Source organism: Segatella copri (genome assembly GCF_026015295.1).
GTDB classification, from domain to species: domain Bacteria; phylum Bacteroidota; class Bacteroidia; order Bacteroidales; family Bacteroidaceae; genus Prevotella; species Prevotella copri_C.
Map to the genome: position 1 here is coordinate 2275172 of NZ_JAPDUW010000001.1, position 57671 is coordinate 2332842.

Here is a 57671-nt window from a genome sequence, read left to right on the forward strand (position 1 = left end):
GCTGATGGAGACGAATGCGATAGCTGAAGGAGTCGAATGCGATAACTGAAGGAGTCGAATGCGATAGCTGAAGGAGACACATTTGCACATTATTACATAAAGATAGCACCTTGACCGTACTAAACATACAGTCAAGGTGCTACAGTACAAATAATCTTCCTCCTCTAATTATCCAACGTTTTGCTATTGCTTATTCCTTAACTCTTCTATCAAGTCATTTACAATATATGTATCACTCATTAGATGCAAGCCAAGTTCTTTGTCATGTAACATACGGCAAACATCAGAGTCATAGAATATCTGTAAAGCTCTGTCGGTTGATATATGCAGCGTGTCGGCTAACTGCTTTATGATACGAGCGATTTTATTCCATAATAAGAAATCCAACATAATTATATCCTTTCATATGATTTGAATTGTAAATACTTATCAACTATCTCCTGGCTTAAAATGCAAATCTGATAGTTGGGCTTGTGATAAACCAACTGGCGAAGAGTATGCTCAACATCTGCATAGCCATTGATATAGGCTTCTACTGCATCAATTACACGGTCGTCAGCCACTCCTCCTTCAATGATGTCATACCCACTCCAAGGCTGCTTTCCTTTTCTGCTGTCAACAATGAAGTCGAGCCATTCCTTATCGTAAGCATCAAATCGTTTTACCTTGCTGTCTTGTGGTATAGCGAACTCATAGGTGTTCACTATAGCTTGCTTGGCTCGTCTGATGGTCTTGATACGGACAGCCCATTTGGAAGCTTGTTCAAACAAAGGCGTAAGATAGAATCCTGGACCGAAATCCAAGTCCTTTCTTCCAATGCTTACTAAAGGATGCTCAACAATGACATTTGAACCATGATATAATATTTGCTTTTCCATTATTCTTTTCTTTCCCAATTTTTAAGAGCTTCAACCACATCACTTGCCACAGCTTCCCGGCTCTCGGTATGTAGAGTGTCATAGCAATCTTGAATGAGACTCTTGATTAGCCCCACCTTATCCAATCGCTTTCTCATTTCAGACGGCGATATACCCATTTTTTGTGCCGAAGCCTCGATAGCCAACACCGTAAAGGCGAGGCGGTCAAACTCTGGGTCACTTTTCTGTAATAGTTCTCTATCTTCCATTCTTTACAAAATATTGTATTTAAATGCAAATTTAAAGATTTTCTCTGACATTCCACTCAATTTCGGAGTTAAATAAAGAAAAATAGCCCGATTTTGCCAAAATCTTTGCTGGTGATGGAAGAAGAATCATAAAAGTAGGAGTAAACTTCTCTCTAGAGGCAGAAGAATCTTGGTGAGTTGGAAGGTAGAATAAGCCGTTCCCCTTCTCCTAAGTTTTTACTCTCTAAAACATAGCAAAAGTGGTTGTTCGAAATTTCCGAGCAACCACTTTTTTCTTTACCCCATCTTCAACAAGATGTAACTTCTGCCTTCAGGCTATAAACCAAATCGCACCTTTATGGAATTATCTACAATAGTAGAAATTGTGGGAAATTACTAGCCTAGCCTTTTGCCTCTTTTGGGCAATGCATCTACAACAGTGGAAATTATGAGGCATACTAGCCAAAGCGGACGGCGAAGCCGACACCACAATCTACAATAGTAGAATTTATTGAAGCATACTAGCCCGTCTTATAACCATTAACAGCCGATTGTAATCTACAATAGTAGAAATTATTGAAGCATACTAGCCGACTGCCCTAAGGGTGATTAAGGGAAGCAATCTACAATAGTAGAAATTATTGAAGCATACTAGCCCTTATGCAGCAACTCATAACAACACCAAAATCTACAATAGTAGAAATTATTGAAGCATACTAGCCGCTTATGCAGGAAGGTGTGATTTATTTCCTATCTACAATAGTAGAAATTATTGAAGCATACTAGCCAGGGGCCAACCACTCCTCATAAGCTATCGTATCTACAATAGTAGAAATTATTGAAGCATACTAGCCCCATGGCAAGGTATAGCCGTGGTGTCACTCTATCTACAATAGTAGAAATTATTGAAGCATACTAGCCCTAAACGATAAAAATTATGATTAGACTAATCTACAATAGTAGAAATTATTGAAGCATACTAGCCGAGTAATATTCCGAGGGTTATTAAATCATCTACAATAGTAGAAATTATTGAAGCATACTAGCCATTATTATATACCCTTACGTTTTTTATATCTACAATAGTAGAAATTATTGAAGCATACTAGCCTGGTGCGAGTGTGATAATGAAGTCTGGATAATCTACAATAGTAGAAATTATTGAAGCATACTAGCCCGGCAGTATTGGCAAGCAGAGACACCGGAATCTACAATAGTAGAAATTATTGAAGCATACTAGCCTACCTTGCTCATCCTTCAATCTTTCCACAATCTACAATAGTAGAAATTATTGAAGCATACTAGCCATAATATCATCTGTAAGTTGGCAACCATCAATCTACAATAGTAGAAATTATTGAAGCATACTAGCCAGATTATGATAGATTTATTAGATTCTTCGATCTACAATAGTAGAAATTATTGAAGCATACTAGCCGCTTATCGATTGCAAAGATACAAAAAATCCTTTAAATAAAGGAATCTTCTGCATATCTTTTTAAAGAGTATTACCACCCCTTCCCATAATATTGGGTACAACATTTCAAAGAACGACCTGTAAATAAGCAAGTTACACGCTTTATTACAAAAATATAAAGACCAAGGTTTGCTAAGTCAGAAATAGACTATAGCTTGGTCCCTATGAATTGTATTACCATACTTAGTAAGCTTATCTGAATCAACATCAAAGAGAATTATGCTATCATCTGCTGTGAAGTGTTTAGCATAAGCCTCTATCTTAGCCACAAGATTATCCACAATTCTCTTTGTATTCCTTACCTCATACACAGAAAACTGAAGACGAATGGCACCATTACTTTTCAGCATTTTAGAAAAGTTGGTACGCATCTTGTCATTCGATATGTCATAACTAACAATTATCATTTAAAACTCAAATATTGGATACTCTTTTACAGACTTACAACCCATAAAACAACGATAGTATTGCTGAACGAACTTGAATATGTCCATTTTACGAGCAATCAATTCATCATAAAACACTCTATAATAGTCAGCACACTTCTCATATTTCAAATGATATTCCTGCTTTATAAGAGTGAAATCTTTCTCTGAAAACTGCTTTCTGTTAAACGCCAACAATGCAGCATGGTCAATGATACACCTGAAAGGTTCCATCAAGTCACATACCAATGATTTGCGCTTGAACCATAATCGATGGTACACACCAACATACAGATCAAATCCGAACATACGAATGAAACTTTCCATAAAGTTGAATAGGATAGAGTAACCAATATCCAGTGTCACATTCAGCACATCACTTTTCATTCTTGGATGTCTTCCTCTCCAGTTTTGATTCTGGTAATATGCAGAAAAATATGTCTTGGCAACAGTTCCTTCAAGTCCCATCAACTGATTGTATTCATCAACGTCTGGCAAAGTAACTAATGCAGCATCACATTGCTTGATGGTATCCTCTGTATAGCTATCCTTCTTTCGAGTACTCCCTTTCTTTTCATCCACGCCTTGGTGCGCTAGAGTACCTTTGGTCTGTGGAGCGGCTTTATATAAATCTCCGTCCGACTCCATATACACACTATGCAAGTATATGGAGTACGGACAGAAGATAAAGTCATTCAACGTTGAAAGCTGAATATAATCATCCATTCTTATATGGCTTTTGTTGTGCAAAATTGAGCCAAGCCTTATTGGATATATCAAACTTGACGTTATTCAAATCCTCTGCATTCTTGATTTGCTCAATCAGCATCAGTCCCTTGCGAGCGATATTGTAAGCACCATTAGCATCCGCATTCTCAGGAAGTTGTTCACCACAAGAACGACTATCGTAGAATATTCCGTTCTCATCGGCAACTGGAGAAAGGATATAATCTTCATCAGTACCAGCCTTACTATTACGCAATTGTAGCAGCAATTTCATAAACTGCATCAAAGGTTCGAGATACTTTTGTTTTTTACCTTTCAAATTACGGATCGCATCTTTTAGATTCTCATGAATATCAATACCTGCTTCTTCAAGAATTCTTTTGAATTCATCGGTCAGCGCTACTACTTCAGAATCCCAATTATATTGTTTTGCGGGATTTTTAAATGAACGCAAACGCATACCATAAGTACAGAGCGTCCACTTAGTACGTGTACCATGCGCCTTCTGAGTGAATTCATCGTAATCAAATTCAAACTCAAACCAGTCTTTCTCTTCGTTGTAACGAATCTCGTCAAATTTACTAAAGAACTCAAGCGCCTTATTTGCATTCGTATATCTCGTATCAAAGAGATTTACAAAACCAGTAGCAGGATCTATTTTACTAGTATTCCAAGCTGGGATATAGAAAAGACATCCATTCTGATGCTCACTTTTCTTGAAATTTTTAAATTCAGAAGTAAGCTGAAGTGCATACAACAAACCTCCCGTTTCATTGGCATCTTTATGCTTGTCAACATAAAAATTCAACTTATCAATTAGCATTCTTTCGAATTGCTCATATACGTTACGCTCGATTTTTTGTCTACCTCTGATAAAACCAGGATTCAAATCTTCAAGTACAACAATTGCATTATATTCTACCATCATTTTACTAATGATATGGACTACTTGACTTAAATAACCCCGTTTTAAGTCTTTGATATTCGCTATCTTCTTCCAATTGCGGCGAGCTTCTTTATTTTCTCCTTCTCGTTCTGTCAGCAAACCTTTATAATCAGTTTCCTTTGCATTATGATCATCCTTGAGAATATTGAGAGACTTCTGCATGACAATATTTCCCTTCAGATCTATTAAAGACAGATAAAGTAAATTACGTTCACCACGATCTATGCCAATAATATGCTTTATACCTCCATTACTAATTATTTCACGAACTTTAGAATTTACATCAAATTTATTTGGTTGCGAATAATTCAAATTCATAGACAACTTAAAAAGGTACTTATCTACCGTAAAACGTTTATTCTTCACTATCTCATAGCCAAAAATACTCTTTTTCTTGTCATTGAGCTTGTTCTTATTAGCAATAAACTCATTAGCTTTATGTCTCGCTGTTGTTTCTGCCAAACCTTTAGTCTGGTGACGAAAGAATACCATACCACTTCCTATATCAAAAACACTCTGTGTCATCCCCAGAAGAGCTTTGAGATACATTGTATGAAGATTCTCTGTTCCTCGACCTTTTCTTAACCCTTTAGAAGCTGTTGCTGCATAAGAAAGATCCTTGTTACTCATTTTAAAAAGAAACAAAGGTTTATTCTCTCTCTTGTTAGCTTCTTCTATTGCTGCTGTAGCAATAGGGAAATAGCCGAATGATTTGGACGGCAAATTCATTATTTCATCAATCAATTCGTCAATACCCAATTCTGTTTGAGTAGCTAATTCTTTTGCCACAGGTACACGAATCGAAGAAGCCAATGTCGCAAGAATATGCTGTTTCATACTTTTATAAGCATCAACAACCTTATCATCATTCATCAAAATTTGATAAAATCCTGCATAATCCAGTTTTAGGCGCTTGAGATATTTTGGCACATTCTCTTTATCTTTAGGAATCATTTCCTTTTCAAATTGGAACTTAGCTGCAGCATTTTTAAATGCAGAAAGCAAATTCATCGAATCCAGTCCATAGTCTCCTGCATAACTTTTTCCGAGTAAAGTTTTTGATTTCAGCTGATAGTAATCTAATCTCTCGTACATACCATCATCATAATTGATGGCAGCATCACGACGAAACAGTTTTGTATCAGCAGAAATACCCAAATAGAAATCGTATTCACCAATTTCATTCTTCTTTCTGAAGATATACCCTCCATATTGAGTACCATTATCGGATTTAGTTCTGCTGTCAACCCATCCAGATAACAACTTGCCATTATTCTCAAAACATAGCTTTATTTTCTCAGGGTTATATATCTTACGAGAGAGCCAATTGCGTACCTTATCATAAAGCGGTGTAATGATGTCGAGTTCATCCCACACTTTACGAAGTTTTGCATCAAACTCATTGTCTTTATCAGCTTCATCACCATGACCTAATAAAGGCTTAATAAAGCGTTGTAACCCTTTATAGGCTTCGAGCAACTTTTGAACGACTGCAGTATCTGAGTCTGACTGGGCTATTTCGCCATGTTCCGCAGAGAAGAGATACAACATATCACTATAAGCGCCATAAATTTGCTTAAAGAAATCATCTTTACTTTTTCCTTCTTCACGACAATAGGAGCCCAACTGCCTATAATATTCATTAATAGTGATATGCTCATTTGTATCGACAAATCGATTAAGATAAGCTATTGAAAAGCTAACCTCTTTTTTATACAATTTATCTATACGTTCTTCATATAAATCAGGAGCTTCTTTTTGCTTCTTTGTAGCAGGATATTTTCTTTGTAGTTGGTATTTAATAGCCAAAGTATAAGTATCATAACATCCAAATATTTTCTGTGAAATGGAAGTTAATCCGGAATCATTTGCAATGTAAATATGATCAAGGTCATAATTATCGATATTGAGCAATAAGTTGCGAAGACTATCATCATTATCACCTACTAAAACATCTTTCAAAGATTCGTAAGTTTCTTTTATGGCAGTCAGCATCTCTTCATCGCTTTCAAAACGTTCAGGCAACCATGACGGAGTAACTCTATCACTCAAAATCATTTTATGTATTTTTTTGAGCAATGGAATGCGAACATTTTTGTGCTGTTGCTTATAGAGATTTACAGCTTTATTGACTGCCCCTACAATATAGTTATAGTTATCTATCTTTTTCTGAGTAAGTGTGTTGTTGAAATAGTCAATCTGGAAAAGATCAGCCAGATACTTTCCGTTAAGAGTATCAGTAAATTCTGCCTCTATACTGGAAAAGTACTCATTTACTCCTGTCTCAGAAATTATATTAAAGGATGCAATATTATCAAGAAACATCGGCAAATTCTCATGAATAAGTCGATAAGCTATAGTACCAGACTTGGCATCGCCAGAATATAAATTCTTACGATTGTCATTAAACGCATCAAAGTAAGTGGTAAATTTGCTAAATTTGTTCACCACACTCTTCTCTTCCTCACTTACAAAAGCTGGAAGATACTCCTTAATGAGATTTTTCTTGAATAAATTAGTAAATAAAGAATTCTTTCTGAATGCTTCAGTTATCTGATTACGCATTTTGGTCTTGATATTGTCAAAATCCTCAGCATCTCTATTAGAGTTTTCTGCCAATGACACATATTTCTCTAAATCATCTTTTTTGATTTTAACACAGTTAAGACACTTATCGATAAAATCCTTATGATAACGATCTATAATATCCTTTACTATTTTGTAATCTTCGGCACGCTGATCATCCTGCTCAATAAGCTTTTTAGCTTCAATGAGCTCGTGCGTCTTACCCACTGGCTTTAATTCTACCCCAATAGTCTTAGTTAAAGAATACAAGCCTGTTAGTTCTTTAATTTCTTTCATATAATTCTCTTTTAAAATGTTCACTAACTAATTACTACTACGAAAAAACAAAATTGAATTTCCGATTTTCCGGTAGGAGTTATTATTATGTACCTCCCATTTTTTCCAGCAAGTTCATCCTTGCCTTATCAGCAATCACTTTCGCCTCCTGATAGCACCCATCTATTTCTTCATAGGTGTATGCATTCCGAGCCTCAACGATGCTTTCGGTTGCAACCTCTTCGAACATATCGAAGACGATTTGTTCATTATTATTTTGCTTCATATCTAACACTGTTAAGAATTAGTATTTCCTATTTTAAATATCATCAAATGCTGACATTTACACCGACATTCAACATTCACGAATCTACTATCGAATTGACTCTCTTCTCCCTTCCCAATGTCTCGGGAAACACATAGTGGCCATTACCTATTTCACGGGGATTAGGCTCTATATGCTCGGCATACCATGCCCGTTTATACTCGGTGGTGATGATGCCGTAATCTCTGGCGGTAATGATGGATGCGGCGAGAGATGCGCCATACAGTTCCTTGATGTCGATCATCTCCTCCAGCGTTATCTTCTCACGCTTCTTGGAACCCAACTCTTCGATAAGCGCCAATTTAGGAAGAAGGAAGAAACTGGCAAAGAGATCACAACGCTTCTCCAGCCTCAGCGGACTATCTTCCGGGAAGAGGAGAAGCAGATGAGCCAGTTCATGAACTGCCGTGAAACGAAGTTTCTCTACACTGCTCTTTTCCGGATTGAAATCGAGAATCATCAGCGGATGCTTCTTATCTGCCCAGGTGCTCATTCCGAAGACATACTCTGGAAGATTAGCAGCAAGTATCATGATACCTTTTCTTTCCAAGAGTCTCAGGATACTGGCGATGGGACCATCACCACAATGCCACTTCTCACGAAGAAGGTCGGCAGCATGGATGGCATCTTCAAGGGTTGATACCTTGGTGCCTTTTACCGGATTCTTGAACCGGGTAGGAAAGCCTGCTTCTTTCTCCTTCGTAAGATACTGCTCTGCCCAAAACGAGAGTTTCGCTTCAAGGGCTTGCAACTCGTCTTCGGGCAACTTGCCATTGGAGGTGGTGCGGAGCATAGGCATATCTATCTTGAGATTGGTTCCTTCGAAATATTCCTCGCTGATATTGAGGGCTTTGGCTATGGCTTGCAGGGCATCACGCTTAGGGCGCATGATGCCTTTCTCATATCGGGAGATGCTCTGCTTGGTGATGGCTCCGTTGGTTCGCTCTACGAGTTTATCCATGCTGAGCCCCATCATCTGTCGCGCTTCCCGCAATCTTATAGAAAATGATTCATTAATCATAATTGTCTACTCTTTAATTTGTTGACAAATATAAGAAAAAGAATTGATTTTGTAACTAAGCGTTTATAAGATTTAACATAAAAAAGCAGGCAAATGATAAAATAACAAGAAGAATTTAGGCAAAATCAGGTTTACACATTATTATAATAGAAAACACCTTGACCATACAAAACATACAGTCAAGGTGTTATACATATATTCATTCTCTATCTTAGTTGCTATAAGCACTTTCACCATGCTCATAGATGTCGAGACCTTCCTCCTCTACTCGCTTGTCAACACGTACACCTACACTCTTATCTACTACCTTGAAGATAATGTAGGTAACTACAACGCTGTAGATGATGCTTACCACGGTGGCTACAACCTGAATCCAAAGCTGATGCCAGTCGCCATAGAGGGCACCCTGTACACCTTCGGCTCCTGTTACATACTGAGTGGCGAAGACACCAGTGAGGATAGATCCCAGAATACCACCCATACCATGAACACCAAAGGCATCGAGGGCATCATCATACTTGAACTTCTCCTTTACTACCGCTACCATGAAGAAGCAGACGATGGTGGAAATGATACCGATGCAGAAAGCTCCGAAAATATCGGTACTGCCGGCTGCTGGAGTGATGGCTACCAGTCCGGCAACAGCACCGGTACAAGCACCTACCGTAGTTGGCTTCTTGTTCACAATCCAGTCGATGAGCATCCAGGTAGTGGCTGCCGCTGCTGTTGCGATATGAGTTACGAGGAAGGCGTTGGCTGCCAGACCATCAGCTGCCAATCCGCTACCGGCATTGAAACCGAACCATCCCAACCAGAGGAATGACATACCCATGAACACGAAGGTGATGTTGTGAGGTGTGATAGGATGACCTGCACGGTAATCATCTCGCTTGCCTACACAGAGTGCCATGACCAGAGCAGCTACACCGGCATTGATATGAACCACGGTACCACCCGCAAAGTCGATGGCTCCCATCTCCTGCAGGAAACCGCCACCCCATACCCAGTGGGCCATTGGAAGATAAGCGATGATAACCCAGAGGATGGTGAAAAGTACATATCCGCTGAACTTAACACGCTCGGCAAAGGCACCGAGAATCAAGGCTGGAGTAATGAGGGCGAACATGCACTGGAACATTGCAAAGGTGAGCTCCGGAATGCCTGTTGGCATGATGGCATCCAAGCCGATGCCGTGAAGGAAACATTTATCGAAACCACCGATGACGCAAGCCAGAGGATTGCCCGAATCGGCATATTCTGTAGAGAATGCCCAGGAATAACCGAAGGCTACCCATATCAGACTGACTACTGCCACGATGAAAACCGTCTGCATCAAGATGCTGAGAATATTCTTCTGGCGCACCAAACCACCATAAAAAAGTGCTATACCCGGGATTGACATCAAAAGCACCAAGATGGTTGCCATGATCATCCACGCTGTGTTACCCGTATCAAGTGTAGTTAATAATAAACTGCTCATACTTATATCTTATAGTTAAATTAGAATACTAAATAATATTTATTAAAGATAAGTAAGAATGCCTAATTCAACATTCAACACTTAACATTCAACATTTTAAATTATTCCTCTTTCTCAGCGTTATACAATGCGATGTCGCCACGTTCGCCGGTTCTGATTCTTACCGTATCGAGTACAGGAATCACGAAGATTCTGCCGTCTCCGACTTCACCGGTCTGTGCAGCGCCCTGGATGGCGGCGATGGTAGGTTCCACGTTCTTGTCACGAACCACAATATTCAGAAGCACACGCTCGATGCTGCTGGTATCATACATCACACCACGGTAAATGCGAGCCTGGCGCATTTTGCCCTCACCTCTTACATTATAATAAGAGAACCACTCGATGTCTGCTGCTAAAAGCGCCTTCTTGACATCCTCGAATCTTGACTTGCGGATAATTGCCTCAATCTTCTTCATAATCCTTTAATAATTAATAATGTGTTAATACTTCTATTGATTGTCTCTTTTCGAAAACGAACCTTCATTGGTTGCTATTCAAATTAAACCTTTCTTTTACATTATGTTCGTTTTCGGCTGCAAAATTAATACATTTTGTCAGTATTTTAAAGAAAACAAAAACATTTCGCTTTTACTTTTTATCGAACATTTTAAATTTATCGAGGCTTATCCTATTCTCCTTACAATTTGTAAGGCAGAAAGCAATTTTATGATACAAATTGTAAGATAGCGAAAAATAATCAAGATTTCTGCATTTATTTTCTTGCATATTTCAACAAATCGTCGTACCTTTGCAACCGAAATCAAACAAATAGTCATCGAAATATTCGAAAGACTAGCAAAAAGTCAAATCTCAAAAGAGATAAGACATGAGAGATAAAAGAAGAGTATTCAAACATAAAGAACAACGCAGATGAAAGAAACAGTTCATTTTACAAAGATGCAGGGAGCGGGTAACGATTATATATATGTAGATACCCAACAATACGACATCCCTGACCCAGAGAAGGCGGCCATTGCCTGGAGTGCTTATCACACGGGCATAGGAAGCGACGGACTGGTTCTCATCGGAAAGCCGCACGACGGCAGAAGAGCAGATTATTCGATGCGTATCTTCAACGCCGATGGTTCAGAAGCGATGATGTGCGGCAATGCAAGCCGATGCATCGGTAAGTATCTTTACGAAAAAGGATTGACCCGAAAGGACACCATCCGACTGGAAACACTTTCGGGTATCAAGATATTGAAACTTCATCTTCAGGATAATAAAGAAGTTGTGGAATCGGTAACAGTAGACATGCTGGAACCCAAACTTGAAAATCCCGAGCAATTCATAGGCCCTTCGGTGCTCGAAGCTGACGGCAGAAAATTTGAAGGCACCTATGTTTGTATGGGTAATCCGCATTTCGTTACCTTCGTGGATGACATCGACACCATCGACATCGCCCACTATGGTAAAATCCTGGAAAGAGACAAGGCATTTCCCCAGAGATGCAACATAGAATTTGCACAAGTAACTGACACAGACGCCATAAGGACACGAGTTTGGGAAAGGGGAAGCGGAATAACAATGGCTTGCGGAACAGGAGCCTGTGCCACAGCCGTAGCCGCAGCCCTTACCAAGCGTACTGGCAGAAAAAGCAGTATCGTGATGGATGGCGGTACGCTGGAAATAGAATATAGCGAGGCTGATGATCATGTTTACATGACAGGGCCTGCAGCCTTCTCATTCGAAGGAGAAATCCAGTTGGAGTGTTAATATAGGGAGTGTTGAATGTGGAATGTTGAATGTTGAATTTAGCTGCACCCACCAAGTCAACATTCAACATTCAACACTCAACATTTTAAAAAGAGAACGCAAACTTAAATAACAAATGGTCGATAATGACCGTAAATAAAAGGAGAAACAAAATATGGCATTAGTTAATGAACATTTCCTGAAGTTGGCCAACAACTACTTGTTTGCCGACATCGCAAAGAAGGTGAACGCCTACAAGATTGCACATCCCAAGCAGCGTGTAATCAGTCTGGGCATCGGTGATGTAACCCAGCCTCTCTGCCCTGCCGTCATCAAGGCGATGCACAAGGCTGTAGACGAGATGGCTGAGCAGGCTTCTTTCAGAGGCTACGGTCCGGAGCGAGGCTACGACTTCCTCCGCGAGGCTATCATCAAGAACGACTTCCTGCCACGTGGCATTCATCTCGACGCCAACGAGGTATTCGTAAACGATGGAGCCAAGAGCGATACGGGAAATATCCAGGAGATTTTGAGATGGGATAACAACATCGGCGTTACCGACCCGATTTATCCGGTTTATATAGACTCTAACGTGATGATAGGTAGAGCGGGAATTTTCGAGAACGGCAAGTGGAGCAATGTAACCTACATGCCTTGCGATGAGAGCGATGACTTCATCCCTCAGATTCCAGACCACCGTGTGGACATGATTTATCTCTGTTATCCAAACAACCCTACGGGTACGGTCATCTCGAAAGAAGAACTCAGAAAATGGGTAAACTATGCTATCAAGAACGAGAGCATCATCCTCTATGATGCAGCCTACGAGGCATATATCACCGACCCATCAATTCCTCATTCTATCTACGAGATTCGTGGAGCCAGAAAGGTAGCGATAGAATTCCACAGTTATTCAAAGACTGCCGGATTCACCGGTGTGCGTTGTGGTTACACTATCGTTCCTAAGGAGTTGAAGGCAAAGACATTGGCAGGTGAGGAAGTGGCATTGAATCCTATCTGGGACCGCCGCCAGTGCACCAAGTTTAATGGTACAAGCTATATCAGCCAGCGTGCTGCCGAAGCCATCTACACCCCAGAGGGTAAGGAACAGGTGAAGGCAACCATCAATTACTATATGGAGAATGCCCACTTCATGAGAGCAGAACTCCAGAAACTCGGCTTGAGAGTATATGGCGGTGAGAATGCACCTTATCTCTGGGTGAAGACGCCAAACAACACGCCAAGCTGGAAATTCTTCGAAGAGATGCTTTATGGTGCCAGCGTAGTCTGCACTCCAGGTGTCGGCTTCGGTCCATCGGGCGAAGGCTACATCCGACTCACCGCCTTCGGCGAGCATGAGGACTGCAAGGAAGCCATGGAGAGAATAGCCAAATGGCTGGGAAAATAAACGTTCCAACAGATTATAAAAACATTGAATATCAAAAATTTTAAAATATATAAGGTATGAGCAACTTAAGATTTGAAGCTGTTTCAGAGGCTTCCAAGAGAAAGCCTGTTGAGGTAACCGCTCCTAGCGAGCGACCAAGTGAATTCTTCGGAAAGAAGGTATTCAACCGACAGAAGATGTACAAGTATCTCCCTGCAGATGTCTATGAGAAACTGGTAGACGTCATCGACAACGGAGCACGTCTCGACCGTAACATCGCCAACGCCGTAGCCAAAGGCATCAAGCAGTGGGCTGACGAGAATGGCGTAACCCACTACACCCACTGGTTCCAGCCACTGACAGAAGGTACTGCCGAGAAGCACGATGCCTTCATCGAGCATGATGGCAAGGGTGGTATGATCGAGGAATTTTCAGGCAAGTTGCTCGTTCAGCAGGAGCCTGATGCATCATCTTTCCCATCTGGCGGTATCCGCTCAACCTTCGAGGCTCGCGGTTATTCTGCATGGGATCCAACATCTCCTGTATTTATCATCGACGATACACTCTGTATCCCTACCGTCTTCATCTCTTACACAGGTGAGGCACTCGACTATAAAGCTCCATTGCTCCGTTCATTGCACGCTGTAAACGTAGCAGCAACAGAGGTTTGCCACTACTTCAACCCAGATGTCAAGAAAGTTATTTCCAATCTCGGTTGGGAGCAGGAGTACTTCCTGGTAGATGAAAGCTTGTATGCAGCACGTCCTGATTTGATGCTGACAGGTCGCACCCTGATGGGTCACGATTCTGCCAAGAACCAGCAGATGGACGACCACTACTTCGGCGCCATCCCAGAGCGTGTTCAGGCATTCATGAAGGATTTGGAAATCCAGGCTCTTGAACTCGGTATTCCTTGCAAGACCCGTCACAACGAGGTAGCACCAAACCAGTTTGAGTTGGCACCTATCTTCGAGGAGACCAACCTTGCCGTTGACCACAATATGCTCTTGATGAGCTTGATGAAGAAGGTAGCTCGCCATCACGGTTTCCGCGTACTTCTCCATGAGAAGCCATTCGCAGGCATCAACGGTTCAGGTAAGCACAACAACTGGAGTCTCGCTACAGATACAGGCATTCTGCTTCATGGTCCTGGCAAGACACCAGAGGATAACCTCCGTTTCGTAGTCTTCATCACAGAGACTTTGATGGGTGTATACAAGCACAACGGTTTGCTCAAGGCATCTATCATGAGCGCAACCAATGCGCATCGTCTGGGCGCCAACGAGGCACCTCCAGCAATCATCTCTTCATTCCTCGGCAAGCAGTTGACCGACCTTCTCGAGCACATTGAGAAAGCCGACAAGAAGGATCTCTTCACCGTAGCTGGCAAGCAGGGCATGAAGTTGGATATCCCTGAGATTCCAGAGTTGATGATTGATAACACCGACCGTAACCGTACATCACCATTCGCCTTCACCGGTAACCGTTTCGAGTTCCGTGCCGTAGGTTCTGAGGCTAACTGTGCATCAGCAATGATTGTATTGAACACAGCCGTAGCCGAGGCTTTGACCGACTTCAAGAAGCGTGTGGATGAGTTGATTGCCAAGGGTGAGGATAAGACATCTGCCATCATCGATATCGTTCGTCAGGATTTGAAGACCTGCAAGCCAATCCGTTTCGACGGCAATGGTTACTCAGATGAGTGGGTAGAGGAAGCTGCTAAGCGTGGTCTGGACTGCGAGAAGAGCTGTCCTAAGATTTTCGAGCGTTATCTCGACCCTGCATCTATCAAGATGTTCGAGGATATGGGCGTCATGAAGAAGAACGAGTTGGAAGCTCGTAACGAGGTGAAATGGGAGACCTACACCAAGAAGATTCAGATTGAGGCTCGTGTAATGGGCGATTTGAGCATGAACCACATCATCCCTGTGGCTACTCACTATCAGAGCCAGTTGGCTAAGAATGTGGAGAACATGATTGATATCTTCGGCGACGAGGAAGGTAAGAAGTTGACAGCCCGCAACATCAATATCATCAAGAAGATTGCCGAGCGCACTCAGATTATCGAGACCGGTGTTGAGGAGTTGGTTAATGCCCGCAAGGTAGCCAACAAGATTGAGAATGAGCACGATAAGGCGATAGCTTATCATGACACGGTAGCTCCAAAGATGGAGGAAATCCGTTATCAGATTGATAAGTTGGAGTTGACAGTAGCCGATGAGCTCTGGACCTTGCCTAAGTATCGTGAACTCCTGTTCATCCGCTAATCAGCAATGTCTTCAAAATAGATAAGACATATTTCTGACAGATAAAAAAACAAAGCTCTAACAAGAGCTACTCTTCATCAGATATAACAATTGAACGATCAATCTATTTCTTTTATTGGTTGTTTAAGTTTGCGCGGAGTGTGGTTGTGAAATCACGCTCCGCTTTTTTATATTTCTGTATTTCAAGTAGTTATTATTGTTTTAGAAGCTTTAAAAATGCATTTTAACAATTACATTTACTGGTGCGCGTAACTATTCATCCCTATAGAAAACATCTCGTGCCCATAGGGGTGTCGCTTTTTTCGTAAAGCCCACCGCTTTTTATTCTTTTGATTTGTCACAATCATTCATTACAATTTTAAAATTACAAACATCATTTCAAATATTTTCTATCATCCCCATCATCCTCCAATACACGCATTTGCTGGATTGCTATTTGATTAAGCTTAACCAAACGTTCACCTTGTGGCATTCCTTGATCAATAAATACCGCATTGAGATTCTCCATATTGGAAAGACAAATCAACTCATTGACAGTTGCGTAATCACGTATATTACCATTCTTTTCGGGGTTCAGATCTCGCCACTGCTTCGCAGTCATACCAAACATTGCCACATTCAGAACATCAGCCTCATTTGCATAAATCAGAGAAGCTTGCGCAGGCGTAATTTCAGTAGGAATCAAGTTATGCTTTATCGCATCAGTATGAATGCGATAGTTGATTTTAGAAAGTTCACGCTTAGCAGACCAACCCAATTGAGCTTGTTCCTCTGCTTTTAAGCGTTGGAACTCCTTGACCATATAGATTTTAAACTCAGGACTTATCCACATCGCAAACTCAAATGCAATATCTTTATGAGCATAAGTTCCACCATATCGACCAGCTTTAGATTGAAGAGATATTGCATTAGTACGCTGTACAAAATCCTTAACACTTATTTTAAAGCGATTCAATCCCGCTTGATTTCTAATTATGGCGAATTCGCCATAATTAAAATTCGGATTGTATATCTTCTCCCAAATTCCAATATATTCCAATGTATTTCTATTACGTAACCAATCTGTTACAAAAAACTCACCATCTTTTGCTTTCATCATATCTGTTAGACAGATATAGTCCTCACCATTTAGGTTCAAAACAGAAACTTCTGTTGTATTTACAATAATTTTTGCCATATTTTGTCAATATTTGGTTTGTGCTTGCAAAATTAATAAAAAAGCTCAAACTTACAACACTTTTGCAACAAATTTACAACAGAAAGCAGCAAAATAAACCAAGTTCACCATTCTCATCCACGTATGGAAAAGGAATATGATGTGGTCGATAGCAGCAGGCGCCCTCTGCTATATGCTGCTCATCAGAATCTGACTACACACATTTCTCCATCAACACAAAGGTGATGAAGCCCAGGAGAAGAGCGTAGGTGGCTTGCTTCTGAAAGCCATGGGCATGGGTTTCGGGAATCATCTCATCGCTCGTTACATAGAGCATGGCGCCACCGGCAAAGCCCAGCATCACGGGGAGGAAGGTGGAAGAGGCTGAACCCAAACCGAAACCCAACAGAATACCTATCACTTCGAGCAGGGCGATGAAGATGGATATAAAAAAGGTGCGGACTGCTGTAACACCAGCCATCATCAAAGGAGCGATAATGACCATTCCCTCAGGGATGTTCTGCAGGGCGATACCGAAAGAAACGCCCCACTCCGTTGCTCCCTCTGCCGAACAGACACTCACTCCAGCCGCCATGCCTTCGGGCAGTTTATGTAGGGCTATCGCCATCACAAAGAGCATCACATGACTGAGTCGGGCATTGTTGCGATGCTCCTCGGGGTCTAGTCCCGTGATGTGATGAAGATGGGGAGTTACCAGATCTAGCACATTCAGGAACAGGGCTCCTGCCATCACGCCGATTACTACCAGCCACCAAAGACTGGTCTGTTCGAAGGCTGGCACTATCAGTCCCAACGTGGAAGCTGCCAGCATGATTCCGGCACAATATCCCAATACGGCGTCGTTCCATTTGTGAGGCAACTCCTTGACGAAGAATCCCAGAATGGCACCTATAATCGTGGCACCGCAAAGTCCGGCTGCACTAATCAATACGTTTGTCATAATCAATATATCCAGTTAAACACATGAAGATGCAGATATATCATAGAAGAAAAAAAGCATGGACAACCCTCACAGTCATCCATGCCCATCTATTTCGTATCTGATCTATTCAGTTATTACTAATTATGTTTTGTTATGGTGAAATTGGTGTTTTCCAATTTCATATCATCGCTTCTATTTCAACTTCGTATAACCATAAGCTGCGTTATTGCCCAACTGCTCTTCGATGCGGATAAGCTGGTTGTACTTAGCCATACGGTCGGTACGACTCATAGAACCCGTCTTAATCTGACCAGAGTTTGTTGCTACGGCAATATCAGCAATTGTTGTATCCTCGGTTTCACCAGAACGATGGGAAGTAACGGTGGTGTAACCATGACGGTGAGCCATCTCGATTGCATCCAGTGTCTCGGTAAGAGAACCAATCTGGTTCACCTTGATGAGGATAGAGTTGGCAGCACCCATCTTGATGCCCTTCTCCAGGAACTTCACGTTGGTAACAAAGAGGTCGTCACCTACCAACTGGCAACGATCGCCGATGGCAGCGGTCAACTTTACCCAGTTGTCCCAATCGTTCTCGTCAAGACCATCCTCGATAGAATCGATAGGATATTTGGTAATCAGTTCTTCCAGGAACTTGATCTGCTCAGCAGCAGTCAGTTTTTTACCATTAGGATCCTTCTTCTTGCCATCCTTCAACTGGCGATAATCGTAGAACCACTCACCATTTTCCTGAACGGCAAACTCGCTGGCAGCACAGTCCATGGCAATCTTCACATCCTTTCCTGGCTCATAACCGGCATTCTTGATAGCCTGGCAGATACTGTCGAGCGCATCTTCGATACCATCGAGTGCAGGAGCGAAACCGCCCTCATCACCTACGGCAGTAGAAAGACCACGGCTCTTCAAGAGCTTAGCCAAGGCATGGAACACCTCAGCACCCATACGGATAGCCTCCTTCTCGGAAGGAGCACCCACAGGACGGATCATAAATTCCTGGAAGGCGATAGGCGCATCAGAGTGAGCACCACCATTGATGATGTTCATCATAGGAACAGGAAGGGTGTAAGTATTGCAACCGCCGATATAGCGATACAATGGGATGTGGAGATACTCAGCAGCAGCATGAGCCACAGCCAAAGAAACACCGAGGATGGCGTTGGCACCCAGATTTGACTTGGTCTTGGTACCGTCGAGTTCCAACATCTTATAATCGATGGCACGCTGCTCCAAGGCAGAAAAACCTACCAAAGCAGGCGCAATTACCTGATTCACATTCTCCACAGCCTTCAAGACGCCCTTGCCGCCATAGCGGTTCTTGTCGCCATCACGAAGTTCCAAAGCCTCGTTCTCGCCAGTGGATGCACCAGAAGGAACCGATGCACGACCTACGACACCTGACTTCAAAGAAACTTCAACCTCTACTGTAGGATTGCCACGAGAATCTAATATTTCTCTTGCATGAACATTTTCAATAATCATAATTCTATAATACTTTTAATTACATTAAACATTTTTTCCGAGTGCAAATTTAGGTATTATCTGACAAATCTCCAAATTTCGGGCATCATCAAAAGTAGGTATCGCCCGAAAATACCTACATATAGGTAAGGAGAGGCATGGAAATTTGAGATGCTACCAAATTGTCATTTTATTTTAATTTTATCAATCAGTCCTTCGAAATCCTCCTTTTGCATAGCACCCATCTGCACAGATGGTTTGCCTTTCACGGGGATGAAGAGGAAGGTAGGGATGCTGCTGATACCGAAAACAGAAGCAAGTTCGGACTCCTGGTCGATATCCACCTTATAGAAATCTATCTTGCCGGCATATTTCTCAGCGAGAGATTCCACTACGGGAGCCATCATCTTACAAGGACCACACCAGGTGGTGTAGAAATCGATGACGGCAGGACGGGAACCGGCGAATACCCATTCATCCGGATGAGCATCGTAATCCATAATCTTTTTTCTGAAATCAGATGTGGTGAGATATTGCACCTTGGCAGTTTCAGTTTTCTCAGACTTCCCTACAGTCGTTTGAGGAGAAACAGCAGGTGCTTTCCTGTTCTGTGTACAAGAAACAAGAAATGGTAGAAATAAAATAGCTGCTAATATAATTTTCTTCATAGTTTTTCGTTGTTTTAATTTGAGAGGGTATGCCATTAGGCTATAACCCACCCTCTTATTACAATTAATCACTATTCACTAATCACTACTCCTAATCCTTCAAAGAATAAGTAACGGTAGTAACAACCCTTACCTTTTTAATATATGGGGTATTGGAATCGCGGTCTTCGATAGAGAACTGGCCCTGGTCAGCATTCATGATTTTATCAATCTTGCTCTTGCTGTTCTCAGCAAACTGGGTAGCAGTCTGCTCAGCATTCTCTATCGCCTCCTGCATCATCTTAGGTTTCATCTGCCGGAAGGCAACATACTCATACTTCACCGGATTCTCGTAACCACCATCCACAATGGCAACCCCCTTCTGAAGCAGATTACCCTGACGGGCAATGATACTGCGAACCAGTTTCACATTCTTCGATGTAACCGTGATGATGGAAGTAATGTTATAACGATACCCCTGGCGGTTTTCGCCATATCGTTCAGCATTGAGGTCGATGACTACAGGCGCATTCACATTGATTTCATTAGCCTTAACACCATTCTCCACCAGAAAGTTTCTGATGGTTCTCGTGGTGGCATTGATTTTTTGATAGAGTTCAGGCAGGTCATTGCCTATTTCCTTGGAAACGATAGGCCACGTCACCTTATCAGCCTCCACCTCCTTTTCGGCAAGACCTTTCACTACAACCTTTCGGTCTTTACTAATCACACTTTCAAGTCCCGACTTGATACAAAATCCAAGCATGATGATGCCTATGGTTAAAATCACGGCTTGCTTAATACCAGAATTGATGTTCATAATTAGTCCTCCATTATTAAGTTGTTAAAATTGAGTTTCCATTCTATCTCAGATTGAGTTGCAATTTGAGTTTTCAAAGATACAATAAAAATATAGAAAAACGACACTTTATAATGATAAAATATGCTAAAACAGCCCATATCAACCCATAAGCACCATTTTTTCTGCCCAAAAGCTTGCATATATTACCAAAAAAAACTATCTTTGCCCAAAAACAATAAAATGGATTACAACATGATTGGGACCGCATGGTCGTTACTGCCTCCTATCGTCGCCATCGCTCTGGCGCTGAAGACAAAGGAGGTCTATTCTTCTCTTTTTATCGGTATCATACTGGGTGCCGTTCAATATTGCATTTCGATGGGAACAGGTTTCGACGGATTCCTCGTTCACCTGACAAATCACACTGTAGGTGAAGGCGATGATGCCAAGGCATACGGTTTGATACATTGCCTTTCCGACCCATGGAACGTGGGCATTCTGGTATTCCTGGTGGTATTAGGCAGCATCGTTTCATTGATGAACAAGGCGGGAGGTTCGGCAGCTTTCGGCCGTTGGGCTTCCAAGCACGTACACTCGAAGGTTGGCGTACAGATTGCTACCATCCTGCTCGGCATTCTGATATTCATCGATGATTACTTCAACTGCCTTACCGTGGGTTCGGTGATGCGTCCTATCGCTGTGCGCAATGGTGTTACCAAGGAGAAGCTGGCTTATCTCATCGATTCTACAGCCGCACCGGTCTGCATCATCTCCCCTATCTCGAGTTGGGCAGCTGCGGTATCGGGCTTCGTATCGGGAGGTGAGAACGGACTGGCACTTTTCTGCAAGGCGATACCTTTTAATTTCTACGCATTCTTTACCATTCTCTTTATGTTTGGTATTGTGATACTGGGCTTCGACTTCAAGGCGATGAGCAAGTATGATGCGAGACTGAAGGAATGGTACGAGCGAACCAATGGCGGGAAGCTCGATGAGGTGAGCGATACCAAACTGCAGATTGTTGAGCATGGTGTGGGAGCCAAACAGGAAGAGGATTCCAAGAACAAGGGAACCGTGAGCGACCTGGTGATACCAATCATCATGCTGATTATTTTCTGCATGGCGGGCATGGTATATTCGGGCGGATTCTTCGATGCTGATAATGCCAACTATCTCAACTTTGTAGATTCCTTTGCTGCGAGCAATGCCTCTGTAGGCTTGGTAATCGGTTCATTGGCTGCCCTGATTCTTACCATCATGATGTTTACCATTCGCAAGACCTTACCTTTCGATGAGGCGATGAGTAGTCTCATCAAGGGTTTTGAGGCGATGGTACCAGCCATTCTGATTCTTACTTTGGCATGGACGCTGAAGAGTATGACCGACTCGCTGGGTGCGGCAGAATATGTATCATCGGTTGTAGCGAGCAGTGCCTCAGAACTTCAGATGCTTCTTCCGGGCATCATCTTCCTGGTAGCAGGCTTCCTGGCATTTGCAACGGGTACCTCCTGGGGAACCTTTGGTATTCTGATTCCTATCTGCATCGCCGTATTCCCTGGTGCTGATCCTTTGCGCATCATCTCTATCTCGGCATGTATGGCTGGGGCGGTGTGTGGCGACCATATCTCTCCTATCAGCGATACCACCATCATGGCGAGTGCAGGAGCGGAATGCAAGCATGTACATCATGTATCATCACAGTTGCCTTACGCCCTGACTGTAGCCTGTGTGAGTTTCTTCACCTTCATTGTGGCGGGATTCACTCATACGCTGGGTATGGTAACGAGTGCCATCATCTCGTGGATATTCGGTGTTGCCATGCTTGGTTTTGCTTTATTTTATTTAAATAAGCGCCAAAAAGTTAAATAGTTCTTAATTTATTTGTATATTTGAAATATTTTCAATATCTTTGTAGAAGAAAAGCTGCACTCGGCAATTTGAAAGCAAGCTTTCATTGCGCTCGTTTGCATTTTCTTTGCATAAGAATTTAATAAAGAACATATTAATAACTTAATACAGAATACATTATGAAGGAATTAAAAGGAACAAAGACAGAGAAGAACCTCCAGGAGGCTTTCGCTGGTGAGTCACAGGCTCGTAACAAATATACCTATTTTGCAAGCAAGGCAAAGAAGGACGGTTTTGTACAGATAGCTAATATCTTTGAGGAGACAGCTGCTAACGAGAAGGAGCACGCTAAGTTGTGGTTCAAGTATCTGGAGGGCGGTGCTATCCAGGATACAGAGAAGAACCTGGAAGCTGCTGCCAATGGTGAGCATGATGAGTGGACCGATATGTATCCACGCATGGCAAAGGAGGCTCGCGAAGAAGGTTTCGAGGAGATTGCAGCTAAGTTTGAGATGGTTGCTGAAATCGAGAAGCATCATGAGGAACGTTATCGCAAGCTTTTGAAGAACGTACAGGATAAGCTCGTCTTCTCTCGTGACGGCGACTGCATCTGGCAGTGCTCTAACTGCGGACATATCGTAGTAGGCAAGAAGGCTCCTGAGGTTTGCCCAGTCTGCAACCACCCACAGAGCTACTTCCAGATTGAAGCACAGAATTACTAATTCTTGCTTGAGACGAAATATCTAACAGAACATATATAAATAAGAGAGGGTGTGTCATGGCCTTATGACACACCCTCTTTTTTATGATTTAGCTTGAACCATTTCCAACATGATTTCTATCAACCTTGGAACACCATACTGTTCTATCTCGTCCTCTTTCACCCAGATATAATCATCAGGGAGCAGGGGGCGGGTTTCTGTTTCCTGCAGATAGAAGTCGGCAAGGAGGATGCGATGGGTAAGTACATGCTTCACATCCTTAGCCAGGAGAAGAGGATTATGGACAAAGGCAGGCAGTTGCGGAGCATCTGATGCGTTATATGGTTCCCACAATCCTTGCCAGATATCACCCTCGCCGCGACGGTGGATAGCCACTTCGCCTTTACACCTTATATATATATAGGAGAGATGGCGCGTTTTCACCTTCAGTGTCTTGTTCTTCACCGGCAACTCCTCTACCCTTCCTGTTCTCAACGCCTCACAGGTTTCGGCAAGCGGACAGACAAGACACTTCGGAGATTGGGGAGTGCACTGGATAGCCCCGAAATCCATCATGCCCTGGTTATAGGCAGCAACAGGCGATAATGCTGTAGCAGAAAGTTGCTGAGCAGACGAAGCAGGCAAGAGTGATTGAGCCAACGCAGCAAACTTTTTTTTCCCCTGCGTTGAGTTGATAGGAGTATCTATTCCGAAGTAACGTGAAAGAACCCGGTACACATTGCCATCTACTACTGCCGCCGGAATATCAAAGGCAAAAGAACCGATGGCTGCTGCAGTATAATCGCCCACCCCTTTCAGGGCTTTGATACCTTCAAGCGTATCAGGGAAATGACCGAGCTCCACTATCTGTTTGGCAGCAGCATGAAGGTTGCGGGCTCGCGAGTAATACCCCAATCCCTGCCAGAGTTTCAAGACATCATCCTCGCTGGCAGCAGCCAAGTCTTCAACCTTGGGATAGGTCTTCATGAACCGCTCCCAATATTCCCATCCCTGTGCGATGCGGGTTTGCTGAAGGATGATTTCGCTCAGCCAGATGGCATAAGGATCCTTGGTTTCGCGCCAAGGCAAATCCCTACCATACTCACGAAACCAACGGATAATGACAGCCGAAAAACTATTCATAAAATTCAATGTTCAAATCTCAATGTTCAAAGTAATTACTGTTCCGGATATTGCTCGTAAATCTTCAGACCGAACTCATTCGCCAAGGCATAGGCATGCTCCATGATATCGGCGAGAATGTGCTCATAATTCACCCATACCTTATCCTTAATGAAGAAATAGAACTCGATAGGGAGACCGCATTGCGTGGCTTCCATGTGGCGCACCATCAATGTGAGATCGGTATTGACCTCCGGACGCTGGCGCAGATACTTCTCCATGAATTTACGGTAAAGCTGGAGATTGGTAGGGGCAAGGGCTGCAGGATTCTTTAAATCCTCAATATCCTTCCCTTCTTGTATATCTTTATCTATCGCCTTCTGCAACGACTCCTTCAACTTAAACGAATCTTCGGTGGCGAAATGCTTGGCAAGCAGATTACGTTTTAATGTCTCATCCACCAGACGGACACTACGGAAATCGAAGTAAACCACGCGCTTCACTCTTCGTCCACCACTCTTCTGCATACCAATCCAGTTCTGGAACGAACCGTTAACCAGGGTAGTAGGCGAAATAGTAACGATGGTGTTATCAAAGTTGCGCACCTTCACGGTCGTGAGTGACATATCCTCAACGATACCATTGGCATCCACCGACTTCACCGTAATCCAGTCGCCCTTATGCAACATATCATTGCTGGTAAGACGCACACCAGCCGCCAATCCCGTGATGGTATCCTTGAAGACCAGCATCAGGACAGCCGAGGTAGCACCCAAACCGGCAAAGAGGGTCATCGGGTTTTTGCCTAGCAGGATGGCAATCACCACCACAGCAGCCACGAAGAGCATCAATACCCTGAGAACACCGCAGAAAGTATGGAAATACTGCTGAGCCGACGAGCGTCGTTCCTGAGAATCCTCCAGTCCTTTGAAAGACCCGATGAAGACCAGAACCGTACGCACCGACATCACCACGATATAAATGCCCGTAGCCCGCTCCAATATCTCCTTGAATATCGGATACTCCAGATAAATCAGCGGCATGAGCGACCATATCACCACAGCCGGCACAATATGGCAAGCCGAGGTGAGCACCTTCTTGTTCAGCAGCACATCATCCCAAGTGATGTCCGTCTTATCAGTAATCTTACTGATGAGCGGAACCAGTATCTTGCGACACAGGAAATCGCTCAGCATCGCCAAGAGGATGGCAGTAATGGTGAGCAAAATATGGCGCAGCATGGGCACAAAATCACCGGTGACTCCTGCCCATGTTATCATTTCATCTACAAACTTACGAATTTCCTCCATAAAACTATTAACTATAAACTATCAACTAACGCTCACGGTTGGCAGAGCAAAGTACATACTTTGTCTGCAAAGTGTCTGGCATTATTGCCATGCATGATACCATTGTTGATGATGGCGAAACAGAGTTCATGACCATTGGCTGCGGTACAGTAACCAGCCAATGAGATGATGCCCGTCAGCGTACCCGTCTTTGCTTTCACATTGCCATGCACAAAACTGTTCTTCATACGCTTCTTCAACGTACCGTCAACCCCACCGATAGGCAGCGAATGCTTCAGATGGTCCATGATATTACCGTTGAGATAAGCATAACGCAACAACTTCACCTCCAGTTCGGCACTGAGATAATTATAGAGCGAAAGTCCCGAGCCGTCAGCCAGTTTATATCTTGCCGGATCGAGTCCTATCTTACGGATAAGCTGTCTTTCCACATTCCGGGCACTCTTGGCACTCGCCCATTTATTGCCCGTAGAAGCCGCAATCTGATAATACATGCTCTCGGCATAGAGATTATCACTCTCCTTCATCATCTTATGCAGAATCTGATCCATCGTATGGAATCGGGTACAGACCGTAAAGGCACTCGCAGGGCAAGTCTTCTCTGAAGCCCCAAAGCAGGAATATTCGATGCCTTCCTCACGGAGCTTGGCAAGAAACTTATCCATAAAGATGTCCTTGCGCTGGAACACCAGTGGCGAAAGCACCGGATTGTCATCATCCCAGCACCAGCCTTCACCCAACAGGTCGACATCCTTCAAAGAGCGGTCGGCATAGATGCTGCCACGGATGGTGTCAACACCCATATCCTTCAGACTATTGACAAATGCCGACATATCATCGCTGTTGAAACGGGGATCCATACCGCCTATACAATAGACATCCCCCGTCAATACTCCATTCTCAATGGTACCGGTATATTTCAGAGTGGTTTTAAACTGGTAAGAACCACCCAACTTATCGAGCGCCGTAATGGCAGTCAGGAGCTTCATCGTACTTGCCGGACGCATCAGCTGTCGTTCATTTCTCTGATAGATACAAGAGTCAGCAGACAGGTCCCAGACCATCAGTCCTACCTGTGATGTTTCGAACATCTTGCTTTCAAGGAGTTTATCAATACCCACCTTCACCGATTCTGGCCAAGGCAATTTCTGAGTCAGCGTATCCGCTGCCAGGGAGTCAACGAGTGTAGAGTCGGAAACATCCTCCTCATCAACCGTTTCTATTCCCTCATCTTCAATCACATTCTGGGCCTGCACCGGTACGGATATCCATACCATCATCAGACCCAACATCATATATATTATCTTTTTCATCACAATCAGTTCACCTGAACTTAAAAGAAATTATTTATTTTTGATTCTCTCCATAAATGCCTCTTCATTATCCGGCTGAACGGTCACAATATTCTTATGCCCGTATTCGATGACCACACAATGGTCTAATCCGAAGAAAGTCTTGGCGATGTGTACATCAATGACATCACATAGCGGCACATTTCTGTTGGAAGAGAACCTGCCCTCATTGATGATGAGATATTCCATCTCCTCATCGAGGTCTATCGGTTTTACCATCTTGAAGGTATAGGTTGTATTCAGTATGCGCTCTATCATGCCCACGATGATGATAGCCACAAAGATGCCGATGATAGCCAGTTTGACCCAGAAGAAGTAGAGTGCCAGGATTGCAAACACCGCCACACCGATACGTGCCGTCAGCGTAAAGCGCTTATGAAAAGTTCTATCTGCCATAACTTTGATTTATTACCTTATATTATTGTCGTTTTTACGACCTTTTGATAGTCTAAAAGACTATATAACCTTAAATTTCGCTGCAAAATTACAAAAAATCCCTCTCTTATTACTCATTTTAAAGATTAATTATTACTTTTGCAACGAATTAAGAATTAATTCTGAGAGAATGGGGCTGTTTTATAGATAAAAACACCCGTTCTTAAAATTGAAATTAGATAAGAATAAACTCAATGGTTTATAAGTATGATTTTCTGATTATCGGCTCAGGAGTTGCCGGTATGAGTTACGCCCTGAAAGTAGCCAGAGCGCATAAAGGTAAGGTGTGTATGATTTGCAAGACCTCGCTCGACGAGGCTAACACGTCATTTGCACAGGGTGGTGTTGCGTCAGTTACCAACTTGGAAGTGGATAACTTCGACAAGCACATTCAAGACACGATGATTGCTGGTGATTATATCAGCGATTATAAAGCAGTGAAGCAGGTTGTCACCATGGCACCGGAGCAGATCAAGGAGCTCGTGCAGTGGGGCGTCAACTTCGATAAGCAGCAGGACGGCAAGTTCGACCTACACCGTGAGGGCGGTCACAGCGAGTTCCGCATCCTTCATCATGCCGATGATACGGGTGCAGAAATCCAGCGCGGTCTGATGGAGGCTGTGCGCAACTGTCCGGATATCGATATCAAGGAAAATCATTTCGCAGTAGAGATTATCACACAGCACCACTTGGGTGCCCGTGTTACTCGCCGCACACCTTATATCAACTGTTACGGTGCATACGTATTGAATCCTGACACCCAGAAGGTGGATACCTATCTGAGCAAGGTTACCGTGATGTGTACCGGTGGATGTGGTGCCGTTTATCAGACTACCACCAACCCTGTGATTGCCACTGGCGATGGTGAGGCGATGGTATACCGTGCCAAGGGTACCGTGGCCGACATGGAGTTTGTCCAGTTCCACCCAACCGCTCTTTATCATCCGGGCGAGACTCATCCTGCCTTCCTCATCACCGAGGCTATGCGTGGATACGGTGGCATCTTGCGTCTGCCTAACGGCGAAAGTTTCATGGAGAAATATGATAAGCGTCTGAGTCTGGCACCTCGTGACATCGTGGCTCGTGCCATCGATAAGGAGATGAAGATTCACGGATTGGATCATGTCTGTCTCGATGTAACCCATAAGAATCCAGAGGAGACCAAGCGTCACTTCCCTAATATCTACGCCAAGTGTCTGAGCATCGGCATCGACATCACCAAGGAGTATATCCCTGTTCGTCCTGCCGCTCACTATATGTGTGGTGGTATCAAGGTAGATTTGAACGGCTGTTCAAGCATCAACCGTCTCTATGCCCTGGGCGAGTGTTCATGCACCGGTCTGCATGGCGGTAACCGTCTTGCCAGCAACTCGCTCATCGAGGCTGTGGTTTATGCCGAGACTGCTGCCAAGCACAGTATTGAACATGTAGATGAGTACGACTTCAATGAGAAGGTACCAGCATGGAACGATGAAGGTACTTTGACCAACGAAGAGAAGGTGCTGATTACACAGAGCGTGAAAGAGGTGGGCGAATGCATGAGCAACTATGTAGGCATCGTGCGCAGCGACCTCCGTCTGAAGCGAGCATGGGACCGTCTCGACCTTCTCTACGAAGAGACAGAAAATCTCTTCAAGCGTGTAAAAGTAAGCAAGGAACTCTGCGAGCTCCGCAACATGATTAACGTGGGTTATCTCATCACCCGCATGGCGATAGAACGCAAGGAGAGCCGTGGTCTCCACTATACCATCGACTACCCTGTTCACGCTTACGACAAGGAGTAATCAAGAATTATCAGAATATTAAAAAGCTCGGATGCTTGTGATGCATCCGAGCTTTTTTTATTTTCAAGAATTTGAGAATTAGAGAATTTTTCTTTCTACCTATTGGTTCTGGTGAATTTTCTTTTTATCTCGTCAGCGAGAACTTGATACTCAGGCCGAAATCCTGCGTTGTGGTAGGATAACTGCTGCTCGACAGGAGCGGGGTGTTGGTCTGACGGTCATAATAGAAACTCATGGTAAGGAGTTTGCTGAAGGTATAATCGGCAGAGAAGCTCAGTTTCAGAGCATTGTTGCCGCTGCTGGCACTGCTTACCATTGAGGCAATATCACGAACGATGGCTGCCTGCTTGCGGAAACTGAAGTCAAGACGTAGATTCAGATCATGGTTGGTACCATTCTGAACCGTCTTGGTGGTCGACGCATTCTTATTGGCTGCATTCTTGTTGCCGCCCTTCGACTTGGAACGGGAGGCCTTGGCGCCCCAACCGAAAACATCGAAGTTGTTGATGCGGTAACCCATACCGATTACCCAGTCCTTACTCAATGCCTCGTTCAGCTGCACACTCGTCATACTGAGGTTCAACACACGGGTCTGGCGATATTCTGCCTTCACCGTCATATTATTGTTGAATGTGACATCCATACCCAATAATGGCGAGAACGACTCATTGATACTTACCTGCGAAATGTTGAACATGCTGCTTGGCGACGGATTGCCCGTAGTGGCATCACTCACGAAGCCGAGACCGTTCATATACTCCTGGAAGGTGCTGTAACTGTTGTAGCTGCCTACCGCAAAGACGCTCTTGTAAGAGTGGTTGATGTTGATACTCTTGAAGTGCTCGTTGAACCAAGGCAGACGTCCCAGTCCACTATAACGGATAGTCCAGTTTGGCAACATCCGGCTCAAAGCTGGGAATACCGAGAGTGAATTGCCACCCATCGAGGTATAAGCCTTGAGGAAGGCAGGAATCATGACATCGCTGCTATACTGGTTGACCGGCGTGCGGGAAGCATCAAACTTGCCGCCAGCCAGAGCCGAACCAGCCGGATAAACAGTTCCGGCATACTGCGCCTCTACCCTATCTCTGAAACCAGCCAGCGAGTTGACAAACTTCTCGAAGGTCTTGCTGCGATAACCCGAATTGGCATTGCCCATTCCCTCGAAAGCCGACCCCAGCGAGATGGTAGTCATCTGGAAGGCTCCACTCTGGGTAGTTGGCGTTCCTTCATACATATACTGTATGCTCTTCTGCGTGGTCTTGGTACGTGTGGCTGAGAGATCAATCTTGAAATCCTTGACAGGCTCCAAGGTGGCACGCAACGTAAGATTATCCGTTCTGCTGGTAGTAGCAGGTGTTGCGATACTGTCGTTGCAGAGCAGCCAGTCGTTGTTTCTAGCCTTCTCGATATAATCGTCGCCAACCATACCGAAGGCGAAGTCAAGACCCGGTGCCATCTGTCCCACCTTCTTCTGTCCGAAGGCATCACCCACACTAGGCAAGAAGCCCGGCAGGGTGAGCTGATAGCTGCTGCGATAGTTGATGCTCACATTGCGCACCATCATTGCCAAGCGACTAGCCAACTGCAATCCCTTATACCATTTCTTATCATCAAGCGGTTCCTTAGCCAGTACGGAGAGTTTCACCTTCATGGCAGTATCTACCTTTGAGATGATTCTGATCTGGTTATTATCCACCTTTTTATATTTAAGCGGGAATACCTTGCCGTCTTCCGTCTTGGCATTCACAATCAGTCGCTTGGTATTCTTACCGTGGCGTATCTTGAATGTAGTATCAGGCAGGAGGGTGATTTCCCGTTCGAAGGCACGCTTGTTCTTAGGCAGCGCCTTCTTCGGATCAGCCGCCTGTTCCTTTGCTTCCTGCTTCTTTTTCTTTTTTTCCAGCTTCTTGCGCTGCATCTGTGCCCTACTCTGGGTACGGTCAAACTTATCGTTTACCTTCTTCAGGAAAGGCACATGGTTGTAGAGTTTCACCAGATTGAAGTTACCGTTCAATGTCAGCTCGCGCTGGGTATTGATGGTGTTTCCATACGAGTTACCCTCCTCATCCTCTGTACCGCGCTCCCAAGAATAGTTGGCATTGTAAGAGGCATCGCTGTTCACCCAGTCGAAGACAGGCAGCAGATTGAGAGGCACCTTGTAGGATGCCTGGAAATTCTGACTGTAGTCGAGCGGTGCACCCCAGTGGCGGATGCTGGTCCATACGGAATCCTTCCAGGCATGATACTGGTCGGCATAAAGATCCTTATTGACCGGTGTATATGGTTCCTCTATCTGTGCATGGGTAGCACTCTGGAAGTTCATGTGCAGGTTCTTGGTCAGATCCCAGTTGATGGAGAACTCACGGTTCCAGAGGAACTGTTCACTGAAAGTGAGCGGCAACTTGGAGTCTACTCCGGCAGCTCCACTCATCAGGGTTTCCATATCGCGCTCCTGCAACTCGTAGTAGTCGCGCGTCATCTCGGTATTGAAGGCTATGTTCTGCGGCAGCCAGTTCAGTCCGAAACGTTTCAGTATGTCGAGCCACTTGCTCTTGTTCTTCAGTCTCTTGAATGGTTCCCATGCCTTATAAACCGGGCTCCACGAATAATCCAGGGCTCCGCGCCAGTTGTCCTTGCGCTCATACATCGTCGTTTCACCCGTAGTATACTGATGCTGATGACTGTAGGTGAATGAGAAGTTGGCTGGATCGTATGGCATCGGATGGCGCTTGGTAGCGATACCCACCCGGGCATTCGAGATGGAGAAGTTGGTCTGCGTAATCTTGGTGGCAGCGATGTTCTCGATAGAATCGCGCTCATGCTTGGATCCGGCGGCATCGAGGGCATCCTTCAACTCCATATCGGTATCCAGCGGATTATACTTAGGAGTAGTCTTCTCCTTGGTAATACTATAATATAAAGGTATGCTCACCTTCGCCTTGTCAGGGAAGAACTTACCCATTTCGAGCGATGTGGTCACACTGTAAGTACCGTAATTATCGGTAGTGCGACTTGCCACGCCATCTTCCAGACCGCCGAATCCCTCGCTGATGTATCTGCCGGTGGCATTCACGCTACCCAAATCGGAGAGTTGTACGTTCAGGTTGGCATTGGCAGCCCAACCGCCCGAATTATTATGTTCCTTGAGTCGGAGTTCGTTTATCCATACCTCACCGCTCTTGATGTCGGCAGAATTGTTTCTCACACCCAGCATCATGGTCTTCACCTCGCCGAGACTCGGATTACCCACGATGGTAATCTTGTTCTGCGGATGTTCTGCATCCATCATGGAATAAGGAGCGAGATAAGAAGCCACACCCTGTGCCTTCGCCTTGTTGCGGTTTTTCTTCAATGCCGTAAAGACGCTCAGCGGCACATCGAGCATATTCTCCTCAGGCCATACCGCCTTACAGTCGGCTAGCACATAGCGGTTGTAGTTGGAGCGTGGCTCGGTGAGCTTCAGAGGGATTTCATACTCGTAGTAATTGTTCTTATAATCGCTACCCAGACGGATGAAGACTGAGAGATCACCATCCTGCAGACGGGTGGTATTCTGCTCCAGAGCATTGGCATGGGCAAACATCTGGATGCGCTTGTACTGGCGCAGATCAAGGGTAGAATTCTTGTAAACCGCCTTCGCCTCGCCTGTGCTCATATTCTTGACCACCAGACTCAACGCCTGCTCGTTAGCCTCAACCAACTGAGGCTGACTAGGATCCTGTTCGCGCTTGATACCCGGAGGCAAGACATAGTTGACCGGTGTCTTCTCGCCGTTCTCTTCCAGACTCACGCTGCTTGCGTCGAGGGTTCCGCCACTGGCTGCGCCGAGCGGCTGATCATAGGTACGCCACTTGCCCATCACGAGGTCGAAGGTACCGAAACGCAGCACGATAGGTTTCTTGAAACCGGTGAGGAACATACGCATGAAGCGGATGCTGGAGAAATCGTTGATGTTGCCCTGACGGCTCTCAAACTCATCGATAGGTATGCGGAACTGATACCAGGTAACGGTAGACTTGGTATTATCACGCCAGGTCTGGCTGTATTCACGCTTATCTACAATATGATTGTTACCCACCACGAGATCTTCCGGACGGATGCTGACACGATACTGGAAGTATTTCTCATATTCGTTGAGCGTATAATCCTGGTTGATATCCTCGACATCCGGCGTTGACTTATAAGAAGTATCATAGCTCTCAGAACGGCTGTCGCTGTCAGGCGAGTTGCCCTGAGGATTGTTGATATACTTATATCTCTGCAGGATTGGAGCACGCATCTCATCCCAGTCGGAACCGCGGAAATAGTGGTAGTCATCACGTGCCGGATCGGCAAAGATACTGTCGAACACCGCCTGGTTCACCTTGCCCTGAATCTGGTCGAGATAAGCACTCTTGTAGAATTCCTGCTCCTCGGCATCAGTCAGTCCGTTGAAACCCACATCCTGCAAGGCTCTGCTGCCACTGGTGGTAGCAAAGGCATAGGTCACAGTGCTCTGGGTAGGAATCTTACCCCACTGGGTATAGGTGTAGCTCTTGCTGCCATCTACCGGCATGCCACTCTCATAGAATTTCTTGCCATCACGCAGGATATCCTCGCTCACCTCGCCCAGGTTGATGTAGAAATCGCCACCGTAATCGGCAGCATCAGCCTCTTCGCGGGAATAGATGAACGGATCGAGCATCCAAAACTCGATGTATTCGATGTTTGCCTGCTCGAAATCGTTGGTATCCAGCTTACGCATCATTCCGCCCCAGTTGCGCTGCGGATTCTGCAGGGTTCCGTCTGCCTGCAAATCTGTTACATTGAAGTTGTATGGTCCCGGCTCACTTGGATAGTAGGCCAGATTGAGTACATTCAGGGTATTGGTAGCGCCCTGATAACTGCTCTGGTCGCGCAATGGGAAGAGCTCCTTGGTATAGACCTCGCGGACATAATGGTTACTCAACTGCTTAAGGTCGCCCTTGATATGTCCCGGAGTGAGCGAACTTCCACGGCGGGTGAACAGCGGATCGATGGTATACCAGGCTAGGCGCGAACGGTGGAAGCCGCTGCTCAGACCGGTCTTATCGCTGTAATCGTCCTTGAAATTGAGCGAAGGCACACTGGATATAAACCAGGAGGTAGGAGTAGTTACATCGATGGTAGTCTTCGTACCCTCGAAGTCATCGATATAAGATGCATTGTCCTGTGTGCCGCCTGCCTCACCGGCAATAAGCTGGGCAAATTCTCCTGTAAAGGATATCTGCGATGGCTGGGTGAGGTGCAGGAATGGTATCTTGTCAAGCACATTGGTGAGCCACTGACTCTCCTTGCGCCAGTTGAGATTGATGCCCCAAAGGGTGTTCTTCAGCGGTTCGGAGCCCAAGGATACCTTGGTGGTAAGCGCCTGTTCGGAGAGGTGCTGGATAGTACCGCTCAACTGGAAGTTCTTGGTAAAATCATACTCCCAGTTCAGTCCGAACATCGTTTTTCGGGTTTGTCCGAAATCGGTATTACTCTCCAGAGAAACGTTGACAGCCGTACCGGCATCGATGATGCTCTGGTTCAGGATGGTCACCTCGCCGGCACTGTAATCTACCGAATAGTCGGTGCCCTCTTTCAGGGTGATACCGCCTGCCGTAACGACCACCGAGCCCTGTGGCACATTGTAGGCATCGAGCGAGATGACATTGGCTGCAGAGCCCTTGAACTGTCCCACAATCTGATACTTGTTCTTTTCGGCTATCTGCTTGGCTATGGTCTTCGTACTGTCATAAAGTTCGGTAAAGGCATACTTTTCAGCCTTGTCGGCAGCCACGCCCCGCTTGACCAGATAATCACGCATATAACTGCCGAAAGGCTCTGCCTTCGGAATGAACACGCGTCCATTAGAGATGGTATAGCCTTCTACATAATCGAAATATCCATTGCTGTGTGCCTTGTTGTTGTTATCCAGACGGTCGGCGCCAAGCACACGGATGATTGGCTGCTCCTTCACCTGCTGCTCAGGGATATAACTGAGATATACACCGGTGGTATCGCTCTGGTATTTTACATCCAGGCGGAACTTCTCCTTCTCTACGGTAGAAGCCAGATAATAAACGTTCTTCATCATCAACCCCCAGTTGCCCTGTCGCGGATTGTTACTGGTATTCTTGAGCGATTTCACGAAGAGTGCCTGCTTGGTATCACTGAGATCGGATGCAAACTCACCCACCTGATAGGTAACGCCTCCCGATGTATACTCATAAGCTACGGCAAGTACCTGGTCGGTCTGCAGACTGGTTTTCAATGAGATATAACCCAATGCAGTATTGACCGTATACTCTGAAGAATTGAGCAAACGGGCACTCTCCAGCTTCTCATAATCGGCTCCGCCAACCAGTCCGCCTCCATCGAGAGTGGTTGCAGCCTGGTCGATGTCACGGGCAGCAGCATACTGTCCTGTCATCGCCGCATACTCAGTATTCGCCTGGTTAGAAGGCACCTGTCCGCTCGCCGCCCACATCGGGTTGCTCAGTTTCTGGTTCTCGCCCAGGTCGGTCAGGGCTACGATGTTTCGGGTATTGGTGGTATTGCCGGTTTTGTTGGTAACCCACACCTCCACACGGTTGATGGTGATGCCCGTGGTGAGATTAGGAAGTTTCTGCATCCAGGCATCATAATGATTTCTGAAATACTGGGAGAGGAAGAAGTGGCGGTTCTCCTCATAATCGGCTACATTCAGTTCGAAAGGAGTGAGCTGCACACCGCCCCTGGTAGATACGCTCTTCGATGCACTTTTCTTCTGCGAAGCTACCATCTGCAGCTTGAGTTTGCCAAACTGCATATCGGTTCTAACACCAAACAGACTGCTGGCGCCTTTGATGAGCGAAGAGTTGGAAGGGAAGGAGACATTGCCCGCTTCAACGAGTTTGATGATTTCATCTTCCTTGCCGTCGTACTTCAGTTTCATGTTCTGTGCATCGAAATCGAAGGTGGCATCGGTGTTGTAATTCAGGTTCATGTTCACCTTATCGCCCACCTTTCCGTTGACGTTGAGGTTGATTTTCTCATCAAAATCCATCATCGTCGTCTTTCGGTTGCGGATAGGCAACGAAGGATTGTCGATGTTTTTCTTGTTGATACCGAACTTGAGTTCGGCAGAACCCTGAGTCTTCACTCTGATGCCACCAGGACCGAAGATTTTCTCGGCAGGTCCCAAGTCGAAGTGCATATCTGAGAAATCGAACTTCTCCTTGCCTTTTGCCTGGAAGATTTCATCGTTCTGCTTGCGGAAGTAGCTGTTGCGCTGCTGCTGTTCGGTCCATGCAAGATACTCTTTCGGAGTGAGCATGATAGGAGCCGAAAGCCAGGTTGACCCCATGCGGTTGCCGATGATATAGCGGTCGATGGTATCGTTGTAGACTACCTGATATTGCAGATTATCAGGACGTTTCAGGTCGAGCGGACTCTGATAGAGGTCGCTCAGGGAGTAAGGTTGGGTGCGCTGAATCTGCCAGCGGGTATGCAGCAGCGAATCGGGAATGGTATCTTCATCGAGCTGCACGGGCTGGGCTGTGCTGGTATGGGTTTTCTTTTTATCGTCCTGAAGTTGAGGCAAAGCTATCGCATAGCCGAAGGTTGCCACCATCAGCCAAGCCAATAGAAAAGATATGAATCTTTGCTTCTGTTTCATCGACAAAAAACTCCTAACTTATTTGATTTGCTTCAATGCCAGTTTCACAACCTGTTCTACCGGGAGATCAGGCTGTGCCTTGAGGATATCTACTACTACCTTGGCAGATGGTGCCGGCGAGAAGCCGAGCATGGTGAGGGCGCTTACCGCCTCATCCTTTACGTCATTGTTCACCATCACCACATTGCCTCCGCTGGCTGGCAGTTCGTCAGCGATGCCGAGGCTCACGATTTTATCTTTCAGGTCGATGATGATTCGCTGTGCTGTCTTCAGTCCGATACCCTTCACGGTTTTCAGCACCTTGTCGTTACCAGTAGAGATGATTTCGCAGAGTTCGCGTGGCGAGAGTGAAGAGAGAATCATACGGGCTGTATTTCCGCCTACTCCTGAAACGGTGATGAGGAGGCGGTAGAGTTCACGTTCCTGTTTGGTAGCAAAGCCGAAAAGGGTGAAAGAGTCATCTCTTCCACCAGCCACCAGCACTTCGTGAACATAGAGTTTCACTTCCTGTTTGCCCTGAATGGCAGTATATGTATTGAGCGATATATTGAGTCCGTAGCCCACCCCCGCAGTCTCAACAACAGCCAGCGCAGGTGTCAGCTCTGTCAGATCGCCATGAATATATTCTATCATTTTCTTTTTCTCCTAATTAAATTAATATATTAATAACGTGCGAAGGGCGGGATTATTGTAATAGAGTTCCATAAAATTACGTCCCGACGTAGCATGTCATACGTCCCGACGCAGAGCCAGAGACGTCGGGACGCAGCAAAAGCTACGTCAGGACGTAATTCAAAGCACATCGGGAGGTATCGGAAAGGGGATGTATGATGTTTCGCAACAAAATAACGAAACTGTAAGGCTCTTGCTACAGAAACCTTACAAATCTCCGCTTATTCATACCTAAAAACTATGATTTTACTACTTTTTGCAACTTTTATGAGTTAAAATTCTATTAAAACGTCACGTATTTCAAGAAAAAGCTATACTTTTGCAACCGGAAATAGAATGAAGAGCGGAAAACATATCCGTTGGATGACTAAACCGCAAGAAATAAAAACAACAAAATAAAAGAAATAAGACAATGAAGAAATTTAGAGCAGCCGTAGTAGGATACGGCAACATCGGTAAGTTTACTGTTGAGGCACTCGAAGCAGCTCCTGACTTTGAGATTGCAGGTATTGTACGTCGCCAGGGTGCCAAGGACAAACCAGCTGAGTTGGCAAACTATGAAGTAGTAGATGACATCACCAAGTTGAAGGATGTAGATGTTGCTATCCTCGCAACCCCTACCCGCTCTTGCCCTGAGTATGCAGAGAAGATCGTTGCTCTCGGTATCAACACCGTAGACAGCTTCGATATCCACACCAGTATCCTCGACTATCGTACCAAGCAGATGGAAAACTGCAAGAAGGCTGGCAAGGTAAGCGTTATCTCTGCTGGTTGGGACCCAGGTTCTGATTCTATCGTACGTGTTCTGATGGAGAGCCTTGCTCCTAAGGGTTTGACATATACCAACTTCGGTCCTGGTATGAGTATGGGTCACTCAGTTTGTGTTCGTAGCAAGAAGGGCGTAAAGGAAGCACTCTCTGTAACCATCCCATTGGGTGAGGGTATCCACCGCCGTATGGTATACGTAGAGTTGGAAGAAGGTGCCAAGCTTGAGGATGTAACAGCCGAAATCAAGGCCGATCCATACTTTGCTCACGATGAGACCCACGTATTTGCCGTAGCATCTGTAGATGATGTAAAGGATATGGGTCATGGTGTGAACCTCGTTCGCAAGGGTGTATCAGGCAAGACCCAGAACCAGCGTTTCGAGTTCAACATGAGCATCAACAACCCAGCCCTCACCGCTCAGGTATTGGTTAACGTGGCTCGTGCTTCATTCCGTCTGCAGCCAGGTTGCTACACCATGCCAGAGATTCCAGTTATCGATATGTTGCCAGGAACCCGTGAGGAAATCGTTGCAACACTCGTATAATTGGGAGTGAAGAACGAAGAGTGAAGAGTGAAGAATTCACTTGCATCACTATAATAAAACGGCTCGCAAGAAGTTTCGAATTCTTGCGAGCCTTTTCTATTCAACTAAAACCACTTATAATAACCCTGTCATATACAATGGCAAATAAGTAATCCCCTCCTCAACTTTCAAATCAGCAGTATGCAAAACATACGGGGTTGCCAGATAGCTACCATATTTAGCGATGCACTTTTTGAGAGAAGTGAGCGTGTATCTATTAGTAGACTTCACTTCTATCGGTGAAATATTATGCTTTGACGTTATTGTATCTTTGGCTATCAGGAAATCCAGTTCCATCCTTTCCTGGGCATTCTCCTTACTATATTTGGAAAAGAAATACAGCTTATGCCCTGCCGAACGTAACATCTGAGCAACTATATTCTCAACTATCATTCCGCCATTGAACTCCAGCTTATCTATCAGAAGCTTGTTATATAAGTTTTCCGACACTATCGTATTTTCATTGAAAGCATGACTGATGAGCAACCCCGTATCAGCCATATAGCATTTCAATGTCGTATCATCGGTATTCATGCCAAGACCGATGCTTGGCTCTGTCGTATTATAGGCCATATTGACTATCATGGCATCTGACAGCCAAAAGAATGCCGTTTCATAATCTCGCATTCTCGCCCCTTCGGTGAGTGCCTTCAACATAAATTTCTTCTCATGTTTTTGAAGCTGAGAAGGAATAGTATCAAAAATCTGAGTAACTTTAAATACATAAGTTGACGCATACTTCTGGATATCATTACGATATAAAGTAAGAATTTGGCGTTTCACACGATCCACCTTATTGAAATCTCTGGTTTCTACAAATTTAGCTACAGCCTGCGGCATTCCTCCAACAATGAGATACTGTCTGAAATAGTCCATTGCCATGCGATGCATCATTTGTCCCATCTCATGCCTTTTCTGAAAGTTCATTCGTATAAGCGGCATCAGGGTTTCATTGTTCAGTGCCCACAAGAATTCCTCGAAATCCATAGGATACATCAATATTTCTTCCTCCTCAGAAGGAATCATGATATTCTCTACGTTCTTTTTGATAGAAACGAGCGAACCAGTCTCGATATAATCGTAACGACCATCTTCAACCAGATACTTGATAGCTGTACGAGCCCGGGGATACAATTGCACCTCATCAAAGATTATAACCGAATTTCTTGGATATAGAGGTGTATTGGTGAAACTGCTTAAATACATAAAGAACGTATCCAAGTCATCCAGATAGGTTTCGAACAAGGATTTTATGTCCTTTCCTATTTTATTGAAATCAAGTAAAATATAACTCTTGTATTCTTTTTGAGCGAATTCCTTTACGATATAGCTCTTTCCTACACGACGGGCACCATTGATGAGAACAGCACTTTCTCCGTTCTGTTCTTCTTTCCATTTCTTTAGCTGCTCATATACTTTTCTTCTCATAATTTACACCTATCCTAGATTAATTTTATCGGAAAAACACACCTATCCGCGATTAACATTTCTCAGTTTTTACACCTATCCGCGATTATCAGATGATGCAAATATACACATATCCGCGATTATCTCCAAGAAAAAGCCAGTTTTTTAATATCTTTTAATTTTAAGAATAAGATGATAACGATACGCAAGATCATAATATTGGTAATAGTATAAACATCATGCTTTAATTCCATAGATGCTTTGTTTTATAATCCATTGCAAGCATGTGAATTAGCTACAGAAGCCGTATCTATCGGCATGAAGAAGCAGATCTATCCAATAGTCGGCAGCCGCCAGCAAGGTTGCTGGCATATGGCAGCAACATTGTCGGCATATGGCAGCAAGATTGCTGGCAGCAGCCGGCAACCATACGAAACTATATTTAAAAGGTAAACAATATAGGTTTCTAAGACTATTTAAATAACTTATCAAAAGCTATATTATTTATGCGTCATGATATCGAGCACCATTTCATCGGTAGCTCGCATCGCATCGGCACCAATGCTAGTGAGGTTGTGGATGCACTTATCCACATCATCATCTACGATACCCTCGGCAGAGGTGACACACTTGCCTTCCATAGAAAGGAGGGCGGAAAGAAGAGCGGTGCTGACACCTGATGAAATCTTCAGGGCACAACTTGGTTTCGCTCCGTCACAAATCATACCGGTGAGATTGGCTACCATATTCTTGACAGAATTGCAGATGCGGGTATAATCGCCACCCATCAGATAGGTAATGCCGCAACTGCTGCCCGTACTGGCTACCACACAACCGCAAAGAGCTGAAAGCTTGCCTAAGCTCTGCTTGATATAGATGGCAGTCAGATGACTGAGCATCAGGGCACGAATCATTTCCTCCTCGGTATTCTCGTTCTCCAGCGCATAAACCACCACAGGATTCGTTGCACAGATACCCTGGTTGCCGCTGCCGCTGTTACTCATCACCGGAATCATGGCACCACCCATACGGGCATCACAGGCTGAAGCGGTGCGGGAGATGATATGCGAGAAAATATTATCGCCGAAGATACCATGACTCAACGGACGGTCCATCGTCTTGCCCAAACAGTGGCCATAGTTGCCTTTGATACTCAACTCGGCAGCCTTCATATTATAGTCTCTGGTCTTGAGAATGAAAGAAATCTCATCGAGCGGAGCTGTTGTTGCAAACTCGTAAACCATCGGGAAATTGAGTTGGATGTCGTCATCAGCCTCATCGCCCACAGTACCGCCACGCTTATCTAGCACCACCTCGCCATTACGCTCAACATACACAAAATGGGTATGTGAACCGGAGATAATTGCCGTAGCCCGGTCTTCACCGGCATGACAGATGATTTCGATATAGAGTTTATCCACATCACCCTGCTTCAGTTTGATGTTGATATCCGCATCCTTGATATATTGTTTGCCCTGCTCCAGACTGTCGGGAGTAAGATCTTTCAACACTTCCAGCTGATATTCAGGCTTTCCGATGAGCGCACCCAGCGATACGGCGATAGGCAAGCCGATCATACCCGTGCCAGGAATGCCGACACCCATCGCATTCTTGAGCATATTAGGACTCAGAAGAACTTCAATACGTTCAGGGCGCTTGCCCAATGTAGTAGCAGCCTTGGCTGTACATAGTGCCACAGCCATCGGTTCGGTACAGCCGATGGCAGGAACCACCTCTTTATTAACGAGCGCAATGATGCGCTCACGCTTACTTTTCTCTAACATAATCTATATAACTTTTATATAAATAACGTTCTTACCATTATTTCGGGTACAAAAATACAAAAAATAAACCGTATTTCACGATATTATCGAAAAAATACGGTTTATCTTTATATAAATGGAGCACTTTAGCCAAACTTTTCGTCTAAATATCTTTTTTCGAGAATAGTTCAGCCAACTTTGCAGCCAATTCCGTACCACGGATATTCTCAGCAATACACTTACCTGTAGTACCATCTACCAGGAAGATGGCAGGAATGAACTTTACCTTATAAGAATCAGCTATACCGGCACGGTCAAGTCCGTTAGGCCAAGAAAGTTTCTCCTCAGCAAGCGCTTTCTTCCAAGCAGTTTCATTCTTATCGATAGAAACACTTACTATTTCCAGTCCCTTTCCTTTATACAGTTCATAAAGTTTTTTGAGGTTAGGAATTTCCTTGCGGCAAGGTCCACACCATGAAGCCCAGAAATCAACCAGATAATACTTCTTTCCCTTTACACAAGAAGCCATGCTCACCTTAGAACCATCAACTTGCTGGAGTTCGAACTGAGGCAAAGTCTCACCTGTAAGTCCCTTTGGATTAATCTGCTCGTTGAGCAACTTTCCATAGAAGCTATTCTTAGCAGTTTCTGAGAACGAATTCCATTCCTTGGAGTTTTCCTTGGTGAAATAGTTCAAGGTACAAAGCATGGCGAAAGGTCCCCACCAGGAATCCTTGTTGTCTGAATACAACTTTCCATAAGAAGACTCCACCGTGTCAAAGAAATTCTTCTGTTCGGTAGCCATCTCTTTTCTCTCGTCACTATCTTCCAAAGCTTTCATCTTAGCTTTATCCTTTGCCTGGTAAGCCTTGCTCTGTTCTGCAATCAATTTTTTATGCTTATCGTTTATATCCTTATACATCTTATCAAGCATATCCCTCACTGAACCGATTTTTGTCTGATATTCATCGTTCATAGCACTGCCGGAAATCTTGACATTGCTGGTATTAAAACCAGTGGTTACCCCATCATTGATGGGTTTGGCATCGAGAGACACCTGTACTTTTTCGCCACCTTTGGTCATCAGACTAAAAGTGAAAACACCGTTTCTTGGACCGACACCGATAAAACGAGCCTCTGTAACAGGGATGGTTAAAGTAAGTTTTCCACCCTTTACCACACCTTTAGCGAGAGGTTTCTCGTTACGATGAGTAGCAGCCAGGACAGCTTCCATTTCCGTACCATCAGGCACACCATTCAAGATTGCATCAATGATACACTCGTCTGCATTCTGAGCATGAGCACTCATCACTGAGATGAGCACCAATGCCAATGAGAAAATTGTTTTTTTAAACATCATATTTGTACAATTACTAGAAAGATTTATTTTAACGTTCATTACTTCTCCACATTCTGTACGAAACTTCCGTTGCCAGGATTATCAATGGCTCCCTTAGGGAATGGGAAGGTCCAGAGATGAGAGGATGGAGCAAGACTTATCTGCTTGCCATCTATCTCTTTTGTCAGCGTGCGGGCATAGGTACCTTCAGCATTTAAGCGACGAGCATCGCCAAACGGCACGATAGAGAAGATAAGTTGATTATCCTTAGCTTGACGTATATACCGGATAGCTTCTGCCACAGAGGACGCCGATAGTGGCTGATATTTCTCTGGAAGGATATATGTCTTACGCACCTCATTGAGCACATCCATAGCATCTGTCAACTGATTCTTACGAGCCAAGCATTCAGCCTTGATAAGATACTGCTCCACGGTTCTCATACCAGCAAGATTGATATAGCCATTGGTCAACCCCTGATAATAAGTTTCTGCACCCATCGTTCTTTGTTTCCAATTGCTCAAGAAATAAGCATCTCCCTCTTCGAATCCGGCAGCACGATTTACCGGTATCTTGAATATCGCAGATGCAGAGTTGGAACTATTATCGGCATAATTGAAATTATAACAGTCCTGGCTATCAAATCCCAATGGCGTTTTCAAAGAAGGATAAACACCCTCTTGGCCTATCACACCCTTATTATCATTATAGAATCCAACCCAATCAACCAACTTATCATTAATGGCAAGAGCCTTATCAGCAAACTCCAACGCCTTTTCATAGTTCATCATCTGAAGATAGGTACGTGCCAACATAGCATAGGCAGCTCCCTTGCCCGGATGGAGGAGCGTGGTACCCATATCTGGAAGATCAGCTACCGACGTGTTCAAATCATTCAAAATGAATTCATAGATTTCCTGAATGGTGGCCTGATGATAAGGAGCATCCTGAAGACTGCTTGTAATCAGAGGCACACTCAACTTACTGGCAGCATTTGAAGGCTCGTAGGTATCAGCATAATAATTAGCGAGATTGAAATAGTTCATCGCACGCAACACTCTGGCATATGCCATCACCTCAGCCTTTTCTTTCTCAGTACCTTCTGTTGTATTAGGCACATCTTCCAATATCAGATTGCAGGTATTGATAGTGCCATAAGCCACATAATAAGTACTCTCATCTGCAGAGTTCCAATAGGCACGATCGGTTTCCTCCTCCCAATTGTAGTTAGCCTTATACATCGGATAATAACTGGCATACGAATTGGTGAGATATTCATCATTAAGCAAATAGCACGTTTGCAAAACCGGCATGCGATGAGTACCATACTCGTAACGGAGAAAAGCCTCATAGTCGGCGAGCGACTTAGGGATGCGTTTGCCCTTTGGTTCTATATTGAGATAGTTATCGCAAGAGGCAAGTCCCATAACCATGCCCAGCAACAACACCATATATACTAATTTCTGTTTCATTTTCTTCATTATTTAAAAGTTGAGATAAATGCCTAACACATAGTTGGTGGCATTATAACCACCCAGCTGGTACTTAGCCTGTTTGGTCTTTGCCCAGAAGAACGGATTCTCCACATTAGCCTGAACACGGGCACTCTGCATATAGAGCGAACGGCACAGCGACTTTGGCAAATGATAAGCCAGAGAAATGTTGTTCAGACGAATATAACTGGCATCAAGGATATTGATATCAGAATAAAAATAAGTACTATACAAAGAAGATGCTGACAAACCACTTTCGGCAAAAACAGCCTTTGGCACATTGGTATAAGCCTCATCACCTGGTTTCTGCCAACGATTAGCAAGTCCGGCACTAGCTCCCGCAATATTGGAGATATATCCTACGCTGGAATAACTGCAAGTGAGGAAAGCAGGATTGGCATTGCGCATCTTATGCCCACCCGCAAAAAGGAACTGCATACTGAAATCGAAATCCTTGTAGCTGATACTGGTTCCGAAAGATCCACTATACTTAGGAGTGGTAGTACCCATGTAAGAGATGGCATCCAATGTCGTTGGCTGATTAGTTACCTTCTCACCATTCTCGTTATACACCTGTGGCAATCCTTCTTCACTCAATCCAGCCCACTTATAGCCATAGATTGCATTATATTCGTTGCCGATAATAGGATAAGCCGAAGGGTAATCCAACTGAAGAATATAAACCGGCGCCTTTACATTTACATAAGTCACCTCATTCTTATTATAAGCATAAGTCATATTGGCTCTCCATGAGAAATCCCTGGTACGCAGAACCTCACCACTCAGGGAAATTTCTACACCACGATTGTACATCTCGCCATTGTTGATGGTATAGGTGCTGTAGCCCCAACCTTCAGTAGGTACACCCATGGAAGAAGCCAGGAGGTCGGTACCCTTCTTGTCGTAATACTCTACAGTACCATTGAGTCGGTTCTTAAAGAGCGAGAAATCTATACCTATATTAAAGGTATTGGTTTTCTCCCAGCTCAGCATCGGATTGGCACGCGACTGCACATATCCCTGTGTACCTCCCACATGCCCGTTATTATTATAGCTTGCCACCATATAAGGGGCAGAATTCTTAGATACGTTACCGGCAATACCATCAGAAACACGGAGTTTCAAATAATTGACCCAATCTGCGTGGAAGAACTTCTCCTTACTGATAATCCAACTGGCACCTACCGACCAGATAGGCTTGTTCTGGAACTTCGAACTGGTTCCCCAGAGATTAGAGCGGTCCCATCGTAAACTACCAGTCAAGCTATAACGGTCATCGTAAGTATAAGCAGCATTACCATATACCGAAACATAACGGTTTACATTTTCATAAGAAGCAGACAAATCAGTCGCGGTCATAGATTTATATCCCAGCACACCCGCTATACCTTTCAACAAACCAGCATTATTCACCATACTGGATGTTAACATCTGAGAATCATAGTTAAACAGTTTGTCTCGATGCAATTCCTGCTTGTTCTGGATGGTTTCCGTGCCCAGAATTGCAGTTACGCTGTGAACATCCTTGAAAGTCTGATCAAAACTCAACTGCTGACGGAAGTTATAAGCAGAGGTATATTGGTCTGAACGAACCAAGATATCCCCATAAGGAATCACATAATTGACAGAGCCATCACCATTATTGGTTGCATACCCGTTTACCACACCCCGAACCTGCGCAGAAGCTTTATCAGCCCAGTTTTCACCACGATATGAAGCTCGTTCGTACTGGAAGGAAGCAGCATACTTCAAACAGGGCAGAATCTGTACATTCAGACGGGCAAAAGTTCGTAAAGCCAACTCCTTATTGGTGGTAATCTGACGATCCAGCTCTGCCAAAGGAGTGATATCCATATTATAAAGACCATACTTCTGATAGATAGCCAAAGTACTTGCATCATATCTCTCACTCATCGGCTTGGTATAACAAGAGCCATCAGCATTCACTAAATTATCGTATGGCAAAACAGAATATCCAGGAGAAAGGACATTGTAGTTCTGTGTCTGATCCTCACCCACCTTTAGGTAAGCACCTAAATCCAAAGAAAGCCATTTCGTGAAATAAGAAGTATTGGCAAGGTTGATGCCTAAACTCTGATTATTGGAATACTTATCTTCGAGGGTATTATACTTATAAGTGACCGAAGCCTTGAAGAGATTATTCACCGAGTTGTTTACAATATTCATATTATACTGCTGATACAACGGATCGCGCTTAGCATACTTCTTCATCTGGTCATAGTAGTTATAACCTTTTCCAGCCAAATCAGTCAGTTTAGCATTCATTTCTGACTCAGAGATATTGCCTGCATAATAATTCAAGATATTGCAGATACCCGCGCTCGTATAGATTTTCTGATCCAACATATTCTGAGCGTATACCTTAGCTCCATTGCCTGCAAGATTCGGATTCTGCGCAGCCCACTCCTTCTCCAAGTCAATAACAAGAGAAGAATTGGCGAGATAATCTGTATAATAAGAATAAGGATGCCAGGTAAGAGAAGCATTGAAAGAGACATTGGTCTTACCCTTAGCTGCCGATTTCTTGGTAGTGATGACAATGACACCATTGGCAGCACGAGCACCATAGATGGAAGCAGCTGCAGCATCTTTAAGAACAGTAATACTCTCAATATCATCCATATTCAAATCAGGGATTTCCTCGGTAATATCACCAGTTCCATTGCCGGTCAACTTAGTTTTCTCTACTGGAAAGCCATCAATGACATAGAGAGGAGAAGCAGAGGCATTCATCGTGGTTACGCCACGAATCATGCCGTCATTATATCCGGCAACCTCGCCAGCCAGCACAGTAGAGAGATTACCCAACCTCTTGTCTTTCAGTTCATCAGCTGTTACCTTGGTAAAAGCACCGGTTGCACGCTCCTTAGAGATAGTCTGATAACCCGTTACAACCACTTCACCAAGTATGGTCTTATTTTCAGACATCACAATCTTCACATGATCCCTACCAGCCACCTTTACCTTCTGGTCATTCATACCGACATACGAAACCGTAACCTCATGACATTCTTTAGGAATATAAAACTCAAAAATACCATCCGTATTAGTCACGGTTCCATAAGGACTGCCAAGCACTACAACAGAAGCGCCAATCATAGGTTCTCCATCCTCATCGGTAATTGTTCCTGAGAGGGGGCGGATGGCAGCTCCATTATCTGTAGCTTCAGCTGCAGTTTTATGTTGCAAAACCTTCTTGACGGTAATAAACTTACCACTTACTGAGTAAGTGAAAGGTTTACCCTGTAAAATCTGCTTTACGGCAGTTGAGGCAGAAGCATTCTTCAGATGAACCGTTGTGGTATAGGGCTTTACGTCCTCTATCACAAAACTCACCTTATAATCCGACTTCTGCTGTACTTTTCTCAATGCAGAAGCCAAAGACTCATTAACGAGCGACATCGTGATGCCTCTCTTTGCATTCTGTGCTCCTACAGGTAATGCCATCCATAAAGTCAGGACAGCAAACATGAATACACATCTTACTTCTTTCATATTTCTCTCTTTTTCGTTAATACTATAATAAAAATACGTTTCTGACAGCGAATCGGTAACATCTACTTTCAAAAAATAATGAAAAAAGTTTGTTTTCTTACAAATAAAACTAAAACATCGGCATTTTCAGGAATTATAATTTCCCAGAAATGCCGATGTGACGATTCATCAAGATTTACTTAAATACCTTATTCTATATATATAGTATTTTCCTTAAAACTAACCTTTGCAACTCCCAGATTATTCAAGAGTCCTATAGCATCCTCTATACTGCCACTCTTATCTGCGGAGAAATCGAGATGCTTGGTTTTGACTGCAGGATTTCTAAATACCACCTTACTCTGATAATATGCTGCAAGATTATCCAAGATGTATTCCAAAGTCTGGTCGTGATAATAGAGCACACCATCTGCCCATGCGGTAGTTTCATCCGTATTTACATTAATTATCTGCCCAGAAACAGTCTCCTTTGCACTTAAGGAATATTGCTGTCCCGGATTCAATGTCACAGGTTTATGCTGACTGTTCTTTGCCAGGACTTCCACCTTTCCCTCAACCAAAGTCACTTTACAGTCACTACCCTGATAAGCCTTGATATTAAAAGAAGTACCCAAGTCCTTGGTCAAGACACCACCTGCATCCACCACAAAAGGACGCTTACTGTCGTGCCTTACCTTGAAGAATGCCTCTCCTTCAAGATGCACCATACGCTCTGCTCCCTTAAAGCAGTGGGGATAAGTAATCTTACTATTACTATTGAGCTTTACTTCAGTGCCATCAGCCAGTGTCAGAGTAATCATCTCACCATCTGCAGTCTGAAGCATTGTCATATCTTGTTCAGAAGATACATTTTGCGTTATCCGATTTCCGGTAGCTCCATCAATAGTCTGCCTGGAGTTCACCCACTGCCATACAAAAACTATCGCCAACATAGCAGCAGCGCCCATCAGAGCACTCATCAGCATTCTCATCATCGGATATTGATGTTTCACAGGCTCTTCGGCATCCGAATTTTCTTTGCCTACTATCTTCTCCAACTCCTTGTCAAGGTTTGGCAGAGGATATGTTTTGCGTATCATAGCCTGTTCTATGGCAACCAAGTCTTGGATGTCATTCTGTAAACTCTCATCATTAAAAATATCTGTTTGCTTCATCATATTTCTATTTCTTTACTAAAAATAATACGTTTTACCTACCAAAATGGTAACATCTCCAATTGAGATTCTTTTGATTATTTTCAAGTTTTTATTTGATGATAATGTTCTCTTAACAGTTTCAAGGCCTTTATGATATGGCGCTTGACCGTTTCCTGACAGACATTCATCTCATCTGCCACTTCCCGATATTTCTTATGGTTAAGATAACATTCTTCCAAAACATGACGAGTAGTATCCGGTAACAAATCCAACATTTCTTCTACTTGCCGCTGACGTTCTTTCTGGATATCATTATCTTCATAGCATTGATCTACAGCATGAAGATAGTAATCGGCATATTGTGCATGAACAGCTGTATGCCGAAGATAGTCTAAACACTTATTTTTCACGGTTTTAAGCAAGAAGGCTGGCAAGGTTTGCATGTCATAGGAGTCGAAATTCTCCCATACGTGAGCAAAAACGCCACTCACGATATCTCGGCTTGCCTCCTCATCTTTCAGGAGTTGCAGCGCATAATAATATAATCGACCATAATATGATTTGAAAAAATGCCCAAAAACTTCCCGCTTATTCATCTATACCTAATTCTATGTTGATTACTAGAAACAATATGCCATATATGGCGCATGATACACCATATATGGCTTTGAATATTCTTATTATTAGTCTTCCAACTGGAACAGAGGATCATCTGGAGTCAGCATGGTTGGCTTCTGGTCGAATTCCTTCAAGAGCTGCTCAGAAGCATACTTCTTGTTTACTACCAGGCGGAACATGTACTCGTTGAACCAATCGTTGGTCATGATGAAGCAACCGGCAAAACCATTGTCGGCACCCCAACTGTTCTCCACCTTCCATTTTACAGGCTTGCCATTGGCGTCGAGATCTACAGCTGTCAGCGTCATGGCATGAGTAGAACCACTATCGAAAGTAGCGATGCGGTCAGCCTTGTTCATTGGGAATGATGTATTGAAGAGGCTGGCGTAATCGAAGTTGTCGAGAGCCAGATAGCCGCGCTTTCTATCAAGCTGCTTGCCCACATCATAGCTTGAATACATCTTATGACCATCCTTCAGAGAGGCGATGGCGAGCTGGGCAATCTCCTCCATAGGCAGGTTCAGATACTTCCAGTTATGACCATCATAAGTATGGCGGTCGTACTCTACCTCGTATGTCTTGTGGTAAGGACGGCGTGGATCGTTCATCACCATCAGGAAGGTACCGTTCAGGTCCTTGCCTACGGTTTCCTCATAGAAACTCTTAGGAGTATACTTCTTCGCCTCGCCAACCTGCTTGCCGTCCTTGTCGCGGAAAGCATAGGTAAATTCCTTTACCGGTTCGCCGAGAGTAAGACTCAGCATGTGATAAACCTGACCGAGCATCTCGTTCTTGCGAGCCTGGATAGCTGCCGACTTCTTGCCCTGAGCCACCATCTTGCGGAGTTCCAGACCATACTCGCGGAGCTTGCTGCTTACGAGACGGCTCATCTTGGAAGTATTATTGCTTGAGAAGGTCTCAGGCTGGGCGCTCATTGGTACGAGACCATACTTGCTTGCCAAATCGGCAACACCACAGAAAGTACCACCATCATTGAGCGGATTCTTGAAGAAGAACTGCACCTGAGGATCCTCGATGCTCTTCTTGCCAAGGTCGATAACCCCCTGAAGCATCAGGTTAGCCTTCTCCAGCTGATCATAGAAGAAGAGGTAATCCTGAGAAAACTCCACCACTCTACCCTGCTTGTCATTGACAGCAAAGTTAGAACGGAGCACGTTAAAACCGCTGAACATCCAGCAACGGCCCGAACTCTTCTGGTTGTGAATGCTCTGCGAAGGAGTCTCGATGCTGAAATGAGTATCAACCGGGGCCTCGTTGGCATGATTCTTCACAAGGTCATCAATGTTGTTGTTGGCAATCGCATTGAAGAGTGCCTTGTTGGCTACACCTGCCTGCTGGCTTTTCTCCATCTGCTGGAGAGCAGACTGACTGATGCCGCCACCCTTGGTCTGCGCCATCAGAGACATGGAAGCCATCATCATGGCTCCCAAAAGTAATACATTTTTTCTCATCACGATAAAGGTATTTATTTGCTTATTGTTATATAACTAATTCCGGATTTCATTCCTTTTTCAGAAATTTCCTTTGCAAAAATACAAAGAATAATCGGAAAAAGCGAAAATATTGCCTCAAAAGTGCTTTATATAGGAAAAAAGCATTATCTTTGCACAAGATTTTCACGAAGAAAACATGGACAAGAACAAGTTTAGTCTATTAAATAGTATAAAATACCCGGAAGATTTGAGACGGCTGAGCATTGACCAGCTGCCACAAGTCTGCAAAGAGTTAAGAGAAGACATTATCGACGAGGTTGCCGTCAACCCCGGTCATTTTGCCTCCTCTCTTGGCGTGGTGGAAATAACCGTAGCCCTACATTATATCTACAACACCCCATACGACCGTATTGTATGGGATGTGGGACACCAGGCCTACGGACATAAGATATTAACAGGACGCCGCGAAAACTTCTGCACCAACCGCAAGTTGCACGGCATCCGTCCATTCCCTACACCTTTAGAAAGCGAATATGATACCTTCGCCTGCGGACATGCGAGCAATTCCATCTCCGCAGCACTCGGTATGGCCGTTGCCGCACGCGAAAACGGAGATACCAACAGGCACGTGGTAGCCGTCATTGGCGATGGAGCCATGAGCGGCGGACTGGCTTTCGAGGGACTGAACAACGTATCAAGTACACCTAACGACATGCTCATCATCCTGAACGACAACGATATGAGCATCGACCGGGCAGTGGGAGGTATGGAGAAATATCTCCTGAACCTCGATACCAACGAGACCTACAACCGCCTCCGTTTCAAGGCATCGCAGTGGCTGCACTCCAAAGGCTATCTCAACGAAGACCGCAAGAAGGGCATCCTGCGCCTGAACAATGCACTGAAGTCGGCACTGAGTCATCAGCAGAACATCTTCGAGGGTATGAATATCCGCTACTTCGGACCTTTCGACGGTCATGACGTGAAGGAAGTGGCGAGAGTGCTCAAACAGCTTAAGAACATGAAGGGTCCTAAGCTGCTGCACCTGCATACCACCAAGGGAAAGGGTTACGAACCAGCCGAGAAGAGTGCTACCATCTGGCACGCGCCAGGCAAATTCGATCCGGAAACGGGTGAGAGAATCATTGCCGATACCAGCAACCAGCCTCCTAAATATCAGGATGTTTTCGGAGAGACGCTGCTGGAACTGGCTCAGAAGAACCCGAAGATTGTAGGTGTGACGCCAGCCATGCCTACAGGATGCTCCATGAACATCATGATGAAGGCGATGCCAAACCGTACCTTCGATGTAGGTATTGCCGAGGGGCATGCCGTCACCTTCTCAGGAGGTATGGCGAAAGACGGACTCATCCCATTCTGCAATATCTACAGTTCGTTTGCACAGCGTGCCTACGATAACATCATCCACGACATGGCACTGCTCAACCTGCCGGTTATCATGTGTCTTGACCGTGCCGGACTGGTAGGTGAAGACGGACCAACCCATCATGGTGCCTTCGATATGGCGGCTCTCCGCCCGATTCCGCATCTCACCATCGCATCTCCGATGAACGAACATGAGTTGCGCAACCTGATGTATTCAGCGCAGTTGCCAGGTCATGGCAGCTATGTAATCCGTTATCCGAGAGGCAAGGGTGTGCTCGTAGACTGGCGCAACCCGATGGAGGAAATCAAGACCGGTACCGGCAGAAAGCTGAAAGACGGCACCGATGTAGCCGTTCTTACCATCGGTCCTATCGGAAACGATGCCGCTCAGGCTATCGCTGAGGTAGAAGCCGAAACCGGAATGAGCATCGCCCACTACGATATGCGATTCCTCAAGCCACTCGATGAAGACATTCTGAAAGAGGTGGGCGAAAAGTTCAGCCGCATCATCACCATCGAAGACGGCGTTCGTATGGGCGGTATGGGCTCTGCCGTACTGGAATGGATGAACGACCATGACTATCAGCCAAAGATGACCCGAATGGGATTGCCAGATGAGTTTGTGGAACACGGAACCGTGGCACAGCTCAGGGAAATCGTGCATCTCGATAAAGAATCAATCAAAGAAGCAATTAAGAAATGAAAATAATCATAGCTGGCGCATATGCCATAGGTACTCATCTGGCGAGACTCCTGTCACGCAGCAATGAAGAGATTACGCTCATCGATGAAAGCGAAGAGCGCCTGGCAAGCATTGGCTCCGACTGCGACCTGCTCACCATGCTGGGCAAGCCTACCAGTCTTCACATCTTACGCGATGCGGGGGTAGCAGATGCCGACCTCTTCATCGCCGTTACTCCGGTAGAAAGTACCAACATCACAGCTAGCATCCTTGCCAAGAACCTGGGTGCCAAAAGAACGGTGGCCCGCGTGGATAATCCGGAATATATGGATCAGCAGGCTCAGGAATTCTTCAAAGAATTAGGTATCAGCAAACTGATTTATCCGGAGATGCTCGCAGCCGTAGATATCAATAACGGACTGAAAATGAGTTGGGTACGTCAGCGCTGGGATGTGCACGACGGCGCACTCATCATGCTCGGCATCAAACTACGCGAAGGATGCGAGATACTGAACGAACCGCTCAAGAGCATCAGCGGTCCTAACGATCCATACCACGTGGTAGCCATCAAGCGAGGCAGCGATACCATCATCCCTGGCGGTAACGACGAACTGAAACTCTACGACCTCGCCTACTTCATGACCACCCGCAACTACATCCCATATATCCGCAAAATTGTAGGCAAGGAGCACTATGTGGATGTGAAGAACGTGATGATTATGGGTGGCGGACGCACAGCCGTAAGAGCCGTAAAGAAGATGCCGGAATATATGGAATGCAAGATTATCGAGATGAGTGAGGAGCGCTGCGAATATCTCAACGATATCCTCGATGAGAACAAGACGCTCATCATTCATGGTGACGGACGCGACATTCCGCTGCTCGTAGAAGAAGGTATCCGCAGCACGCAGGCCTTCGTGGCACTGACCGGTAACGCCGAAACCAATATCCTGGCCTGTCTTACCGCCAAGAGAATGGGTGTGCGCAAGACAGTGGCTGCCGTAGAAAACGTAGACTACGTGAGCATGGCAGAGAGTCTGGATATCGGTACCATCATCAACAAGAAGATGATTGCCGCCAGCTACATCTACCAGATGATGCTTGATGCTGACGTGATGAACGTGAGATTCCTGATGAGCGCCAACGCCGATGTGGCAGAATTCATAGCCAAAGAAGGTTCGAAGGTAACCCAGAAACCGGTGAAGGAACTCGGCATGCCTATCGGTGTAACCATCGGTGGACTGGTTCGCGGTGAAGAAGGAATGCTCGTTTCGGGTAATACACAGATAGAACCGGGCGACTCGGTAATGGTTTTCTGCCACAACATCAACATGAAGAAAATTGAGAAATACTTCATCTAAGCGTGAAGGAGATAGAGAAATACTTCATATATGATAAACAGCAAATTAATATATAAGATTTTAGGGCAACTGCTTTTCATAGAAGCATTCCTGCTCTTCGTCAGTCTGCTGGTAGCTTTCTATTACCAGCAGGACGACATCTTTGCCTTCATTGTGGCAACACTTACCACCATCGGAGGCGGACTGGTGCTGAAATGGCGAGGACACGGAGCCGATAACTCAATGTCGCGCCGTGATGCCTATCTCGTGGTAACGCTCTCATGGATTGTATTCAGTTTCTTCGGAACCCTCCCCTTCATGATAAGTGGATACATCAACAACTTTACCGATGCCTACTTCGAAACCATGTCGGGATTTACGACAACGGGAGCCACGATATTAGACGATGTAGAATGTTTCCCCCACGGACTGCTTTTCTGGCGTTCGCTCACCCAATGGATAGGCGGTCTGGGAATCGTGTTCTTCACCATCGCCCTGCTGCCATCGCTTGTAGGAGGACAGACCAAGGTGTTTGCTGCCGAGGCAACAGGACCTATCAAAACGAAATTGCATCCCCGGCTTTCCACTTCGGCCAAATGGATATGGAGTATCTATCTGATGCTCACCATCGCCTGCATCATATCCTACTATGTGGCGGGAATGAATCTCTTCGACAGTTTCAACTATGCGATGAGCACGACGGCAACGGGTGGTTTCGCTACCCACAACAGCAGTACCGAGTTCTTCCATTCACCAGCGCTGGAATACATCTGTACGTTCTTCTGTTTCCTGTCGGGTGTGAACTTCACCCTGCTCTATGCAGCCGTCATCAAGTTTAAAATCAAGGATCTGTTCAAGAACTCAGAGTTTAAGTTCTATGCATTCATGGTTGCTGCATTCAGCGCCTTCATCATGGTAGAGCTGATGGTGATGCGCAACTACGATGTGGAGCATGCCTTCAGAAGTGCCATCTTCCAGGTGGTTTCTTTCATCACCACCACCGGTCTGTTTAACGACGATGCTGCTGTGTGGCCTCATGTTACCTGGGTGGTATTGGCAGCCTGCATGTTCTTCGGAGCCTGCTCGGGCAGTACGAGTGGAGGTTTGAAATGTATCCGTGGCGTGATGCTGGTAAGAATGGTGAAGAATGAATTCCGCCAGATTCTGCATCCTAACGCCGTGCTGCCATTGAAGATTGATGGTGTGAACGTACCGATGCAGAAGCGTGTTACGCTGCTTGCCTTCCTCACCACTTATCTCATCATCTGTCTGGTGATATCGTTCACGATGATAGCCATGGGCATCGACAATACCAATGCCATCACCATCACCCTGAGTTGTGTGGGTAATGTGGGACCTACGCTGGGTACGGAAATCGGACCAACCATGTCGTGGAGCGAACTGCCGGATGTGGCAAAATGGTTCTGCTCGCTGATGATGCTCATCGGTCGTCTGGAAATATTCAGTGTGCTGGTTATCTTTACACCAGCATTCTGGAGAGAGAACTAACATACCCAGAGGGGGAGTTAGAAAATAAAAGAGAAGTTGATATTTGAAGTAAGAAATACGCTTACTAGACTAAGTATATTTCGCACAAAAAGCGTTATATATAATAAGGTATAGGTTCAGCAAGAGCCTTACCGGAGAGTAAGAAACCGTACTGAAGAGTACATTTATAAACTAAATATAGGTAATAATGAAACCATTAAAATTTCAACCGCTATTAAAATCCACCATCTGGGGTGGCAGTAAGATTATCACTTTCAAGCATCTCGACGTAAAGCAAGAGAATGTGGGAGAAAGCTGGGAAATCTCTGGAGTACCAGGAAATGAAAGCATCGTAGCCGATGGCGAGATGCAGGGCAAGAACCTCAACGAGGTTGTTGCAGAACGGAAGGGAAGCTTCCTCGGAGAAGAGAACTACAAGCGTTTCGGCAATGAGTTTCCACTGCTCATCAAGTTTATCGATGCCAACCGCGACCTCTCTATCCAGGTGCATCCTAATGATGAAATTGCCAAGAAGCAAGGTAAGGAACGCGGCAAGACCGAGATGTGGTATGCGCTGCCATGCGAGCCGGATGCCAAACTCTACAACGGCTTGAAGATGCAGATTACTCCTGAGCAGTACAAGGAGATGGTAGAGAACGATACCATCACCGATGCCCTGGCTCAGTATAACGTGAAGGAGGACGACTGCTTCTTTATCCCAGCCGGCAGAATCCACACCATCGGAACAGGCTGTTTCGTTGTCGAGATTCAGCAGACCAGCGATGTTACCTATCGCATCTACGACTTCAAGCGCAAGGACAAGGATGGCAACTATCGTCAGCTCCACACCAAGGAAGCTGCCGAGTGCATTGACTACACCGTATTGCCAGACTATCGCCAGCACTACACTCCTGCCAAGAACCAGGGTGTAAGTATGGTACAGTGCCCTTACTTCACCACAGCCGTTTATGATCTCGATGAGCCAATGACACTGGATTATTCAGAGTTGGACAGCTTCGTGATTCTGATTGGCTTGAAGGGTGAGGC

Annotated in this window: 41 protein-coding genes and 1 CRISPR repeat array (1 of these 42 cut by a window edge); of the genes, 12 read left to right on the top strand and 29 right to left on the bottom strand. The window is 44.8% G+C overall.

Annotated features, from left to right (window positions below):
- Window positions 1–183: 183 nt before the first annotated feature.
- From ONT18_RS09660 to ONT18_RS09705, 10 genes are all read right to left on the bottom strand, one after another.
- Window positions 184–390 carry a DUF3791 domain-containing protein gene (locus tag ONT18_RS09660; RefSeq protein WP_006848384.1) on the bottom strand — a complete coding sequence of 69 codons (207 nt, stop codon included), beginning with the start codon at window positions 388–390 and terminating at the stop codon, window positions 184–186.
- A 2-nt stretch (window positions 391–392) separates the two neighbouring features.
- Window positions 393–878, bottom strand: coding sequence for a DUF3990 domain-containing protein (locus ONT18_RS09665; RefSeq protein WP_264905220.1), 486 nt, complete (start codon window positions 876–878; stop codon window positions 393–395).
- Window positions 878–1126 carry a DUF3791 domain-containing protein gene (locus ONT18_RS09670; protein ID WP_264905222.1) on the bottom strand — a complete coding sequence of 83 codons (249 nt, stop codon included), beginning with the start codon at window positions 1124–1126 and terminating at the stop codon, window positions 878–880. The genes ONT18_RS09665 and ONT18_RS09670 overlap by 1 nt, the downstream gene beginning before the upstream one ends.
- A gap of 345 nt (window positions 1127–1471) precedes the next feature.
- Window positions 1472–2543: a CRISPR direct-repeat array (repeat unit 36 nt; unit sequence ATCTACAATAGTAGAAATTATTGAAGCATACTAGCC).
- Between the two features lie 176 nt (window positions 2544–2719).
- Complete coding sequence (gene cas2, locus ONT18_RS09675) at window positions 2720–2989, bottom strand: CRISPR-associated endonuclease Cas2 (protein WP_264905224.1); 270 nt, start codon at window positions 2987–2989, stop codon at window positions 2720–2722.
- Window positions 2990–3733 (bottom strand): type V CRISPR-associated protein Cas4, encoded by a 744-nt coding sequence (gene cas4, locus ONT18_RS09680; protein ID WP_264905226.1) that lies wholly within the window; start codon window positions 3731–3733, stop codon window positions 2990–2992.
- Complete coding sequence (gene cas12a / locus ONT18_RS09685) at window positions 3726–7541, bottom strand: type V CRISPR-associated protein Cas12a/Cpf1 (protein ID WP_264905228.1); 3816 nt, start codon at window positions 7539–7541, stop codon at window positions 3726–3728. Before cas12a ends, cas4 begins: the two co-directional genes overlap by 8 nt.
- A gap of 85 nt (window positions 7542–7626) precedes the next feature.
- Window positions 7627–7806, bottom strand: coding sequence for a hypothetical protein (locus ONT18_RS09690; RefSeq protein WP_264905230.1), 180 nt, complete (start codon window positions 7804–7806; stop codon window positions 7627–7629).
- Between the two features lie 76 nt (window positions 7807–7882).
- A complete protein-coding gene (locus tag ONT18_RS09695) occupies window positions 7883–8866 on the bottom strand; it encodes a helix-turn-helix domain-containing protein (RefSeq protein WP_264905232.1) in 984 nt (327 codons plus the stop codon).
- A 211-nt stretch (window positions 8867–9077) separates the two neighbouring features.
- Window positions 9078–10346 carry an ammonium transporter gene (locus tag ONT18_RS09700; RefSeq protein ID WP_153084860.1) on the bottom strand — a complete coding sequence of 423 codons (1269 nt, stop codon included), beginning with the start codon at window positions 10344–10346 and terminating at the stop codon, window positions 9078–9080.
- A gap of 101 nt (window positions 10347–10447) precedes the next feature.
- Entirely contained in the window at window positions 10448–10804 is a 357-nt protein-coding gene (locus ONT18_RS09705; RefSeq protein ID WP_006849503.1) for a P-II family nitrogen regulator, read from the bottom strand.
- Between the two features lie 454 nt (window positions 10805–11258).
- Between ONT18_RS09705 and dapF the strand changes: the two genes are divergently transcribed.
- From dapF to ONT18_RS09720, 3 genes are all read left to right on the top strand, one after another.
- Entirely contained in the window at window positions 11259–12104 is an 846-nt protein-coding gene (dapF, locus tag ONT18_RS09710) for a diaminopimelate epimerase (protein WP_264905235.1), read from the top strand.
- 154 nt (window positions 12105–12258) lie between these two features.
- Window positions 12259–13491, top strand: a complete 1233-nt coding sequence (locus ONT18_RS09715) for an LL-diaminopimelate aminotransferase (RefSeq protein ID WP_022120371.1) — start codon at window positions 12259–12261, stop codon at window positions 13489–13491.
- Between the two features lie 56 nt (window positions 13492–13547).
- Window positions 13548–15737: a glutamine synthetase III family protein gene (locus tag ONT18_RS09720; protein ID WP_006849499.1), complete on the top strand. Its 2190-nt coding sequence runs from the start codon at window positions 13548–13550 to the stop codon at window positions 15735–15737.
- Window positions 15738–16110: 373 nt separating this feature from the next.
- Here the strand turns inward: ONT18_RS09720 and ONT18_RS09725 are convergent, their stop codons facing one another.
- Window positions 16111–16914 (bottom strand): KilA-N domain-containing protein, encoded by an 804-nt coding sequence (locus ONT18_RS09725; protein ID WP_264905238.1) that lies wholly within the window; start codon window positions 16912–16914, stop codon window positions 16111–16113.
- A gap of 115 nt (window positions 16915–17029) precedes the next feature.
- Here ONT18_RS09725 and ONT18_RS17335 point away from each other — a divergent pair, with 115 nt between their 5' ends.
- Window positions 17030–17107, top strand: a complete 78-nt coding sequence (locus ONT18_RS17335; RefSeq protein ID WP_367379684.1) for a hypothetical protein — start codon at window positions 17030–17032, stop codon at window positions 17105–17107.
- On the opposite strand, the gene ONT18_RS09730 is transcribed toward ONT18_RS17335, so the two are convergent.
- From ONT18_RS09730 to ONT18_RS09745, 4 genes are all read right to left on the bottom strand, one after another.
- Window positions 17108–17854: a ZIP family metal transporter gene (locus ONT18_RS09730; protein WP_254970685.1), complete on the bottom strand. Its 747-nt coding sequence runs from the start codon at window positions 17852–17854 to the stop codon at window positions 17108–17110. It lies immediately after the preceding gene.
- A gap of 174 nt (window positions 17855–18028) precedes the next feature.
- Window positions 18029–19336: a phosphopyruvate hydratase gene (eno, locus tag ONT18_RS09735; RefSeq protein WP_264905240.1), complete on the bottom strand. Its 1308-nt coding sequence runs from the start codon at window positions 19334–19336 to the stop codon at window positions 18029–18031.
- Window positions 19337–19500: 164 nt separating this feature from the next.
- Window positions 19501–19983, bottom strand: coding sequence for a thioredoxin (gene trxA, locus ONT18_RS09740; protein WP_264905243.1), 483 nt, complete (start codon window positions 19981–19983; stop codon window positions 19501–19503).
- Between the two features lie 91 nt (window positions 19984–20074).
- Window positions 20075–20782, bottom strand: coding sequence for an SIMPL domain-containing protein (locus ONT18_RS09745; protein WP_233401384.1), 708 nt, complete (start codon window positions 20780–20782; stop codon window positions 20075–20077).
- Between the two features lie 222 nt (window positions 20783–21004).
- Between ONT18_RS09745 and ONT18_RS09750 the strand changes: the two genes are divergently transcribed.
- Window positions 21005–22633, top strand: a complete 1629-nt coding sequence (locus ONT18_RS09750; RefSeq protein ID WP_264905245.1) for a Na+/H+ antiporter NhaC family protein — start codon at window positions 21005–21007, stop codon at window positions 22631–22633.
- Window positions 22634–22791: 158 nt separating this feature from the next.
- Complete coding sequence (gene rbr, locus ONT18_RS09755) at window positions 22792–23334, top strand: rubrerythrin (RefSeq protein ID WP_117728384.1); 543 nt, start codon at window positions 22792–22794, stop codon at window positions 23332–23334.
- Between the two features lie 81 nt (window positions 23335–23415).
- Here rbr and mutY read toward each other — a convergent pair whose 3' ends face one another.
- From mutY to ONT18_RS09775, 4 genes are read right to left on the bottom strand one after another with little or no spacing between them, the layout of a single operon-like run.
- Window positions 23416–24456: an A/G-specific adenine glycosylase gene (mutY, locus tag ONT18_RS09760; RefSeq protein ID WP_264905248.1), complete on the bottom strand. Its 1041-nt coding sequence runs from the start codon at window positions 24454–24456 to the stop codon at window positions 23416–23418.
- 35 nt (window positions 24457–24491) lie between these two features.
- Window positions 24492–25745: a mechanosensitive ion channel family protein gene (locus tag ONT18_RS09765; RefSeq protein ID WP_200756140.1), complete on the bottom strand. Its 1254-nt coding sequence runs from the start codon at window positions 25743–25745 to the stop codon at window positions 24492–24494.
- Window positions 25746–25777: 32 nt separating this feature from the next.
- Window positions 25778–27058: a D-alanyl-D-alanine carboxypeptidase/D-alanyl-D-alanine endopeptidase gene (gene dacB / locus ONT18_RS09770; RefSeq protein WP_264905250.1), complete on the bottom strand. Its 1281-nt coding sequence runs from the start codon at window positions 27056–27058 to the stop codon at window positions 25778–25780.
- Window positions 27059–27088: 30 nt separating this feature from the next.
- Window positions 27089–27493 carry a hypothetical protein gene (locus tag ONT18_RS09775; protein WP_117693494.1) on the bottom strand — a complete coding sequence of 135 codons (405 nt, stop codon included), beginning with the start codon at window positions 27491–27493 and terminating at the stop codon, window positions 27089–27091.
- A 233-nt stretch (window positions 27494–27726) separates the two neighbouring features.
- On the opposite strand from ONT18_RS09775, the gene nadB reads away from it, so the two are divergent.
- Complete coding sequence (nadB, locus tag ONT18_RS09780; RefSeq protein WP_118065827.1) at window positions 27727–29316, top strand: L-aspartate oxidase; 1590 nt, start codon at window positions 27727–27729, stop codon at window positions 29314–29316.
- Between the two features lie 124 nt (window positions 29317–29440).
- Here nadB and sprA read toward each other — a convergent pair whose 3' ends face one another.
- Together sprA and ruvA are read right to left on the bottom strand one after the other, a co-directional pair.
- Window positions 29441–36979, bottom strand: a complete 7539-nt coding sequence (sprA, locus tag ONT18_RS09785; protein WP_264905253.1) for a cell surface protein SprA — start codon at window positions 36977–36979, stop codon at window positions 29441–29443.
- Window positions 36980–36997: 18 nt separating this feature from the next.
- On the bottom strand, window positions 36998–37612 hold the full coding sequence (ruvA, locus tag ONT18_RS09790) for a Holliday junction branch migration protein RuvA (protein ID WP_022121046.1): 615 nt from the start codon (window positions 37610–37612) through the stop codon (window positions 36998–37000).
- 451 nt (window positions 37613–38063) lie between these two features.
- On the opposite strand from ruvA, the gene ONT18_RS09795 reads away from it, so the two are divergent.
- A complete protein-coding gene (locus ONT18_RS09795) occupies window positions 38064–38963 on the top strand; it encodes a diaminopimelate dehydrogenase (RefSeq protein WP_117728532.1) in 900 nt (299 codons plus the stop codon).
- A 114-nt stretch (window positions 38964–39077) separates the two neighbouring features.
- Here ONT18_RS09795 and ONT18_RS09800 read toward each other — a convergent pair whose 3' ends face one another.
- From ONT18_RS09800 to ONT18_RS09835, 8 genes are all read right to left on the bottom strand, one after another.
- Window positions 39078–40430 carry an ATP-binding protein gene (locus ONT18_RS09800; protein ID WP_264905255.1) on the bottom strand — a complete coding sequence of 451 codons (1353 nt, stop codon included), beginning with the start codon at window positions 40428–40430 and terminating at the stop codon, window positions 39078–39080.
- 479 nt (window positions 40431–40909) lie between these two features.
- Window positions 40910–42193, bottom strand: coding sequence for an L-cysteine desulfidase family protein (locus tag ONT18_RS09805; RefSeq protein WP_118081578.1), 1284 nt, complete (start codon window positions 42191–42193; stop codon window positions 40910–40912).
- Between the two features lie 142 nt (window positions 42194–42335).
- Window positions 42336–43532, bottom strand: coding sequence for a TlpA family protein disulfide reductase (locus ONT18_RS09810; RefSeq protein ID WP_264905258.1), 1197 nt, complete (start codon window positions 43530–43532; stop codon window positions 42336–42338).
- 38 nt (window positions 43533–43570) lie between these two features.
- Window positions 43571–44992 carry a RagB/SusD family nutrient uptake outer membrane protein gene (locus ONT18_RS09815; protein ID WP_437183721.1) on the bottom strand — a complete coding sequence of 474 codons (1422 nt, stop codon included), beginning with the start codon at window positions 44990–44992 and terminating at the stop codon, window positions 43571–43573.
- 3 nt (window positions 44993–44995) lie between these two features.
- On the bottom strand, window positions 44996–48520 hold the full coding sequence (locus tag ONT18_RS09820) for a SusC/RagA family TonB-linked outer membrane protein (RefSeq protein WP_264905262.1): 3525 nt from the start codon (window positions 48518–48520) through the stop codon (window positions 44996–44998).
- Between the two features lie 188 nt (window positions 48521–48708).
- Window positions 48709–49677: a FecR family protein gene (locus ONT18_RS09825; RefSeq protein ID WP_119227753.1), complete on the bottom strand. Its 969-nt coding sequence runs from the start codon at window positions 49675–49677 to the stop codon at window positions 48709–48711.
- An 80-nt stretch (window positions 49678–49757) separates the two neighbouring features.
- A complete protein-coding gene (locus ONT18_RS09830) occupies window positions 49758–50252 on the bottom strand; it encodes an RNA polymerase sigma-70 factor (RefSeq protein ID WP_006849380.1) in 495 nt (164 codons plus the stop codon).
- 87 nt (window positions 50253–50339) lie between these two features.
- Window positions 50340–51746 (bottom strand): aminopeptidase C, encoded by a 1407-nt coding sequence (locus ONT18_RS09835; protein WP_119228848.1) that lies wholly within the window; start codon window positions 51744–51746, stop codon window positions 50340–50342.
- Between the two features lie 178 nt (window positions 51747–51924).
- On the opposite strand from ONT18_RS09835, the gene dxs reads away from it, so the two are divergent.
- The 4 genes from dxs to ONT18_RS09855 all read left to right on the top strand — a co-directional run.
- A complete protein-coding gene (dxs, locus tag ONT18_RS09840) occupies window positions 51925–53817 on the top strand; it encodes a 1-deoxy-D-xylulose-5-phosphate synthase (RefSeq protein WP_118154798.1) in 1893 nt (630 codons plus the stop codon).
- On the top strand, window positions 53814–55157 hold the full coding sequence (gene trkA / locus ONT18_RS09845) for a Trk system potassium transporter TrkA (RefSeq protein WP_022121039.1): 1344 nt from the start codon (window positions 53814–53816) through the stop codon (window positions 55155–55157). Before dxs ends, trkA begins: the two co-directional genes overlap by 4 nt.
- Window positions 55158–55187: 30 nt before the next feature.
- Window positions 55188–56645: a TrkH family potassium uptake protein gene (locus ONT18_RS09850; RefSeq protein ID WP_264905268.1), complete on the top strand. Its 1458-nt coding sequence runs from the start codon at window positions 55188–55190 to the stop codon at window positions 56643–56645.
- A gap of 187 nt (window positions 56646–56832) precedes the next feature.
- Window positions 56833–57671: the 5' portion of a type I phosphomannose isomerase catalytic subunit gene (locus ONT18_RS09855; RefSeq protein WP_264905270.1), read on the top strand. The gene runs 124 nt beyond the window's last position; the window shows 839 of its 963 coding nt (coding positions 1–839); its start codon is at window positions 56833–56835; its stop codon lies off the right edge, out of view.

Excerpts from the sequence above, each read along its gene's own strand:
- sprA (WP_264905253.1), bottom strand. The coding sequence starts at position 36,979 with ATGAAACAGAAGCAAAGATTCATATCTTTTCTATTGGCTTGGCTGATG.
- ONT18_RS09775 (WP_117693494.1), bottom strand. The coding sequence starts at position 27,493 with ATGGCAGATAGAACTTTTCATAAGCGCTTTACGCTGACGGCACGTATC.
- ONT18_RS09705 (WP_006849503.1), bottom strand. The coding sequence starts at position 10,804 with ATGAAGAAGATTGAGGCAATTATCCGCAAGTCAAGATTCGAGGATGTC.
- ONT18_RS09810 (WP_264905258.1), bottom strand. The coding sequence starts at position 43,532 with ATGATGTTTAAAAAAACAATTTTCTCATTGGCATTGGTGCTCATCTCA.
- ONT18_RS09700 (WP_153084860.1), bottom strand. The coding sequence starts at position 10,346 with ATGAGCAGTTTATTATTAACTACACTTGATACGGGTAACACAGCGTGG.
- ONT18_RS09805 (WP_118081578.1), bottom strand. The coding sequence starts at position 42,193 with ATGTTAGAGAAAAGTAAGCGTGAGCGCATCATTGCGCTCGTTAATAAA.
- ONT18_RS09825 (WP_119227753.1), bottom strand. The coding sequence starts at position 49,677 with ATGATGAAGCAAACAGATATTTTTAATGATGAGAGTTTACAGAATGAC.
- rbr (WP_117728384.1), top strand. The coding sequence starts at position 22,792 with ATGAAGGAATTAAAAGGAACAAAGACAGAGAAGAACCTCCAGGAGGCT.
- ONT18_RS09670 (WP_264905222.1), bottom strand. The coding sequence starts at position 1,126 with ATGGAAGATAGAGAACTATTACAGAAAAGTGACCCAGAGTTTGACCGC.
- ONT18_RS09690 (WP_264905230.1), bottom strand. The coding sequence starts at position 7,806 with ATGAAGCAAAATAATAATGAACAAATCGTCTTCGATATGTTCGAAGAG.
- ONT18_RS09750 (WP_264905245.1), top strand. The coding sequence starts at position 21,005 with ATGGATTACAACATGATTGGGACCGCATGGTCGTTACTGCCTCCTATC.
- mutY (WP_264905248.1), bottom strand. The coding sequence starts at position 24,456 with ATGAATAGTTTTTCGGCTGTCATTATCCGTTGGTTTCGTGAGTATGGT.
- ONT18_RS09715 (WP_022120371.1), top strand. The coding sequence starts at position 12,259 with ATGGCATTAGTTAATGAACATTTCCTGAAGTTGGCCAACAACTACTTG.
- nadB (WP_118065827.1), top strand. The coding sequence starts at position 27,727 with ATGGTTTATAAGTATGATTTTCTGATTATCGGCTCAGGAGTTGCCGGT.
- ONT18_RS09795 (WP_117728532.1), top strand. The coding sequence starts at position 38,064 with ATGAAGAAATTTAGAGCAGCCGTAGTAGGATACGGCAACATCGGTAAG.
- dxs (WP_118154798.1), top strand. The coding sequence starts at position 51,925 with ATGGACAAGAACAAGTTTAGTCTATTAAATAGTATAAAATACCCGGAA.
- ONT18_RS09725 (WP_264905238.1), bottom strand. The coding sequence starts at position 16,914 with ATGGCAAAAATTATTGTAAATACAACAGAAGTTTCTGTTTTGAACCTA.
- ONT18_RS09835 (WP_119228848.1), bottom strand. The coding sequence starts at position 51,746 with ATGAGAAAAAATGTATTACTTTTGGGAGCCATGATGATGGCTTCCATG.
- ONT18_RS09820 (WP_264905262.1), bottom strand. The coding sequence starts at position 48,520 with ATGAAAGAAGTAAGATGTGTATTCATGTTTGCTGTCCTGACTTTATGG.
- trkA (WP_022121039.1), top strand. The coding sequence starts at position 53,814 with ATGAAAATAATCATAGCTGGCGCATATGCCATAGGTACTCATCTGGCG.
- ONT18_RS09720 (WP_006849499.1), top strand. The coding sequence starts at position 13,548 with ATGAGCAACTTAAGATTTGAAGCTGTTTCAGAGGCTTCCAAGAGAAAG.
- dacB (WP_264905250.1), bottom strand. The coding sequence starts at position 27,058 with ATGAAAAAGATAATATATATGATGTTGGGTCTGATGATGGTATGGATA.
- trxA (WP_264905243.1), bottom strand. The coding sequence starts at position 19,983 with ATGAAGAAAATTATATTAGCAGCTATTTTATTTCTACCATTTCTTGTT.
- ONT18_RS09800 (WP_264905255.1), bottom strand. The coding sequence starts at position 40,430 with ATGAGAAGAAAAGTATATGAGCAGCTAAAGAAATGGAAAGAAGAACAG.
- ONT18_RS09850 (WP_264905268.1), top strand. The coding sequence starts at position 55,188 with ATGATAAACAGCAAATTAATATATAAGATTTTAGGGCAACTGCTTTTC.
- ONT18_RS09730 (WP_254970685.1), bottom strand. The coding sequence starts at position 17,854 with ATGACAAACGTATTGATTAGTGCAGCCGGACTTTGCGGTGCCACGATT.
- ONT18_RS09660 (WP_006848384.1), bottom strand. The coding sequence starts at position 390 with ATGTTGGATTTCTTATTATGGAATAAAATCGCTCGTATCATAAAGCAG.
- eno (WP_264905240.1), bottom strand. The coding sequence starts at position 19,336 with ATGATTATTGAAAATGTTCATGCAAGAGAAATATTAGATTCTCGTGGC.
- ruvA (WP_022121046.1), bottom strand. The coding sequence starts at position 37,612 with ATGATAGAATATATTCATGGCGATCTGACAGAGCTGACACCTGCGCTG.
- cas12a (WP_264905228.1), bottom strand. The coding sequence starts at position 7,541 with ATGAAAGAAATTAAAGAACTAACAGGCTTGTATTCTTTAACTAAGACT.
- ONT18_RS09815 (WP_437183721.1), bottom strand. The coding sequence starts at position 44,992 with ATGAAGAAAATGAAACAGAAATTAGTATATATGGTGTTGTTGCTGGGC.
- ONT18_RS09745 (WP_233401384.1), bottom strand. The coding sequence starts at position 20,782 with ATGAACATCAATTCTGGTATTAAGCAAGCCGTGATTTTAACCATAGGC.
- dapF (WP_264905235.1), top strand. The coding sequence starts at position 11,259 with ATGAAAGAAACAGTTCATTTTACAAAGATGCAGGGAGCGGGTAACGAT.
- cas2 (WP_264905224.1), bottom strand. The coding sequence starts at position 2,989 with ATGATAATTGTTAGTTATGACATATCGAATGACAAGATGCGTACCAAC.
- cas4 (WP_264905226.1), bottom strand. The coding sequence starts at position 3,733 with ATGGATGATTATATTCAGCTTTCAACGTTGAATGACTTTATCTTCTGT.
- ONT18_RS09765 (WP_200756140.1), bottom strand. The coding sequence starts at position 25,745 with ATGGAGGAAATTCGTAAGTTTGTAGATGAAATGATAACATGGGCAGGA.
- ONT18_RS09665 (WP_264905220.1), bottom strand. The coding sequence starts at position 878 with ATGGAAAAGCAAATATTATATCATGGTTCAAATGTCATTGTTGAGCAT.
- ONT18_RS09830 (WP_006849380.1), bottom strand. The coding sequence starts at position 50,252 with ATGAATAAGCGGGAAGTTTTTGGGCATTTTTTCAAATCATATTATGGT.
- ONT18_RS09695 (WP_264905232.1), bottom strand. The coding sequence starts at position 8,866 with ATGATTAATGAATCATTTTCTATAAGATTGCGGGAAGCGCGACAGATG.